The sequence below is a fragment of the Mucilaginibacter sp. P2_A5 genome (assembly GCF_056404995.1).
This window is the reverse complement of sequence record NZ_JBFUCY010000002.1, coordinates 173,014-230,684: the sequence shown is the minus strand read 5'-3', so window position 1 is coordinate 230,684 and position 57,671 is coordinate 173,014. Positions and strand designations below refer to the sequence as shown.

Sequence of the window (57,671 nt, the reverse complement as noted above, 5' to 3'; positions counted from 1 at the left end):
GTTGGTTGTAACCCCAAACCGGTTTGAACGCAGCACCTGGCGCATCGACTTGGAAATTTTTAATTCATCGGGATACAGCACAAAACGTTCATGGGGCGAGTACCACAGGATAGGCGAATCGTCGCTATACCAGGGGAAAATACCGTTTTGGTAAGCTAACAACAGCCGCTGGGTTGATAGGTCGCCACCTACAGCCAAAAGCCCGTCTGGTTCGGCCAGACCGGGCTCCGGAAATAGTAAACGTTCATCAAGCCTGAATATCATCGGGCGCAAATTTAAGCTTTGCGGCGTATCACCAGTTTTTTATTTTGCGCTTTGGCAATGGCATCAAAGTAGGCCTGCATTTCGTTGTATTTGACAGCAGGGATTACATGGTTGGTTAAATTAAACAGGGCGATACTTTTTACCTGCTTCTTAGCTGCATCGTAACTGTACTTGATATCATAATTGCCATAGCTGAATTTTAAACTTTGATTTGTCGGTAAGGTTTCAACCTCAAAATCTACAGGTAAATCGATAATGGTAACACATGATTTTTGAACCGGGCTGTTAAAGTAATAGTTGGTAGTCCTTTTTTCCTGGTCTGGAATGGTAACATCCCACAATGAAAAAGCAAGAGGCCTGTAAAATTGTTTATCGCCGCTGGCCATGTCGCAAAATTTATCGTATTCCAGTTCAAGCGTTACGTCTTTTATGCCGTTCCTGTCGTTTGATGGATTGTAATTAAAAACAGAGGGCTGTTTAATGTGGAGCTCTTTAAGCAAATACTGTTTTTGTTCATCTGTTTTATAATTTGGCAGGCGGTCTACAAACATACGCCTGTACTCTCCTGAGCTTAAAATTTTAATAACTGCTTTAGCTCCGCCATCTGCATCTAATGTAAGATGAACTTCACTATCGAAGGTATTGTCTGCGGCTTTACTTTTGGGAGTGCTTACCAGCTTTCCGCCATCTTCAGTAATCAGCAGGGCATTCCGGTTTTCGGTAAATGGGCCAAGCTTGCCAAACGCGGTGGTGCTGCTGGTACATTCAAGCCAGGTAGTATCATTCTTAAAGGGGATACACAAAATGGCATGATTAAACGAGTTATTAGGAAATGCCTGGTCAACCGGTTCTGCGTTATTGCCGGCCCTTATAACGGCATAATATGCATTAATATTAACAGCCTTTAATAACGAAAACATGTAATTTGAAAGCGCTTTACAATCGCCATATTTTTTTTGATCAACAAAAGTGGCCGCAAATGGCTTGAAGCCTCCAATCCCTAATTGTATGCTAACATACCGCATACTTTTTTGCATATAGTTATACAAAAAACGGGCTTTGTCTTTGTCGGTTTTAATGGTATCGGTCATCTTCTTTACCTCCGCAATGCGCTCGGGGCTTAATGTGCAAACGTCATCATTTAAAGCCTTTATCCAGTTACCAAATGATTTCCAGGTGGTAAAATCGCCGGGATAACCAAAGCAGTCAAATGAGCTTGTTGCAAACGTTATTTTGGGTAATATATTCCAGGACAAAACATGCTCTTCCTTTTTTATAGCCTTAATATTTTTTACGGTCCAGGTATAGCTCTCCAGGCCGTCTTGCGTTCCTTTAACCGGCATAACCGAGCAATTACTGTTTTTATACCTGAAACCTATGGCGGGGTTATAAGCAATCTTGTATGATGACGACTGCACAGATTGTTCTACCTTATCCTGAATGTACCAGCTACCTATGCCAATGAAGCTGCTTATATCTTCTTCGTATTTCACCTCAATTGTAATGGGATACGAGGCTATGGCGTGTTTTATGGCCAAAAAGCGCTCATCAGTAACTATTGTTTCGTCGTTTGAGGCCGATCCGTCATACATGTCGCTTTTATGGTATTTTTTTAGTGACACGCCAAGTGCATTATAAATATGCATTTCGAGACCCGAGTAAGAGTCATATTTTTTGTTGTAACCCATTTCGAGGATTGCCTCATTGTCTCCTTTTTCGTTAAGGATGGTAATGATGCTATGGTGTTTTGATACCATTTTGCCAGGGCCTTTAACAATAACCTCATCGCTTGAATACCTTAACACAGAGTTAGCATCCTCTTTCAAAGAATCTGGAATAGTAGCAGCGATGTATAAATCTTTAGGAATGTTTTTATCCTGGCTATAACTGTTGGTGTATAGTGCGCATAAGGACACCGCAATTAGCAGCAGCCTGGTATAATATTTAATAAACATAATTTTATCAGCCTTTTTTAAGTACAATCTGTTCGTTAAGCATATCATACATCTTTTTACAGAATTCACGGAACTCGGGGTAATTCTCTTTAAAATACATCGATTTTTTATGATCGATGCTAAAGCGCACCATTACCGAGCCTTCCTGCTCAGCAACCATGCGTTTAAAGGTAACAGTGCCATCCGGAATGGCCATGCTGATGCTTTTGGGCAGGGCGTCAATTTTATACCCTGTTGGGATTTTAAAAATGCCGGTTATGGCGTAGTTGTCCCGGTAACCGAAATCAATGTCGGTAAAGCGGTCTTCGGCCAAAAACGGGTTGGTTTTAAGACCGGTAAATAAGTTTGGATTAAAATAGATGTAATTTTCATCGCTGCCCGTAAGGTCGAGGTTGAAGTTAAACTTCTGTCTTAACGGCAGGGTATCAACATCCATATCCTCAAAAGTAAGCCCCGATATTTTAAGGCTATTGTTGTCCTCTCGTAAATAGTCGTTATACTTTTTTTCACCATCTGTTTTATACTTTTTGGTATACCTTATTTTGTTATAGCTAAAGCTGCTGATATCGGCACTGCCGCTCATTTTGCCGTCGGGCTTAATTTCGGCATTCAATAAAACAATCTGGCGTACAGGCTCTGGTTCCTGCAAAAATGAGAGATCATATATCTTATTGGTATCATCAATATAAAAGCCAAACGAGTTTAAAAAATTATCGGGCACTTTGTTATAAAGATTGTATTTGCTGGTAGCATCAAGGGCGTAATATTTAGCACTATCAACAGGGATATAGGCTATCATGCTGTTAAACTGATAAATGCTTGGGTAGGCAGGATTTATGCGGCCGTTTTTGCGGGTGCTTACCATCATTGGGTAAACAGTTAATCCCGATTTTTTAAGCAGATGATAAAGCACGATATTTATTTCGGTAGAGTTTCCCGTTTTCTTTTCCCATGCTTTTGGGACACCATCGTACGAGTAATATCTATACGATTCATTCCATTTCATTGTGTTTTTGACCTCATTAAAAATGTATGCTATTTTTTCATCATCGGTTTTTAAGGCCTTTGCTTTATTGATGATGACTTCTTCGCCGGCAATTTTCCGGTTCAACTGCCCCCCGAAATCTTCGTCGTCAATCATGTTTTCACCTACCTTTTTCCAGGAGTCCTGGAAGTTTGGGTAAAAATAACCGGGGATATGGATGCTCAGCAGCTGGAAAAGAATACGCTCGGAATTATCATTGCGGGCGTCCATAAATGGTTCGTCTTTTAACGAAAGGATATTGGCAAGGGCTTCTGTATGCGTATTTGATGAGTTTGTTTTATCAACCACATAAGGCGAGTGAATGTTTGGTAACCTTTTATAAGTTAAGATGTCGGGTATCTTGGTGTTTAATTCACTATAACGGGTAGGCAAACTGTTTTGGAAATACCAAGAAGGAAAATCGTCCAGATAGGCACTGGTTAAGGTGTATTTAAACTCAATTATGCTTCCTGGCCTTACATTAGGAAACGCGAATACCATAGCCGAACGAACCTTGTCCTCAGCCTCGGTAAATATTTGTTTTTTATCAACCTTAATGATTTCAATGGCGCCATTGGTTAAATTGATGGTTTGTGCCTGCAACCCGGTAATATACTGTCTATGATTATAGCTGTAATATTCTATTCGGATGTTAGCTTCGTCCTTACCATTATCGTTAAAAATTTTGATGCGTTTATGCCTTTCGGTAACGATGTGGTATTGCGTATCAAAATAAGTGTCGCCTTTGTCAAAAAGAATTTCGGCATTGGCGTCGGGCTCAAAAGCGCATTTGGTCATCTCCAGGTCAGCTTTATCAACTTTGCCATAAGATTGAGCGGTTGGTATAGGGGTCGTAGTTTGTGCGTTTGCGATGATTGCTAAAGACCCCAGCAATAGCAGGGGAAGGATTTTGTTCATTTGTTGATAAGGTTTAATCAGCACGAATATAATAATACGAAAATGATTATTGTTAAAATAAATAAAACAATTTGAAAGGCCTCTTGTATGCGCGGGTTTAAATCTTTTTAAATACAATCTGTTCGTTAAGCATATCGTGCATTTGCTTATAAAACATCCTTAATTCGCCATAATCCTCTTTGCCATAATGCCCTTTGGTTCGGTCAATAACATATCTTACGGTTAGATAGCCATCTTGATCGGCAATGAAGCGTTTAAAACTGATGCTTTTATCGGTCATTACCATGCGCATACTTTTAGGTAGCGCCTCGGTTTTGTAGCCAGCGGGTATTTTGTAATAGGCATTTAACTCATATCTGTCCAGATAGCCAAAATCGATATCTGTTGCACGGGTTTCACTTAAAAAAGGGTTAGTACGCATGGGGGCAAACAGGTTGGGATTAAAATATATGTAAGTCCCGTCTGATCCTGCCAAATCTAAGCTAAAGGTGACGCTTTGGGTTAAAGGAAGGGTGTCAACCTCCATGTTGTTCATTTTTAAGGACGATATTTTAAGATTGTTGTCATTATCCCGGATAAAATCCGTGTATTTTTTTTCGCCATCGGTTTTATATCGTTGCGTGCTGTTTATCTTGTTGTAGCTAAAGCCAATTATATCGGCGGTACCGGTAACCTTGCTATCGGGCAATATATCGGCTTTTAAAATAACTACCTGGCGTACAGGCTCGCTGTTTTTAATAAAAACGATATCGTACTGGTTTGTAGCCTTATCAATATACAAACCAGATGAGTTAAGCAATTCATCCGGTGTTTGGTTGTATAAATTATACTTGCCGGTTGCATCAAGAATATATTCTTTAGCAGTATCAACGGGTACATAAACCACCGCCCTGTTAAACTGGGACAGCGAGGTGTTGTAGCGGTCAATTTTACCGTGACTGCGCGTACTTACTATCATTGGGTACGCCTTTACGCCCGATTGTTTAAGCAGATGGTACAAAATGATGTTTACCTCGGCTGAGTTCCCCGTCTTTTTTTCCCATGCGCGATAGGTGCCATCATTGGTGTACCAGCGGTCGGCCCCATCCCACTTCATCGCGTTTTTTACCTGGTTAAAAACAAAAGCGATTTTCTCGTCGTCTGTTTTTAAGGCTTTTGCTTTGTTAATGATAATTTCTTCGCCGTTAAGTTTTCGTTTAAGCTGGCCGCCAAAATCTTCATCATCGGCAATTATGCCACCAACCTTTGCCCAGGTATCCGAAAATGATTTGTAAAATCCGTAGCTGGATTTTACAGATGTAAGATTAAAATGTAACGACATCAGGTTATCGGCATACGAGCGCATATAGGGTTCGTCATGTAGCGACGGAACGTTTATTAAAGCCCGTTTGTCCTGCTCCTGGTTGTAAAGGACCGGGTTGATGCCTCCGCCCAGGCTTCTTGATTGGGTTGAATGCTCTGACTTAAAATAGGGTTGCCAAACGTGGCGTATAACCCTGAAGTACAATAAATCGGGTATCGAAGTGTCAAGTTCGCTGTAGCGCGTGGGTATTTTTTCCTGAAAATCCCAGGAAGGGAAGTTGCTGACAGACTGTGTGCGATATTTGTATTTATACTCAATGACAGAGCCCGGTTTAACGTTAGGCATCGAAAACACAATTGCGCTGCGAACTTTATCAACAGCTTGAGTAAATATTTGCTTTTTATCTACCTTGGTAATTTCTGGCTTGCCATTAACCAGGTTGATGGTCTGGGCCTGCACGTCGGTAATATATTCCAGCCGGTTACCGCCATAAAATTCAATGCGGACGTTTGCTTCATCCTTGCCGTTATCATTAAATATTTTAATCCGTTTGTGATAATCTCCCTGGATGTCAAAAACGCCATCATAATAAATATCAGCTTTATTAAAAAGCACTTCGGCATTAGCATCGGGTTCAAAATCGCATTTGGTCATTTCCAAATCGGAGTTGTCAATTTTGCCAAAAGGCATAAAGGTTGGGGTTGTTTGCGCCGAAACAGAACCAGAAAACGCAATAAGGGCAAAGAGGGGTAAAAATTTATTCATATTATAATTGGATAAGGACTATGGTAGGCTAAATATAGCAATAGGCTGCACTTTTTTGCAAATACATTAATAAATTTTTATTTACTCTATTTTATAACTTTGCAAGGTTGTCATTGTTCAATTTTATACCAGCTATTTTGGCACAAACTATACCCTTTTATGCTATATTAGTAAACTGGCAACCAATTTGATATACCATATTTAATGAAGCAAAAATTTTACGATACTGCTGTGAAGCAGGAAAAAGCTGTTTTGGTAGGCGTGATGACACCCCACGTAACCGACGAACAGGAGAAGGAATATTTAGAGGAACTGGAGTTTTTGGTTGCAACGGCAGGCGGCGAAACAATAACTCATTTTACCCAAAAACTGCAAAGGCCCGACAGGGCCACCTTTGTGGGCAGCGGTAAGCTGGAAGATATAAAGGCTTTTGTTATTGAAGAAGAAATTGATATGGTGGTGTTTGACGATGAACTGTCGCCATCGCAATTGCGCAACATTGAAAACGAATTGCAGGTAAAGATACTTGACAGGAATAACCTTATCCTGGATATTTTTGCCAATCGTGCGCAAACCGCCCAGGCCAAAACCCAGGTGGAGCTTGCACAGTTACAATATTTGCTGCCCCGCCTTACCCGTTTGTGGACTCACCTTGAGCGCCAAAAGGGTGGTATTGGTATGCGCGGACCGGGTGAATCGCAGATTGAGACCGACAGGCGTTTGATATTGAATAAGATAGCCTTGCTGAAAGACAGGCTGAAGCAAATTGACAAGCAAAACGAAACCCAGCGCAAAAATCGCAGCCAGATGGTGCGTGCCGCGCTGGTGGGTTACACCAACGTTGGCAAATCAACCATCATGAATATGGTATCCAAATCGGAAGTGTTTGCAGAAAACAAACTGTTTGCCACGTTAGATACTACTGTAAGGAAAGTTGTACTGGAGAATGTTCCCTTCCTGTTATCAGATACTGTTGGTTTTATCCGCAAATTACCTCACCAACTGGTAGAATGTTTTAAATCGACACTGGATGAAGTGCGTGAAGCAGATATTCTGGTGCACGTGGTAGATATTTCGCACCCTAACTTTGAAGATCAGATTCGTACCGTTAACGAAACCCTGAAAGATATTGGTGCTATTGATAAACGGATGATAACGGTATTTAATAAAATAGATGCCTTTAAACCCGAAGACCACCAGATAGAGCAGCAGGAAGAGCCGCTAACGCTTGACGATTTTAAACACAGCTGGATGGCCAAAAACAACAGCCCCGCCATATTTATATCGGCCACAAAAAGGGAGAATGTAGACGAGTTCAGGACTTTGCTTTATGAAGAGGTGAAGGCGATACATATGGAACGGTATCCGTATGATCATTTGCTGTATTAGAGGCAGCAGATGTGCAGATGACAGATTTCAGATGTGCAGATTGATAATGTACCAATAAAACAAATGATAAGAATCTTCAAATACATAGAAGAGTTAGACTGTTTTGTCGCAAATCCCGCCTATAAAGATATCGCCGATTATCTTGGCTTAAATGAAATGGGTGAAATGGCGTGGATAGGAAGGTTTTTCACAATGGATAATGATTTTGGCGAGCATTGGTTTGACAATTGGGACTTACGAGAAGCCATTGAAGAAAAAGCAGGCAAAATGGGCTTCGATGTTACAGAACTTTATTTTGTAGAAGCAGATCGATTTAAAGATAACAAAGATGGTCCTTGTCATACATGGACGGCAAGGGCTTTGTTTTGGAAGGATGTTCTGATGTCGCTTCACTTGGGACACGAAACTATATTTTTAGAGGCAAGAAAGCTTAACTCAGAAAGACAGGTGCTTATCCCGGAAGAGTATATCGATGATCTTGAAGATAGAATACAAAAGATAAGAGATAATAATTAGCACTTATCTTTGTATCCTATTGGTAAAAATGTCATTTACTGTCGTTAAGTACGGACATCGCTTCGTTAAACTCACAATCCGTCAAAAAAGCATCAGAAGGTAACTGGGCGATCTCGTCAAAAAGGCCATTTAGGCTTTTCTTCATTTTTTTTACAAAAGCAGAGGGGCCCCTGCAGCTAAAATCTCATCAATTGAATACGATTTAACATTGGGTGAATATGGTACTTTTATGATTTTGCTTTCTTCCTTTTTCATTGTGAGCCCTCCTCAAACAAACATACAAAAAACGGCTTAAACAAAGTTTGTATTCTATTAGGTTAAAAATAAAGGGAAATTTATCGCCGGTATAAAATTATTCTTCAAAGCCGTATCAAAAAGCAGCTTTATCGCTTTCCTTCCCTCCTCGCCTAATTCTACAGAATATTTATTTACGTATAATTCAATATGCTTGTACATGACCTCTTCGCTCATCTCCTGCGCGTGCGAACGGATAAACTCCAGGCCCGACTTTGGATTGGCAAAAGCAAACTCAACCGATTTGCGTAACACCCGGTTTAATTTATGCTGAATAGCTGCCGGCAGGTTACGGTTGGCAACTATGCCGCCAAGCGGAATAGCGCAGCCGGTTTGTTTTTCCCAGTGGTCGCCCAGGTCGATAATCTTTTTTAGGCCTTTATCCTGGTAGGTGAAGCGGTTTTCGTGGATGATGAGGCCGATATCAACCCGGCCTTCCAGTACTGCGTTTTCGATATCAGAGAAAACAAGCTGAACCTTATTTGTAGCATTTGGAAAAGCGTTGCCCAATAAAAAGTTGGCGGTGGTATACTTGCCGGGGATGCCGATTTTAAGTTGTGAGTTGTGAGTTGTAAGTTGTGAGTAGAGTTTTTCCGGGTCTGCTTTGCAGATCAGCATTGGTCCCACACCAAAGCCTAATGCGCTGCCCGAATCAAGCAGTACATATTTATCGGCCACGTAAGCAAACGCATGGTAGCTGAGTTTGGTAACATCCAATTCGCCGCGGAAGGCTTTTTGATTCAGGGTTTCTACATCATCATAAAAAACCTCAAACTCCAGGCCTTCAGTGTCAATTTTATGGTGAATGAGGGCATCAAAAATAAAGGTATCGTTTGGGCAGGGCGAAAAACCGAGAGTTAGTTTCATAATACGTTATAAGTTGTACGTGTTACGTTATACGTTTTTAAGTTGCACGTCAAACGTATAACCTCAACCTTAATTAAAGCTCAATAATGGCTTCAATCAGATCGATGGCAAAGGTATTCAGATTTTTTATGGCAAGCCCTATCTGCCAGCTGTCGCGGTTACGCTTTTCTACATAATTTGACACAGCCCTGATCTGGATACAGCGCACGTTAACCTGCCGGCAGGCGTAAAAGAAAGCCGCGCCTTCCATACTTTCCAATTGGGGATTTAAACGCTCCTGCACTTTTTTGATAGATACATCATTGCCATGAACGGTATTTACAGTAATGGCCCTTGCTTTTTTTAAATAGAAACTACTTTCAACTTCATCTAATGAGGTTGTTGGTTTATAGGTAACCTCGCCAAAGCCCAAAACGTTCATTGGGATAAACAGTTCATCGTCTTCTGCCCCGGTTTCGGCAAATGTGTCTTCGGTTACTTCAACAACACTGCCGGGCTCAATACCCCTGTCGAAGCTGCCTGCGATACCCAGGTTTATGGCAAGGTCGTATTTTTGATGCGTCAAGTGTTGCCCCATGGCGAAGGCTGTTGGCACCATACCCGCGCCGGTTATCAATACATCTATCTTGTTACCGAAGTATTTGGCCAATGGTTCAACTTCGGGCGCCGTTGCGGCAACAACTAATATAAGCATATTGCTTTTGTGTGTGTTTTATTTACAGATTTTTGACCACGAATATAAAACAACTGGCCTGTTTTTGTTTTGTATATTTGCACCCACTTAATATTATGATGATACATATAACGCGCAAGGAACATTTTAATGCCGCTCACCGGATGTACCGTGAGGAATGGAGCGCTGAAAAAAACAATGAGGTATTTGGCAAGTGCGCAAACCCCAACTGGCATGGTCATAATTACAATTTATTTGTAACTGTTAAAGGTGAAGTTACACACGCCACCGGTTATTTGATGGATTTAAAAGAGCTTAAGGTTATTATTAACGAGCACGTTATTGAAAAGCTTGATCATAAAAACATCAATATGGATGTTGAGTTCATGGCAGGCAAAATGGCATCGACGGAGCTGCTGTGCATCGAGATTTTTAACCAGCTTAAGGCGCCTATTGAGGCCTACGAAGGAGTGTTTTTACACTCGGTAAAACTATATGAAACTGAAAATAATTCCGCGGAGTATTTTGGCGGATAACCGGATAAAATGATTGATAAAAACCATATCCCCGACCGCGATGACGATATTGACGGTTATACCAAAATAGACAGGTACAATCCGCAACTGATCGAAAACCTATCGGCCCATTATCTCGACGTTTTAAAACAAATTGGTGAAAAGCCTGAACGGGAGGGCTTGTTGAAAACGCCGGAACGAATTGCCAAGGCGATGCTTTTTCTTACCCATGGGTATGACCTGGATGCAAAAAAAATCCTGAACTCGGCCATGTTTAAAGAGGAGTACAGCCAGATGGTTATTGTAAAAGACATTGAAGTATACTCCATGTGTGAGCATCATATGCTGCCTTTTTTTGGTAAGGCACATATTGCCTATATTCCCAATGGTTATGTTGTTGGCTTAAGTAAAATACCAAGGGTGGTTGATGCTTTTGCCCGCAGGCTGCAGGTACAGGAGCGCCTGACCAACGAAATCCGCGATTGCATACAGGAAACGCTTAATCCGGTTGGCGTAGGGATAGTTATTGAATGCCGCCACCTGTGCATGAGCATGCGCGGTGTACAAAAACAAAACTCGGTAACCACCACATCGGCCTTTACCGGCGAGTTTTTAAAAGAAAAAACGCGTACTGAATTTTTAAATTTGATAAGTTCTAAGTTAAGTTAATGGTGAGTGGTTGATTAGGAGAGTAGTAAAAACCCAATCAACCACTTAACCTAATCAACTCAATCAACCAATAACCAATATAAATGAACGCATATATTTTTCCAGGGCAGGGCGCCCAATTCCCGGGTATGGGTAAAGATCTTTACGAACAATCTGAAAAAGCCAGGGAGTTATTTGAAAAAGCCAATGAAATATTAGGTTTCCGGATTACAGATGTAATGTTTGATGGTACAGCCGAAGATTTGGTACAAACCAACGTTACCCAGCCTGCCATATTTTTACACTCGGTAATTTTAGCTACCGTTTTGGGCGATGAGTTTAAACCGGATATGGTTGCCGGTCATTCTTTAGGCGAATTTTCGGCCCTGGTGGCCGCAGGCGCTTTATCGTTTGAAGATGGTTTACGTTTGGTAGCAGCACGCGCCAACGCCATGCAAAAAGCCTGCGAAATACAACCATCAACCATGGCGGCTATTTTAGGGCTGGATGATTTTATTGTTGAAGATGTATGCCAACGTGCTACCGCAGTAGTAGTAACGGCAAATTATAACTGCCCCGGTCAGCTGGTTATATCCGGCACAATTGAAGGCATTGATGAAGCCTGCGAAAAATTACTTGCGGCAGGTGCTAAAAGAGCTTTAAAGCTTAAAGTTGGTGGCGCTTTTCATTCGCCATTAATGGAATCGGCAAGGGTTGAGTTGGAAGCGGCAATTGTGGCTACCGAAATTAAGGCGCCGGTGTGCCCTATTTACCAAAATATTGATGCCAAACCGTATACAGACCCGGCACTTATCAAACAGAATTTAATTGCCCAGCTTACGGGCGCAGTAAGGTGGACGCAAACCGTTAGGCACATGCTGGAAGACGGGGCGACCTCATTTACCGAAGTTGGCCCGGGTAACGTATTGCAAGGGCTGGTAAAAAAGGTTGACAGGGCAATACCCACCCAAAGCGCTGTTTTAGCTTAATAATAATTAAAAAAGGCACTATTTAATAGTGCCTTTCGTTTTGTTTTAAACTTGTAACACCTGATAACAATTTGACCACCTCCGGAAAAATACGTTTGTTGCTTACCCTGATAGGTATTGGATTGTTATTTACGGCCATTATTATCCAAAAAACCTATACGCCTGTAAATAACCTTGACCAAACTGCGCGGGAACTTGAGGGTAATTTGCACAAAAAAGAGGCTTATATTGATAAACAACTAAATGATAAGGTACAGTTTAACAAATTTAAAACCCTTGCAGATAATGACCAGGAAGCAATTAACGAAATAGAGAACTTTACCGCAAAAAAGAATACCTGGTTTATAACCACCTATAACAACCGGTTAAGTTTTTGGAGTGGCATTAAAGTTTTGCCCGATAGCCTTTGGAATATAAAAGAAGGCAGCTCATTTATTAAGCAGCCAAATGGGTATTATGAAGCAATAAGGAAAACCGAGGGCGGTTTTTCGGTAATATTTTTTATCCCCATAAAAATCGATTACACATTTACCAACCAGTATCTTCAAAACACTTTTGCTAAAGACTTAATTACCAAAGATAACATTGAACTTGCCGACCTGGGCGATAAAGACGCCTACGATGTACACAGCGCAAACAACGATTATCTGTTTTCGGTAAAGCAAAAGCCCAATAGTGTTAATTATGCGTTTATATACTATGAAGCCGTTTTTTGGATTTTAACCATCATAACGCTTTGTATATTAATCCATAATATTTGTTGCCATGTGGCGGCAAAGGGTTACGCCTGGTTGTCGGTGATATTCCTGGCGTTATTTATAGTGCTGTTCCGTTTTGTTAATTTATATTATCACCTGCCGGATTTTAGCGGCATGCTTAAACTTTTTGACCCTCAAATTTTCCACTCGGGTGTTTTGTACCCTTCTTTTGGCGATTTATGTATTAACCTGCTTTGCGTTTTTTGGTTTGTTGTATTTATATACCTGCAGCGCCGGCGACTGTTTACAGCGGCATATACAAATTCGGCAGGTTATTTTATTGTAGTTGGCTGCATCCTCTTACTTATCGCGATATCCACGTCGTTGTTAAGGTTGTTTTCAGACCTGGTTATCAACTCGGGCATTAACTTTAATGTTAATAATGTACTGGGCTTGTCATCGTTCAGCGTGGCGGGTGTTTTAATGTTGTGCTTTAGTTTTCTTATTTTTTATCTTGTTGATGACGTTGTTCTTTTTATATGCTTAAAACTGGGTGTGCCACGATTGCACCAGCTGTTACTGCTGATAGCAGGTGTTGCTATAAGCACGGTTGTTTTTGCCCGGTATTATGGTTTTAGCTTGTTTTACCTGTTATGGATGGTGCTGGTTTTGATAAGGGCATTTGGCTTTATATACCACAGAAGCAAACTTACCACTAGCGCCTTTTTGGGCGTGCTTTTAATATGTTCTTTAATATCGGCCATTAAATTAAACCACTTTGAAAGCATTAAAGAAGAGGTTGTGCGTAAAAGGCTGGTGCACCGGTTAGAAGATCCGGTTGACCATGATGCCGAAAATACCTTTATAAAGATAGAGAAACGGATTCTTGTTGACTCGGCCATTGTGCGCTACTTTAAGGAAAATGTACATAATAATGATTACCTGCTCACCCGTTTTCAGAAATTATATTTTGATGGGTACCTGTCAAAGTACGTTGTTAAAATACATGAGTATGATGCTAACGACCAGCCCCTGGCCGAAGATGACGTTCCGATAACCGGTTTCAAAGACCAGGTTGTATACAACTCATTTAAGGTTGTGCCAACATCTTATTTTTACCGGGGTACGGCATCGTTTGGGCTACAGAGTTATTTTGCAATATTGCCCATAAAAAGCAGGAATAAACAATTAGGCACCCTGGCCATTGAGTTTACATCAAAACCTCTTCAATCGTTGGGCGCCTTCCCCGATTTGTTGATAGAGGGGGCGCTGCAATCTGAAGATGAATTTAAAGAATATTCATACGCTTACTATTACGACAACCGCCTGCAAAGCCAGCGGGGCACTTATGTTTATACGCTTAATAACCCCGATTTTAAAGGGGTATTAAAAAAGTATATCATAAAAACCACCAGGATTAACAATCCCGAATGGTACAACACCTTTACAAAGTACGAACACCTTATTTATAAGCCCAACAAGCGCAACATAGTTGTAGTAAGTAAAGAAACAAACCCGCTTTATAATGGGGTAACGTCCATTACCTTCTTTTTTATGGCTTTGCTGGTATTCAGCGCAATTATCATTATCGTCAGGGGGGCATGGGTACGCGTAAGAATTTTAAGCATCAAGGATGATAAAATCCGCTGGAATTTCAGGATTAATTTTGATAAGGTACTTTATAAAACGCGCATACAGTTTGTAATGATTTTTGCGGTTGTAGTTACGCTGATAGCGGTTGGTTTTATCACCTTTATATCAATAGGGAGCCAGTATCAAAGCCAGCAGGATAAACAAATCCGCAATAAAATAACCCGTATTGCCGAGGCTTTTCAAACGGGCGCGTTAAACAGGTACATATACAACGTAAACGAAAAAAGCCAGGTTGATTTTGACATCATGGCCAAAACCTATTCAACCGATTTGGTTTTGTTTGATACAAATGGTGTACCACTGGTAACAACCCAGCCAAAAATGTACGAAGCCGGCCTGGTTGCCAAAAAAATGAACTCCCGAGCCTTTATCTATTTAAGCCGACTGCAAAAAACTGAATTTGTAAACGATGAACGGATAGGGGAATTGAGTTATAAAGCCGCTTATGCGCCTATTGTAAACTCCGGCAGGATAATAGCCTACATCCAGCTGCCTTATTTTTCGAACGAGGCAGATTATAAGGAACGCATAACATCGTTGCTGAATGTGATGATAAACGTTTATGCGCTGGTATTTATAGCCATTGGTTTATTTGCTATCATCATTGCAAGGCAAATTACCGCGCCGTTAAGCTTTATACAGGAAACATTGAGCAAAACCATTTACGGCAAAAAAAACGAACCGATAAAATGGCAGCGAAATGATGAAATTGGGGCACTGGTTAAAGAATACAACAAAATGATATCGGCCCTTGAAAACAGCGCCAACCGGCTGGCACAGTCTGAGCGTGAAAGCGCCTGGCGCGAAATGGCTAAACAGGTAGCGCACGAAATTAAAAACCCGTTAACCCCGCTAAAATTAGGTTTGCAGCTGCTTGATAAATCGTGGCGGGATAAAGACCCTAAATTTGATCAAAAATTCGAGCGCTTCAGTAAGTCGTTTGTCGAACAAATAGAAAGTTTATCGTCCATCGCATCCGAGTTTTCGGCTTTTGCCAAAATGCCCGATACCCGTATTGAGCAATTAAATGTTTTTGAAATGCTTAACCAGGCGGTTACCATATTTAAACAAATGGACAACATGCATATCATGTATCAGCAGCCTGAAACGCCCTTTATGATCAATGCCGATAAAGATCAGCTACTGCGGTGTTTTAATAACTTGTTAAAAAACGCCATAGAGGCCACGCCGGCGGATAGAAAAGGGTTGATAGATATCAATTATCTTATTACCAGCAAAAATGTGCTGCTCACCATAAAAGATAACGGCAACGGGATTCCCGAAAATATGCGCGAAAAGATATTCGAGCCCAATTTTACCACCAAAAGCTCTGGTACCGGCCTTGGGCTTGCCTTTGTGAAAAACTCCATCGAGAATGCCAACGGTAAAATATGGTTCGAAACAACCATTGGCATCGGCACAACTTTTTACCTGAGCTTTCCATCGGTTTGAGGGTAAAGGGCGAAAGGCCTGTAATTTGAGGTCAAAGGCGAAAGGTAAAGGGCAAAAGGTAGCTGCGGAAAAGGCAAAAAGCAGTTACGGTTTAATAGATAACAGGATTTGCCTAAAAAGTCTTTTGCCTTTCGCCTTTATCCTTTCACCTATCGCTTAGCAAATTTCTTCACCGTCTCCGTTATATGGGCTAAATGATGTTTGCTGTGCCATGAATATAGAGCCAGCCCCTTTTTAAGCGAAACTGTATCGCCCGAAGCGGGGTGTACAAAGGAGCGTCCCCACTCATTTTCGGTAAAGCTTTCAAATAAGGCCACCATATGAATGTGGATGCCTTCCAGTATTTTTAATGACGATTCTACCGGCAGGCGGTAATCGGGTAATAAGGCCCAATCGGCTTCTTCATAGGGTTTTATAACCGGGTTGTTTTCGGTAAGCGCCAGCTTAAAACGGGTAATGGAATTCATGTGGCTATCGGCCAGGTGATGGATTACTTGCCTCAATGTCCAGCCGCCCGTGCGGTACGGGGTATCCAGTTCCTGGTAGTTTAAACCGGCTATAGCGTTACGTAATTTGCCTGGGAGCGTGCGCAGGTCATCTATCCATTCGCGAATGTTTTCGTCGGTATAGGATGCCGGAGGGGTAAACTTCCCAATCGGGAACCTCATTTGTTCGTCTGTCATAAGCTAAAAAAAAATTAAATTAGGTATAATTTTATAGTACAGCAAGCTTTAGCCTAAATTAGCGTTCTGTACGTGTTATTTAAACCGATGATAAAAAAACTGTTTTTAGTACTGCTGCTGTTAAAATGCTCTTTTACATATGCCCAAACCATTAAAACCGACATTTTGGTAATTGGCGGAGGCCCTGCCGGTTCGTCGGCAGCCATCCAGGGAGCCCGCAGCAAAATTAAAACAGTATTGATTGAAGCGGGCCCGCAGCTATGTCCGGGCATGAACGCTCAAACTATGGTAACCATCGGCGGCGGGCACAATCTGCCTTCGGGCATCTGGGGCGAATTCCGGAAATGGGTAACGGTGTTTTACAAAAAAACGCCAGGGTATGACACCGTGTACAATGCCCCGCTCCGGTTAGAACCATACACAGGTGCGGCCATCATCAAAAAAATGGCCGATACAGTTAAAAATCTCACCATAAAGTTAAATACCACAGTTGGCAGTGTGAAAAAAGATGGGGATGGTTGGGCTGTAACGGTTAGCCAGGATTCAAAACCACAATTAATAAAAGCAAAGCTTATCATTGATGCCACAGCAAATGCTTCGATAGCCGAAAAAATGAGCATCGATTTTAAGCCTATCGATTTCAATGCCGACAGTCACCAATCCGCTGCATACCGTACCAGTATTGCAACAGGCGATAGTTATCCCGGACAAAATGGTGATAAAAAGAATACTTCCGGCAACTATCCCCCATCGCCGGCATATTGTATCCCGCTAAGCGCCATTGTGGCGCCGGGTACAGAAAACCTGTTGATAGCTGGCAGGCTTTTTCCTGAAGATGATATCCAATACCTGCCCAACTTGCTTACGTTGGGCCAGGGCGCCGGCGCCACCGCGGCGTTTTGCGCTTTTTTTAAGACAACCACACACAAATTAAACACACGCGCTGTGCAGGGCGAACTGTTGGATTTTAAAAGTTACTTAATGCCATTTGCCGATGTAAACCCGAATGATCGGTATTTTAGGGCGGTACAGCAGGTAGGGGCAACCGGTTTATTAAAAGGGGTACAAAATTTGGATAATAACGTCCCTCGTATGTTATTTATGCCCGATTCGGCAGTTAACACCGCAGATATTGAACCGGTGTTAAACGATATTTACACCCGTACTTTTTTATGGTTCAACAGGGAAAAACCAGCTGCGAAATTTACTGTTGGAAATACCCTTTCGCTTATCAGCGAGATAACCCTTGCCGATCCTAAAACGTTACACATCTCCATGGCCAAAGCCTGGAAAAACCAATACAAATTTCAATCGGATTTTGATGTTAACCGGCCGATAACCCGCAGGGAGTTTGCCGTGCTTATTAACCAGTTTTTGAACCCATTTGCCCGCACTATTGATTTATCGGGCCGGTTTGTAAATTAGGTAAAGGTTTAAGAATAGCGTACAAATGCTCGTCTAAAACAACGTTGTTTTTAATAATAGCATCTTTAAAAACGCCTTCTTTTACAAACCCCGCTTTTTCCAATACCCGCATCGATTTTGGGTTATTGCCCAATACCCCAGCCTGCAGCCTTACAATATCCAGGTTGGCAAACCCGTAATCAACTACCAGTTTTACCGCTTTGGGCATTACGCCTTTTCCCCAATGTTCCTGGCCCAGCCAATATCCAATTAGCGCGGATTTGCGGTAAATATCGTCCCTTAAATCAATACCAATTACGCCGGCAAGTTCGCCGTTAATAACTATCGCAAATTTGGTTTGCACGATGTCGGCTATTCTAAGCCGGATAAAATCGATGGCATCGGCAAGCGTATATGGTGAGGGAAAGCGATCAAAAAGAGCATTGAAGATTTCGGGATTATCAGCATGTTTTTGCAACGGTTCGGCATCCGTCAACCGTAATTCCCTTAAAATAAAACCGTCTCCTTTAATTTCCATTTGTAACAATAAAACGCCTAAAATTAGCAAAGCAAACCCAAACTGTTAAATTGCATCCGTGTAATTTATTGCACGATTTAAGACTGACTCATGAAAAAAATTATTACCCTGCTATTGCTGGCCAATACCACAGCTGCTTTTGCCCAAAAACTGGATACGCTTACCATAGAAAAAATTATGCGCGACCCAAAGTGGATTGGTGTATCGCCGTCAGATATTCATTGGAGCGATGACAGCAAAAAAATTCTTTTTAAGTGGAACATCGATAAAACAGGCCCCGACGAATTGTTTGTCATTACCCCGGCTAACACAGCGCCTCAAAAAGTGAGTATCGCCGAGCGGCGTAGCTTACCTGCCGAAAACGGTAGCTGGAATAAAAAGCGGACCCAAAAAGTTTTTGAAAAAAACGGCGACTTGTTTTTAGAGGATATTAAATCGGGCAAAACGGTACAGCTTACACGCACCGCACAGCGCGAAAGCTCCCCGGTTTTTAACGGAAACGAAAGCAGGATCATATTTTCGCAAGGCGGCAACCTGTTCGCCATGAATGTTAATGGCGGCGGATTGGAGCAACTCACTAATTTTGTTAAATCGAAAAGCAAAAAAGCCAAAGAAGAGCTTAACGAAGAAGAAAAATGGCTTAAAAAGCAGCAGCTGGAATTGTTTGATATTATTAAGGTTGAGAAAAAAGAGGAAAAACAGGATTCGACAGAGACAGCCGCATTAGAACCCAAAGGGTTGAAAGAACTGGCTTTTGGCGAAAAACGGGTGGGAAAGGTTAATTTAAGTCCCGATGAGCGCTTTGTAACGTACCGGCTTACGAAGCCGGCAGAAGGTGTTAAAAATGCCATCGTACCCAATTATGTAACTGAATCGGGTTTTACAGAGGATATTCCCAACCGTTCAAAGGTAGGCAGGCCATCGTCAACATCCGAAACTTTTATTTATGACAGGCAGCGTGATAGTGTTTATCAAATCAAAACCGCGGATATCCCCGGCATAAAAGACCAGCCCGATTATTTAAAAGATTATCCTAAAGAGCAGGAGGCCTATAAAAAGGCAAATGCAGATAGGCAGGTAACCATAGAAGGCGTGTTATGGAGCGAGAACAGCGCCCATGCCGTTGTCGTAATGTCGGCCCTGGATAATAAAGACCGCTGGATTATGCGATTGGATGCAGTCACCGGCAAGCTTAGCCTGCTTGACCGCCAACGCGATGAAGCCTGGATTGGTGGTCCGGGTATCGAAAACTCGGCGACTGGGAATGTTGGGTTTATTGATAACGATCGTTTTTATTATCAGAGCGAGGCCAGCGGGTATTCGCACATCTATATAGTTGATGTTAATAGCGGTGTAAAAAAGCAAATTACCAGGGGCAAATGGGAGGTGCAAACCCTGCAGTTATCCAACGATAAAAAAATATTTTACTTCACCGCCAATATGGATCATCCCGGATTGACCGATTTTTATAGCCTGCCGGTTGATGGCGGCACGCCAACAAAAATAACCGGGATGAAGGGCGGCAATGATGTAACCCTTTCGCCCGACGAAAAATGGCTGGCTATCCGGTACTCCTACTCCAACAAACCATGGGAATTATATGTGCAGGCCAATAAGCCCGGAGCCGGGGCGGTACAGGCCACAAACTCCATCAGTGCCGAATACAAATCGTACCCATGGCGAGATCCTGAAATCATCACCTTTAAAAACCGCTATGGCAGCGATGTTTACGCCCGCCTTTACCTCCCCAAAAAGGCCGACCCGGCAAAGCCGGCGGTGGTATTTGTACATGGGGCTGGTTACCTGCAAAACGTAACTTATTCATGGAGCTATTATTTCCGCGAATTTATGTTTAATAATATGCTGGCCGATAATGGCTATACCGTATTGGATGTTGATTACACGGCAAGCGCAGGTTACGGCCGCGACTGGCGTACCGGCATCTATCGCCACATGGGCGGCAAAGATTTAACCGACCAGGTTGACGGTGTAAAGTATTTAGTAGAAAAGTACGGGGTAAACCCCAAACACGTTGGCTTATATGGAGGCTCGTACGGAGGTTTTATTACGCTGATGGGCCTGTTTACCGAGCCTGACGTTTTTGCGGCCGGCGGCGCTATCCGTTCCGTTACAGATTGGGCGCATTATAACCACGAATACACATCCAACATTTTAAATGAACCATTTACCGATGAAACCGCTTACCGTAAAAGTTCACCCATATATTTTGCCCATGGATTAAAAGGCAATTTACTAATGCTGCACGGCATGATAGATCAGAATGTGAACTACCAGGATATTATTCGCCTTACCCAGAAACTAATTGAATTGCACAAAGAAAACTGGGAACTGGCATCGTACCCCGTAGAAGACCACGCCTTTGAACAACCCAGCAGCTGGACGGATGAGTATAAACGGATTTATAAACTATTTGAACAAACGTTAAAGAAATGATAGGACGGCACATCAATAAGTCGAGCATCACCAATTTATTTCCCATTCTTGTCATCCTGAGGAACGAAGGATCTGCCGACTATCCTTTGCCGACATGCATGACCGATAGCAAAGTTCGCAGATCCTTCGTTCCTCAGGATGACAGTTTTATATTTAGACTTTGTTCTTCTTTCATAATATCGAGGAAGGTTATCGCTGTGAACAACATCTTTGTTTATATAGTATTCTTGGCTCTAACCCTCTTTTTCACTGGCTGCTCATCCAATCAACCCAAAGTCAACAATGTTAAAATAAACCTCAGCCCCGATAAGCACTCCCTCAAAATAACCGGCCTCGACCCATTGATAGTTCAGGACATTAACCGCGATTCATCCGGAGGCAACTGGCAAAGCCTGGTGCCTGTATTTAAAATGCCGGCAGATACCGATCTGAAAAACTACCAGCCCGTGCAGCCGGGAAAATATGTGGTAAGCGATACTGTGGTAGTGTTTACGCCCGATACGCCATTCATCGCGCAGCAAACCTATTTTGTGCGCTATTATAAATATGACGCCAACAGCAAGGCCACCGATTTTATATTGGGGCATAATAAACTGGGCAGTCTGCATTATACAGATTTGATTTTTAAGCAATAACACTGTTGGGTGCGATTTCAAACCCGCATACGCTATTTTTTCCTCTGTTCCCTTTTTTTTAACCACAGTATTTGATCTTCCGTATCAGGCACTTTTAGCCCTCTGACTGTGCTTATTCGATCAATTATTTCTTTAACGTTAAGCTGATTCCCCTTTTCCAAAAGGATACTACCGGCAATTATGGAGGATCGCCCAATCCCCATCCTGCAATGAATGACAACGGAACAACCTTCCTCAATTTTTGAAGACATCAGATTTATAAAAGCATTTATCTTGCCGTCATCATTTGGGACGCTTCTATCTGGTATTGGAAAGTTAGAAAAGGCAATGCCGTAGCTGGCACAAATGTTTTTTTCCTGCCTTAAACCTAATTCTTCGATCTCCGTTGACTCCAGGAGAGATACAAGGTGATTGACATTTTGCTTTTTAAGGCTTGCGATCTCGTCATTAAGCCAATCATTCCCTCTTGGCCTCGCCATGATTCCCAATCTGGCAGCATTAGTAAAAGTTTCTATCCAGTAGATTTTAACAAGCATTAGTTGAAATTCGTGTAAACTTAGCGTATAAAATTTTTGCAGGGGGTTGGCCTCATAATGCAAACAAAAAAGATCCTCTATTCGCGGTAGGACATAATGCCCTTAGTAACAAGGCTGGCTATAAAGGTAAATAAATGTATTGTACAAAAGTTGGTTATTCGAGCTCCACGGTCTTAATAGCAAGGCTCGTTTATTGGATTGTGTACTTTTGCCTACTATATATTCCTATCAATATTAAACTAATAGCCTTCTTTGATAGTTGAAAAATTAATAATTTTGATTATATTTGCAGTCAATTAATAAAAGAGGGGGCAAATAGCCCCCTCTTTTATTTTATCAATTAAAAATTATCAATCAAAAACAGGCGGGTAATGAACATTGAAAAAAGAGTAAGGGAACTGGTAGAAGAGAAGATAGCCGATAAGCCAAATTTGTTTTTAGTGGATGTTAAAATGCACTCAAACGGAAAGCTTATTGTTTTGCTTGATGGTGATGACGGTGTAGGTATTGACGATTGCGTGGCAGTAAGCAGGCATGTGGGCTTCCATTTAGAGGAAGAAAATGTGATAGAAACCGCTTACAACCTGGAAGTATCGTCGCCGGGGATTGATTTCCCGCTTTCGTCGCCAAGGCAATATGCCAAGAATGTTGGGCGCACGTTAGGCATCAAGATGGCTGATGGTGTAAAAAGAGAAGGCGTTTTATCGGCTTTAACCGAGGATGCCATCATAATAGAAGAAAAAATAAAAGAAAAAGGGAAAAAAGCTGAAACTGTTGAGAGCGTTATCCCATTAGATAAAATAACAGAAACAAAAGTTTTAATATCATTCAAGTAGAAAATGAGCAATATTAATTTAATTGATTCTTTTCAGGAATTTAAAGATTTCAAGAACATTGACCGCCCAACCATGATGAGCGTTTTGGAAGACGTTTTCAGAAGCATGATCAGGAAAAAATACGGCACAGATGAAAATTGCGACGTAATTGTAAATACCGATAACGGTGACTTAGAGATCTGGCGCACCCGTAAGGTTATGGAAGATGGCTTTAGCGAAGATGATGACCTGGAAGTTGAACTGGCCGAAGCAAAATTGTTTGATCCGGATCTGGAAGTGGGCGACGAGCAAATAGAGCAAATTACCCTGGAAAGCTTTGGCCGCCGTGCTATTTTAGCGGCACGCCAAACACTGGTTTCAAAAATTCTGGAACTGGAAAAAGACGAAATCTTCAAAAAATATAAAGACCGCGTTGGCGAAATTGTTACCGGCGAAGTTTACCAGGTTTGGAAAAAAGAAACTTTGGTATTGGATGACGAAGGTAACGAATTGTTGCTTCCAAAAACAGAGCAGATCCCGGCCGATTACTTTAAAAAAGGCGATAGTGTAAAAGCTGTTGTTCATAAAGTAGATATGCTGAACAGCAACCCTAAAATCATTATTTCTCGCACAGCGCCTGAGTTTTTACAGCGTTTGTTTGAGCTTGAAGTACCTGAAATTTTCGACGGATTGATCACCATCAAGAAAATTGTACGTGAGCCGGGCGAAAGGGCTAAGGTTGCGGTTGAATCATATGATGATCGTATCGATCCGGTTGGCGCCTGCGTGGGTATGAAAGGTTCACGTATTCATGGTATCGTTCGCGAATTGAAAAATGAAAACATTGATGTGATTAACTTCACCAACAACATTCAGCTTTATATTCAACGTGCGTTGTCGCCGGCCAAAATCACATCTATTAAATTAGATGATGAGAAAAAAACAGCGGCCGTTTATTTAAAACCCGACCAGGTATCCTTAGCGATTGGTCGCGGCGGGCATAATATTAAACTTGCAGGCAAGTTAACAGGATATGAGATAGATGTTTACCGTGAGGCAGATGAGCATGATGAGGATGTGGATATCGAAGAATTCTCAGATGAAATTGATAGCTGGATCATTGATGAATTTAAGCGTATTGGCTTAGATACAGCAAAATCGGTGTTGGCTTTAACTGTTGGCGAGTTGGTAAAACGTACCGATCTGGAAGAAGAAACGGTAAAAGAAGTGCTATCAATATTGAATGCTGAGTTTGAATAAGCATAATAACCAAAATTAAAATCGTATTTTTGCGATAATTAGCAGAGAAAATATAATAAATGTCAGAAGACAAATCAATAAAATTAATTAAGGCGGTAAAAGAGCTCAACATTGGTATGGGTACCATTGTCGATTTTTTGGCGACTAAAGGCTATAAGGTTGATAAACATCCCATGGCCCAGCTAAATGGCGACATGTACAATGCATTGTTGAAGGAATTTGCCTTTGATAAAAGTATTAAAGAGGAAGCCAAGCAGATCAGTATCGGTAAGATAAGGAAAGAGGAAACTGCACCGCTGCCTGAAAGACCGGTTGAAAACCGCCGTTCGCGCGATTTTGAGAACGAAGAAATACTGATCAAAAATGCCGGCCAATACACCGCGCCGCAGGCCGAAAAACCGAAACCGGTTGAGCCTGTTGCTCCTGCTGCCCCGGTGAAAACCGAGGAGCGTAACGATGTATTGCCCGGAGTTAAGGTAATTGGAAAAATTGACCTTAATAACTTAAACGCAAAACCGCAGCCTGTCGCGGAAAAGCCGGTTGTAGTAGAAACGCCAAAGCCGGAACCCATTGCAGAGGCTCCAAAACCGGAGCCTGTTGCAGAGGCCCCAAAAGTAGAAGCGCCAAAACCAGAGCCTGTTGTTGAAGCACCAAAACCAGTGATTGCTGAAGCCCCAAAGGCCGAAGCACCAAAACCACCGGTTGTTGAAACGCCAAAGGCAGAAGAACCCAAAGTAGAAGCACCAAAACCGCCTGTTGCACAGGCCCCGGTTGTTGAAACCCCGGCCGAAGCACCTGCAGATGGCGATGATGAGGTAATACGGGCTAAGGCAGAGCGCCTTACCGGGCCTAATATTATAGGTAAAATACAATTGCCGGTTAATGCGCCAAAGCGCAATCCTATAGCATCTTCATCAAATTCAAACAGCGCAGATCATAAGCGTAAAAGGAAACGTAAAGATAGCCAGGGTAACCCACAGCAGGGCGGCGGTGGCAATCATCCGCAAAATCAGCAAGGTGGTGGCAATCATCCTCCGCATACCCCATCGGGTGGCGGTACCATTAATCCTAATCGTCCTGATTTCAGGAACCGGGGTAATGGCGCGCCAGGAAATGGTGGGCCACAGCAAGGTGGCGGTGGTGGAAACCGCCCTGATTTCAGAGGCAACCGTAACAATGCGCCGCAAAATACCGGCCCTAAGGAAGAACCTTCAGAAAAAGATATACAAGACCAGATTAAAGCAACGCTTGCACGTTTAAGCGGTGCAGGTAAATCGGGCAAATTTGCACAGCGGGCCAAATTCCGCCGTCAAAAACGTGATGACGTTGCCGCCAGCGCCGATGAATTGGCAATGGAGCAGGAATTGCAATCGAAGGTATTAAAGGTTACGGAGTTTGTAACTGCCAATGAGCTTGCATTAATGATGGATGTATCTGTAACCCAGATTATATCTACCTGTATGAGCCTGGGCATGTTCGTATCTATCAACCAAAGGCTTGATGCAGAAACATTAACCATTGTGGCCGACGAGTTTGGCTACCAGGTTGAGTTTGTGAAGCCACAAGATGAAGAAGCCAATCTTGATCAACCGGACGATCCGGCAGACCTAGTTCCCCGTGCTCCGATAGTAACCATTATGGGTCACGTGGATCATGGTAAAACATCATTGCTTGATTTTATCCGCAAAACAAACGTAATAGGCGGCGAAGCCGGGGGTATTACCCAGCACATTGGCGCTTATGAAGTAACCTTGCCGGATAATAAAGGAAAAATAACATTCCTGGATACACCGGGCCACGAGGCATTTACCGCCATGCGTGCAAGGGGTGCACAGGTAACAGATATTGTAATTATTGTAATTGCCGCTGACGATAGCGTGATGCCACAAACCCGCGAGGCCATAAACCACGCGCAGGCTGCAGGTGCACCAATCATCTTCGCTTTCAACAAAATTGACAGGCCAGGTGCCAACTCGGATAAGATCCGCGAGCAACTATCGGCCATGAATATTCTGGTTGAAGAGTGGGGTGGTAAATACCAAACACAAGAGATATCGGCTAAAACCGGCTTAAATATCGAACTGCTGTTAGAGAAAGTATTGCTTGAGGCCGAATTACTTGAATTAAAAGCGAACCCTAATAAACGTGCCGTGGGTACCGTTATTGAGGCCGCGTTAGATAAAGGCCGCGGTATTGTTACCACTATATTGGTACAGGCCGGCAGGTTAAAAGTAGGCGATCCGATATTGGCAGGTTGTTACAGCGGTCGTGTTAAGGCATTAACCAATGAGCGAGGCCAAAGAGTTGAATCGGCTGGCCCGTCAACACCGGTACAGGTATTGGGTATGCAGGGTGCGCCAACAGCGGGCGATAAATTTAACGTACTGGAAAGCGAAGTTGAAGCACGTGAAATTGCCAACAAGCGTTTACAATTGCAACGCGAGCAAGGTTTACGTACGCAGAAACACATTACACTTGATGAAATTGGCCGCCGTTTGGCAGTTGGTAACTTTAAAGAGCTTAACATTATTGTTAAGGGCGACGTGGATGGATCTATCGAGGCATTGTCAGATTCATTGCTGAAACTATCTACCGAGCAGATCCAGGTTAATATTATATCCAAGGCGGTAGGTCAGATCTCCGAATCAGACGTATTGCTGGCTTCTGCATCTGATGCGATTATCATCGGTTTCCAGGTTCGTCCATCAGGAAGCGCCCGTAAACTGGCCGAGGCTGAGCAGATAGATATCAGGCTTTACTCTATCATCTACGATGCCATTAACGAGATTAAGGCAGCGATGGAAGGTATGCTTGCACCAACCTTTGAAGAGAAGATTGTTGCGAATGTGGAAATCCGCGAAACCTTCAAAATTAGCAAGGTGGGTACAATTGCAGGTTGTATGGTGCTGGATGGTAAAATTAACCGTAACAGCAAAATCCGTATCGTTCGTGATGGCGTGGTTATCTACACCGGCGAACTGGCTTCACTGAAACGCTTTAAAGATGATGTGAAAGAAGTATTAACCGGTTACGAGTGCGGTTTAAACATCCAGAACTTTAATAATATCGAAGTAGGTGACATTGTTGAAGCTTACGAAAATGTAGAAGTTAAACGGAAGTTGTCATAACATCAGCTTACCGAAAAACACAAGGGGCCAATCTGTTGAAGATTGGCCCTTTTTTTATTTGTGCGCCCGGAGTTCAAACAAAGATAAAATCCGGTTAATTCTCGATAGCGGGCAGCGTTATCCCGTGGCAGACAGTGTATAGGGGTGCTGCAAACCCAAACCGGAAATCATCCCAGCTAACCTTTTGCCCGGCGATCGGCGGCTGATAAACGGTCACTGCCGAATGTGCCCGCCGCGGAACGTAAGGTCCCAATACCCCCTCTTTTTAACATATGCCCCCCTATTGTTTAACAAATGTTCCATATTATTATTTGTGTCCATTAATATTGGTGTATACTTTTGGCCACCCAAAAAACTTAATCTTACTGAAAGCCCTTATGAAAAGAAAACCAACTTGTTTTGCGATATGTGCCCAGGCAATGTAACTTTTATTAAAATAGATATGGGTGCAACCGGCAGGCGTCATCCATCACCTGATATATAAATATTTAACAGCCCTTGTTTCAATCAGTTTAATACTTCCGTAATATATTGTTGTATTTGCAATTGTAACATAATCAATACATTATTAATGTAGCAGGCCTTTTGGGGTGAGCGGTTTGATTATTAATTAAAAGTAATGTACATTTCCTTTTTATAAAAACCTAAATGATAAACAAACCACTCCTGTGCTTTTTTATCGTCTTCACTTATTTAAGTGGCCGGGCCTTTGGACAAACGGTAACGGACGACAGTACCATGCAAAAAATAGCTATTGGCCACGTAATTGATGATTACAATACTTCAATGGGGCAAATGTCGCGCCTTTATAATGGCCCCGAGTATGAGTTTTATGATCCGATAATAAAAGGGAACGCTTTTTTCCTGGATATAAACGAGTTTAAACCCGGTACGGTCAATTACGATGGGATATATTATTCCAATGTGCCAATGATATACGACATCAACAAAGACATGGTTGTAACCTTGTTGTATAATGGCTTTTCAAAATACTCGTTGTTAAACTCCCGGATCCAGGGCTTTGATTTACTTAACCATCACTTTGTGTACATCGAGTCCGATTCAACAAACCTTGCAGCATCAATAAGCAGCGGTATTTATGAAGAGGTGTACAGCGGCAAACTGCAGGTATTAATTAGATGGACAAAAAGCATTCAAAGCATATCAACTCAAACTACGCTCGAAACTTTTTTTACTGAAGCCAAAAAGCATTACTATTTAAAAAAGGGTAGCAATTACTACAGTGTAGGGGGGCAAAGCGCTTTCATGAATGTATTGAAGGATAAAAAGAAAGAATTGCAGCAATATATCAAAGCCAATAAAATTAAGTTTAAGGATAACCCCGAGAAGGCGATGTATTTGATTGCCGCGCAGTACGATCAGTTATCAAAATAAGTAAGCTTTATAAAATATTGTAGTCAACCTCAAAAAACCAGCTGTTAAACCTTAACCGGCATAAGACGTTGCGAAAATAAATATGCGAATGAAAAAAATTTACTTTTTAAGTTTTTGTTTTTTGATCCTGATGAAAGTTGGCAACGCCCAGCAAACGACGGTTAAAACAATAAGCGTAAACTTACAGCAGGCTACTATCGGGCAGTTTGTTACCGATGTTGAAGCTAAAACCGGGTATCATTTTTACTATGAACCCGCGCTGTTTGATAGTTTAAAGATAACGGTTAAGGTAGATAATAAGCCGGTTGAGGTGGTGCTTGATGCCGCATTTAAAAACACCGCCTTTCGGTATGCTATAACGGCAGACAGGCAAGTGTTTTTAACCAAAGGGCGTGAAATACAACCAGCGCTTGCCGCAGGCTTTTTTGGAGTTAAGCCCGCCGCCGCTGCGCTAAAAAATAATGTAACCACAACGGTAGCCGAATTTACCGATCAGAAAGAAAAGGCTATTCCGGAGGCGACAACCGAAAATAAATTATACGAGATAGGTAATAAAACGAACACTATTGGCCCCGGTAACGCAACGCTATCGGGCTACGTTCGCGACAGCAAATCTGGCGAGGCAGTAATTGGAGGAAGCATTTTTGTTACCAATACCAAAACAGGGGTTGCAACAGACCAGTTTGGCTATTTTACCATCAGCCTGCCCAAAGGGCGCCAGATTTTAAGCATCCGCGGACTTGGCATGCGCGATACCCGCCGGCAAATTGTGCTGTATTCTGACGGAAAGCTGATCATCGAAATGAAAGAGCAAATTACCAGTCTGAAGGAAGTAAAAATATCGGCCGAGAAGGTGGCCAATGTGCGCAATGTACAATTGGGTGTAAACAGGCTGGATATTAAGAGCATTAAACAGGTGCCAACGGTATTTGGCGAGGCCGATGTTTTAAGGGTGGTATTAACACTGCCTGGTGTACAATCAGTGGGCGAAGCTACAACCGGGTTCAACGTGCGTGGCGGATCGGCCGATCAGAACCTCATTTTGATGAATGATGCTACAATTTATAACCCGTCGCACTTTTTCGGGTTTTTCTCCTCATTTAACCCCGACATTGTAAAAGATATAGAACTTTACAAAAGCAGCATCCCCGAAAAATTTGGCGGGCGCTTATCGTCGGTGCTGGATGTTACCAATCGCGAAGGAAATAAAAAGAAGTTTACAGGTTCGGCAGGTATTGGTTTAATAACCAGCAGGCTTAATGTGGAGGGGCCTATTATTAAAGATAAAACCTCGTTCTCATTCGGCGGTCGTACTACCTACTCTGATTGGTTGTTGAAGTTGCTGCCCGACGCTTATAAGCACAGCCAGGCATCTTTTTACGATTTAAACCTCGACATCAGCCACCAGATAAACGAGAAAAACAATATTTACGTAACCACTTATCTGAGTAAGGATAAATTTAAATTAAACAGCGATACATCCTACGGGTACAGTAACCGTAACGCCAACATTAAATGGAAACATAATTTTAACGATAAGCTGTTTAGTGTTATAGGCGCGGGTATAGATAGGTATCAATATAATATTGCCAGCTATGATAACCCGGTAAACGCCTACAAGCTGAACTTCGATATCAACCAAACCAATTTTAAAGCGGATTTTGTCTATTACCTTAACCGTAAAAACACCGTTAATTTTGGTTTAAGCTCTATATTTTACAAGCTTCATCCCGGAAACTTTCAACCGAACAGCGCCAAATCATTGGTCGCACCTGATGTTATCCCTGCACAACAGGCTTTGGAGAGTGCTTTATATCTGGGCGATAAGTACGATTTTACCGAAGATTTTTCGGTAAGCGGTGGCATCAGGTATTCTATTTATAACTTCCTGGGGCCGCAGCTGGTTTACAACTACGCTCCCAACTTGCCAAAAACAAGGTCCAACCTGCTCGATAGCACTAATTACAGCAGCGGGAAGTTCATTAAAACATATTCGGGGCCCGAGATTCGCTTGTCGGCACGTTACCAGTTGGGCGATAATACTTCTTTAAAGGGCGGTTATAACACGTTAAGGCAATACATTCATTTATTATCAAACACAACAGCCATTGCCCCTACAGATGTTTGGCAACTGAGCGATCCCAATATTAAGCCGCAATATGGCGACCAGGTATCGCTTGGCCTTTACCACAACATGAAGGCAAATACCATCGAAACCTCTGTCGAAATTTATTACAAAAGGCTGCGAGATTACCTGGATTACCGCAGCGGCGCCAACCTGGTATTAAACCACCATATTGAAAATGATGTATTGGGTACCGAAGGCAAGGCTTACGGTATTGAATTTTTGTTAAAGAAAACCACAGGCAAGGCCAATGGCTGGATAACCTATACCTACTCGCGCACATTTTTAAGGCAAACCAATCCTAATGAAGGTGAGTTGATTAACGGCGGATCATACTATCCGGCCAATTTTGATAAGCCACATGCTTTTAACTTTATCGGCAACTACCGTTTTTCGCACAGGTTTAGCGTATCGTTAAACGTTACTTATAGTACCGGAAGGCCTATTACATTGCCGGTAGCCAAGTATGAATATGGCGGATCAGAGCGGGTGTATTATTCAGACAGGAACCAGTACCGCATCCCGGATTACTTCCGGTCAGATTTTTCGATGAATATTGAGGGCAATCATAAAGTGCATCAGCTAACCCACAATTCATTCACCATAGGCATATATAATTTAACAGGCAGGCAAAATGCATATTCTACCTATTTTACCACGCAGAGCGGTATTATAAGCGGTTATAAACTATCCATTTTTGCGAAGCCGATTCCGTTTATCAATTATAACATCAGGTTTTAACTAACATGTGCAGGGAGGGCAACTATATGGGTTATTTAATATTGCTTGGCGCAGCTGCGCTAAGCTGTCGTAAACTGTATGCGCCAGGCCCAATATCTTCCCCGGGTACTTACCTTGTTGTTGAAGGAGTTATTGATCCTGGTACCGATTCAACAATTATTAAATTAAGCAACACGGTTCACCTTTCAGACCCCACCTCGCAGGCTATGGAAACCAATGCCCGCTTAACGGTTGAAAATGAGGCCGGCACAAGTTATTCACTAACCGAGTTTAAGGCCGGGCAGTACCTTGCGGTGGGGTTAAATCTTGATAAAACAAAAAAATATCGCCTGCATATCAAAACCAGCGGCGGAAACGAATATGCATCTGATTACGTGCTTGTTAAACAAACACCGCCCGTTGATAGCGTTACCTATAAAATAACACCTAAGGGGCTGCAAATCCATTCAAACACACATGATGTTACCAACAGTACCCGTTACTATAGGATGGCTTATGAAGAGGCCTGGAAATATCATGCCAGGTATAACTCAGAATTAATTATAAAAAATGGCGAAATAGTGTTGCGCAGGGAAGATGAGCAGATTTATTATTGTTACCGGGGCGATAAATCGAGCAATATAATTTTGGCATCATCAGAAAAACTAACACAGGATGTAATATTTGATCATCCGATTATCCTGATTCCGCCGTCGTCAGAAAAACTGACGGTAAAATACAGCATACTGTTAAAGCAATATGCCCTTACAAAAGAGGCTTATGAATTTTGGGAGAACATAAGGAAAAATACCGAACAACTTGGCAGCATCTTCGATGCGCAACCATCACAATTAAAGGGGAATGTTCATGGCATTAGCAACCCCACCGAAACAGTTATTGGTTATGTGAGTATATCAACGGTGCAAACTAAAAGAATTTTTGTTGACAACAATCTTTTTCCGAATACATGGTACGTACCCGACGATGGTAAATGTGAAAAAAACGCCTATCGTTTAAATAATGATGGCGAAAACGATGTAGACCTTTTTATTATTAAAGGAGGCCTTATCCCGATTACCGCTATAATAAGCCCTTATCCCCGGATAATTGTTGGCTATGAGGCATCTACCGTTGAATGTACCGACTGTACACTAAAAGGCACAACAACTGCGCCGCCTTATTGGCAGTTTTGATAATAAAGAGGATAAATAGGCAGCTGGGCGGAGTTTTATAAGTAATGAGAATGATAAAAAATAGATATATAACATATTTAATTGTACTGGGCGGGATTATCATAGGGTGTAAAAAACCATATAATCCGACGGTTATAAGCAGCCCCAACCATTACCTGGTGGTAGAAGGAGTAATTGATGTTGGTGACAGTGTTACGGTTATTAAACTAAGCGAAACCGTGAACCTGGGCGATAATGTAAAAACATCTGGCCAGGCCGGCTATACGGTAACTATCGAGGATGAAGCAGGTGCTGCCAATGCCCAATTGCAGCCGATACCCGGGCAGAACGGAAAATATACATCGGCAGGGCCGTTAAGCCTTGATCAGTCAAAAAAATACAGGTTGCATATATCGGGCAACGGTAAGGAATATGCTTCAGATTATATAGCTGTGAAAAAGACACCTGCCATTGACAGCGTTGGTTTTGTGCCCAAAGGCAACAACCTGAGTATATATGTTAATAGCCATGATGCAACAAATAGTACACGGTACTATCGCTGGGATTATACAGAAGCATGGAAGTTTCATGCCAGATATGAATCGGGCCTTATTGTTGATCCCGTTACAAAAGCAATAAGGAACAGGAAGCAGGATGAAGCATCGTACTATTGTTACACCGGCGATATATCAAGTAATACAGTGATAGCGTCATCGGCCAAGCTGACCTCAGATGTGATATTCCAGGCGCCGGTAACAACTATTGTGTCTACCAACGAAAAGCTTTCTGTGCGGTACTCCATTTTATTGAGGCAGTATGGCTTAACAAAAGAGGCCTATGAGTTTTGGGAAAACATACGAAAAAACACGGAACAGCTGGGGAGTATATTTGATGCCCAACCTTCGCAGTTGCAGGGTAATATTCATTGTATATCTAATCCTGCCGAACCGGTTATTGGATTTGTAACCATCACAAACGTTCAGCGGAAGCGCGTTTTTATCGATAACAGTCAGTTGCCGGTAGCGTGGTATCCTGTTTATCCATATAACTGTGAGGCAGACACAGCACTTTTAAATAATCCGAAAACTATGCAGAATGAGGTGGCGTCAATTATAATTAACGGAAATGGCATTCCAATTTCGTCAATCGTAAACATGAATACCGTGGTTGGATATATTTATTCGACAATTGAATGTACCGATTGCAGGATAAGAGGAAAATCATTGCCTCCGCCATTTTGGAAATAATTAACAATAAAATGATTAACCGTAAATATATCTGGTTTTTGGCGATGCTTTGTGGAATAGCAGGAGGGTGTAAAAAGCCATATAATCCATCCGTGGTAAGCAGCCCAAACCACTACCTGGTGGTAGAAGGAGTAATTGATGTTGGTGACAGTGTTACAGTTATTAAGCTAAGCCAAACGGTAAACCTTGGCGATGATGTAAAAACATCGGGCCTGGCCGGTTACACGGTAACCATTCAGGACGCATCAGGGGCGCCTGTTACTACATTACAGCCAATATCCGGACGAGACGGGCAATATGCTTCGGCAACGCCGTTAATCCTTGACCAGTCAAAAAAATACAGGCTGCATATAGCAGGCGATGGCAAGGAGTACGCTTCGGATTATGTTGGTGTTAAAAAAACGCCCCCTATTGATAGCATTGGCTTTGCGCCCAAGGGCAACAACCTGAATATTTATGTTAATACCCATGATGCAACTAATAGTACGCGCTATTACCGTTGGGATTACACCGAAGCATGGAAGTTTCATGCCAAATACGGATCCGGTTTTCTTGTAGACCCGGTAACCAAAGGAATAAGGAGCAGAACAGAGAATGAAGCCGCGTATTATTGTTTTACCGGCGATATATCAAGTAATACAGTGATAGCGTCATCGGCCAAGCTGAGCTCAGATGTAATATTCCAGGCGCCCGTAACAACTATTCTGTCTACCAACGAAAAAATTTCTGTGCGGTACTCCATTTTATTAAGACAGTACGCCTTAACGAAAGAGGCTTATGAATTTTGGGAAAATATCCGCAAAAATACCGAACAGCTGGGGAGCATATTTGATGCCCAGCCATCGCAGTTGCAGGGCAATATTCATAGTATATCTAACCCTGCCGAGCCGGTTATTGGATTTGTAACCATTACAAACGTTCAGCGTAAGCGTATTTTTATTGATAATAGACAGTTGCCGTTAGAATGGTATCCTAAATATCCATACTACTGTGAGGCAGATACCGCCCTTATATATAACGAGAAAACTATGCAGAACGAAGTGAAAACACGCATAATTGAAGGCGGTGGTATCCCAATTTCGCCAATCATATATCAGAATACAATAATCGGATATATTTATTCAACTCTTGAATGTACCGATTGCAGGATAAGGGGTAAATCATTAGCTCCGCCGTTTTGGAAGCCATAATGCAAAAAAGAACAACAACGGCAATGAGCCGCTCACATAAATTATTAAACAAACCAGCTTTTAGCTATGGGAAAATATAATAAAACTACTAAGTGTATAATTTCGTCGGTTCTGATTTTGTTGCTTGCACAAACAACAGGCTTTACGCAGGGAATTGAGCAGGTAAAAAACAGCTTTAACCAATACCGGCAGCGTAATGTGCAGGAAAAAGTATATGTACATACCGATAAAAGTGTATACCTGCCCGGCGAGATTATCTGGTTTAAAATTTATAGCGTTGATGCCTCGTTTCATCAGTTATTGAACCTGAGCAAGGTGGTTTATGTTGATGTGATTGATAATGGCCACAATGCCGTTATGCAGGCCAAAATAGCCATGAATTATGGCACAGGTAGCGGTTCGTTATACATTCCTGTATCGGTAAGCAATGGGAATTATACGCTGCGGGCGTATACCAATTGGATGAAAAACTTTAGTCCCGATTATTATTTTGAAAAAAACCTCACCATTATAAACCCGTTGAAGTCGCCGGATGCCCCTGCCAAAGAAATGACGGCTGTTTACGATGTGCAGTTTTTCCCAGAAGGAGGCAATCTTGTGGCCGGTTTAAGCAGTAAAGTAGCCTTTAAAGTTACGGCGCCAAACGGCAACGGCCTGGCAGTATACCGTGGCGCTGTAATTGATCAGCATAACGATACGGTGGCGCGCTTTCAGCCGTTAATGTTTGGTATTGGCAGTTTTACATTTACACCGGCGGCAAATAACAGCTACAAGGCTATTATTAAAACCAACCAGGGTAGTAAGGTTATTAAAGAACTACCTATGGCCAATAACCGGGGCTATGTAATGCAGTTGAAGGATAATGGGGCCAGCTTAGAGGTTACAGTAAACAGCAATAACGGCGATGGCGAGGTGTTTCTTTTTGCACATACAAGGCAATTGGTTAAAGCAGCCTTAAGCTCCCCGCTTAATTCGGGTGCGGCTACGTTTAGCATCGATAAAAACAAACTGGGCGAAGGCGTATCGCACATAACTGTTTTTAACAGCGCCAGGCAGCCGGTATGCGAGCGGCTTTATTTTAAGCGGGTTAAACAACTATTGCAAATAGATGCTGCTGCCGATCAGTCGCAATACGCCACGCGTAAAAAAGTGAATATTAACGTAGCCACGAAGGGGCTAAAGGGCGCCGCGGTATCGGCCAATTTGTCTCTTTCTGTTTACCGGGTAGATTCGTTACAGCAAATGGATACTGATGATATCTTTAACTACCTGTGGCTGCGATCGGATTTGAAGGGCAATATCGAATCGGCAGGTTATTATTTCCAAAATCAAAACGCCGGGTCTGATGCTGCCATGGATAACCTGATGCTTTCTCAGGGCTGGCGCCGGTTTCAATGGAACAATATCGTAAATAATACATCCCCTGCATTTGGTTTTTTACCGGAGTATAACGATCATCTGATTAACGCGAAGATAACCAACACGCTAACGGGTATGTCGGCAAAGAATATTGTGGCTTATTTAAGTGTACCGGGCAAACGGGTTCAGCTGTATGCATCCAGAAGCGACTCGTTAGGCAGGCTGGTATTTAACACTAAACAATTGTTTGGCCCCGGCGAAGTGGTTGCTCAAACAAATTCCGAAAGAGATTCAACCTATCGTATAGATGTTTTAAGCCCGTTTTCAGAGCAATACAGCAAATACCCCGCACCCCAATTTAGCGTAGCCCCCGGGTTGCAAAAGGCCTTGGAAGAACACAGCCTGGGCATGCAGGTGCAAAATTTATACGCTATTAATAAAATTAAGCGCTTTTATGACCCGGGTGTAGATAGCTCCGGCTTTTTTGCACGGCCGTATAAAACCTATTTATTGGATAACTACACCAGGTTTACAACGATGGAAGAAGTGCTGCGTGAATATGTGCGGGAAGACAATATAGTACGCTCAAGGGGACGGTACCACATTAAAGTACTAAACGAAAAAGGATTTTTAGATGGCGACCCGATTGTTTTACTGGATGATGTACCAGTATTTAATATTGATAAGGTTATGGCAATTGACCCTTTGAAAGTAAGAAAGCTTGAAGTAATACGGGACAGGTATTTTTACGGGCCAACGGTTAACGAAGGAGTATTTAGCTTTACCACATACAAAGGAGACCTTGGCGGCGTTGAAATAGACCCACACGCGGTAGTTTTGGATTATGAAGGACTGCAGTTAAAGCGCGAGTTTTATTCGCCGGTTTATGATACCGAAAAGGCTGCTGGTAGTCGTGTGCCTGATTTCAGAAACCTGTTATTTTGGTCGGCAGATGTAAATACAAATACAACGGGCAAGGGCCAATTATCATTTTATACGTCGGATCAGAAGGGGAAATATGCTGTTTCGGTACAAGGAATAAGCGAAGATGGTGATGCCGCCGCCCAATATTTCAGCTTTGAAGTAAAATAAAAAAAATAAATTTTAAGAAACTTTTTAAAAGAGAGAGGCCGTAATCAATATCTTTAACTTTGATATAGAGTTGGTTATGGCTTTTCAAAACGCCGCACTTAACATTGATAAACAATAGGTCGGTGGAATAAAATGCATTAAACCAAGGTTTTTTAAAAAACCACTTGTGTAAACCAAAATGGTGCGTATATTTGCAGACCCAAACGGAGTGGTAGTTCAGCTGGTTAGAATGCCTGCCTGTCACGCAGGAGGTCGCGGGTTCGAGTCCCGTCCATTCCGCCAAAAGCATTTAAAAAATGTGCAAAAGCCTTTAAATCGTATGATTTAGAGGCTTTTGGGGTTTTAAGTCCCTCCAACTTTTCTGACTGAGCCCCAAAGCCTGAGTAGTTACGCGATTTTTTGAGCAAAAAAATGCTTAAACCAGTGATTTAAGCGTTTTACGAAGCCTTGCAGCTCTTTTTGGCGGAATGGCCGGGTACAAGCCAGGTTTTCCCATTTTTTATTTCACCAAAAAGGTAATAGACGCCTTGATGATACATTACACCCGGGCCATGGGCATTAATGGGTTTACCATTAGCATCAAGTAATACACTGCCATGTGCAAGCGTATCCGCAATGGGCTTGTTCGTGCTGGCAAGGGCTAAACTTTTTATAACTATTAGTTATTAGTAATGTGATAAGTGGGATGTGTTTTATTATATAGAATATATGGTCAATTGATATGAGCTTTTTATTTTTTTATAATTAAATATGAATTAACCGGCAAAGCATCACCCGACTGTTTAAGTGCTTTTAGCTTGAATACCTCTGAATGTCAGTGTCCATGTTGACGAGGTACGGGCTGCCGATACACTTTAAAACAAAGCGCAGTTTTAAAAGATACCATATCTGGAAGTATAATGTGTATACCGTTTGCCCCTTGTGTCCATTTTATATTACCCTTATATCCCATTATATTACCCTTATATCCCAATAATTTTATTGAAGATACAGACTGTTTTGAATATTTACTACTTTTCCCTAAGGATGTAATTATAATTTGAGTGCCTTTTTTGGGTACCGTCATGCAAAAAACGTACAGGCTACCATCTTTACCCTGGGTAAAACGAAGGTCTTCGATACCAAATGTAAAGTTTGCCTGATTTTTACCCAAAGCGCCTGTAGGTAAATTACGCATTTTACCTTCCCTACCTTCCCCTGGTATCACCCAGGCCTTACTTCCATAAATTGCCGGGCCATTTATTTTCATCCAATCGCCCACTTCATGCAGCATTTTCAGGCAGGCTGGTTCAAGTGAACCATCGGGTTTAATAGGAATATTAACTGCATAAGCGCCATCTCTTGAAACACATTCTAACAAAAAGTGTATAATAGAGCCGGAATCATACGTAAAATCAGGTGCATAAAACCAATCGCCAACTGCATTTTCGCCTATCCATGCCTGGTCGGTTTTTATGTTAAGCGGATAATTACCCTCAAAGGTGGTAACAATGCCATTTTCACCCGCCGGACGAAATTTGGTAATGCTAAACACATCTAACTTTCCATGCTTTGCTAAAGCATGGTTATAGTATGAAGCTATCACCCGCTGATCAGCATCACTTTTGTAACCCGTGCCGGAGTTCCAGCCGCTAAATGGCTGCGAGCTGTTTCCGTCCGTATAAATAAAATCCGGATCGTACTTACTTATAACATCAAGCATGCGCAGGGCCCATCTGTTAACATACCAATGTGCATAATCTAAATGGCGATCAAAAATCCCTTTGGGCAGGTTGTACTCAAATTCATCCATACCTTTATATTCTCTCAAATTGATACCATATAGTAATTTCGGATCAAATCCCTCCCACCATTTGCCTTTACCATCGGCAAGGCTAAGTGCACCGTCATAGGGTATTCCGGCCTTTGGCCCCTGCTTATCGCTACCGAACGCGGTTTGCCACCACCACCAGGTATATTCATGATGAAAAGCAACCCCATAATGCATGCCCGCTTTTTTTACAGCACTTGCCCATTCGCCCAATAAATCTTTTTTGGGACCCATGTTAACCGAGTTCCAGGGTTGATAGGCTGAATTCCATAAATCAAAGTTATCATGATGAACGGCCTGTATTAACATAAAGCGGGCGCCTATATCATGATAAAGCTTTACATACCAGGCCGGGTTAAGTTTTTCAGGATTCCAGTCTCTCAAAACTTCCTTATATCCCGAATCTGTTGGGTGTCCATATTTTTTTAAATGATTATTGTAAGCCAAACTGCCTTCGATGTACATTTTACGTGCGTACCAATCACCACTCATCCCCGAAGCTTGTGGTCCAAAATGCACCCAAATACCAAACTTGGCTTCCCTAAGCCATTCCGGACAGCTTTTAGAGTTTTGGCTTATAGAATTCCATGTGGGTTTAAATGGACCTTCTGCCATTGGGAAATCCATCTTTACTTCCATAACACCGGCGGTATCCCCCATAGGCACTGATCCTGCCGGCAATGGTTTTGGTGCTGCCGGCATTGGAGATAGCGGTGGTAAAACAGGTAAATTATCTGTAACACCAATAATTTGCCTTGTTTTCGAGCTTTCAATAACCTGTGCATAACCAGTAAAATAGCATCCCCCTAAAACTACAAACAAATAAAAGGCGGCTTTTCTCATTATTGTATAATTGCGTCGCATAAGTTCAAACTGTAAAAAAATTCTTTTCATAATTAGTATTGCTTTTAAAGGCATAGCCTTTTCCCCTTATCTATATGCAAGTACCGGCTTTTTCATGATTAAAATTGGTTAGTTGTAAATATGCCTGTCAAGTATTCATTAAATGTTATTTTCGATTTGAAATGCATTGACTATAGTTGCCAATCGATAAATTTTGTCGGCTATCGGGCACTCTTCAGTTTTGACCCGGCACCCGACATCTGCGCTAAAAAACAGCTATACTGCGCATCACTGCCGGTTTAACAATAGAACGGGTAACTGTAAACCGCACCGCCGTGGCCGAAACCTTAGCAAACTGGTCTATCCGCTTATGCCCTATGGTTTTTCCTTCTGCAATAATCTTCCACTTACCATCAATTTGCGCTTCAATAGTATAGTTAGTGATCTTTTGCCCATCATGCAGATCTTCCATCGTAACCACATGGTCAAATATTTTTGATCCGTTAAATTTCAGGGTTTGTACGGGCGATTTTGAATCAGATGCAGCAATCGGATTACTAAATCTACGCTTAATTTCATTACCCGTTTCCTTAGCCGCCGCAACAAGGTCGTCAGGAATCAACCCACGTCGATCAGGAGTCAGGTTCACGATCATGCCAGATCCACGCCCGATGGTTTCATAGTAAGCTCGCATACGCCTTGCGAGCGACTGAGTTTTACGCGGCCCATCCCACATCCAGCCACCGGTACTAAAGGCAACGGTAGTTGGGGCTATTTGCGGCCGGTAGAATTTGCCCAATGGTTCACCAGTATTAAAATGATCCCATTTGTATGTTGTACTAACTGAGTACCTCGCTCCGTCAATAGTGTTCAATGCGTTCCAAAGCGGGTAACTGGCTTTACCATTCTCATTACCAACATGTTCTATATCCGGCCCTAAAAAAAGGCATTTAGGTTGAAGCTCATGCGCATATTTGGTCAACGCTGCATAAAACGCTCTTAATTTACCACCATGAGGTACAGAATCGATCGCATCTGAACGGCCAAAATGATCGTCCCAGATAAAAGCAAGAGGGCCGTAGTTGGTCATCAATTCCTTTATCTGTGCTTTCTCTTTCTGCAGGGCCTTTTCATAAAGTTCCGGATCATCAAGTTTGTCTAATCTTCCGGTTTCGCCATCTTTATGCCCTGCCTGGCCAGCTTCCCAATGCGAATCTATCCACGGTGCGGTGTACAAACCTGCTTTCAGACCGTGTTTCCGGCATGCGTTTACAAACTCTCTTACGATATCGCCTTTACCGTTTTTGTAAGGACTCGATGCGATGCTGTAGTTTGTAGTTTTTGTAGGCCACAAACAAAAGCCTTGTTCATGCCTGGCTGTAAGCACCATATAGGTTGCACCCATTGCTTTAGCGGCCAGCACCCATTGCTCCGGGTTCAGCACAGTTGGGTTAAATGCTGATGCCGGCGTACTGCCCTGCGGCGCACCGGGAGCGGCATAAGTGTCAATACTGTAATGAATAAAAACTCCTAGTTCAAGATCCTGAAATTCAAGTTGCCGGGAAGTAGGCCGCGCCAATACAGGTGACTGTGCCTCTCCCCGAAAGGGAGATAACAACATCATTATTAGCGACATTGTCGTCATAAATATTTTCGTCATTGTTTTATCTTTTATTGGAGCATGCAATTAGCATACATGCTAAATCTTCTTTTGAATTACTTTTTTTTAACTGAGGATCGTTTATGTTGACAGGCGGCTGCGCCGGGCAAAAAATTGGAATCGCCAGGGCGGCGATTCCAATCAAAATCATGCTAAACTTTTTACTTCCCTTATAGCACTAATAATCAGAGTGGGTTAGAAAATTTAGTGTTTACGGATTATTAATTCCCCAAATTAGGGTTTAACTGCAAATCGCCGGATGGGATAGGCAAATAGTACTGGGGCGTTCCAATCGGAGCGTTTTCTGACGGGTCGCGGTTTGCAATAACCTGGGTTAGCAGCTGCAAACGGGTTATATCAAACCACCTGGTATATTCACCCGCAAATTCCCAGGCCCTTTCACTAATTACTGCTTTTACAAAATCGGCACTTGATAAACCACTCAAAGGGGTTAAGCCAGCACGTAAACGTATGGCGTTAACACTTGCGTAAGCCTGGTCATTAGCAGCACCGCTCCTGACTTGTGCTTCGGCATATATCAGTAAAACATGTGCATACCGCATCATTTGAACGGTAGCACTTGAGCCGTCGGTACTGCCCTCAACAGGAGCCCTGAACTTCTCATAATAAGGGTGTTTTACCGCATCGCTCTGCCATGGTATGGTTGTACCATCAGACTTTTTAATAACCGTATGGAAGGTGGCATCCTTTCTTGGCCCGGCGGGGAAATCAACAAAAAATTTGATTTCTGCAAAAAAATCATCCCAGCCGTTTTCTTCGCCAGGCATTGCAGAAGAGCCATAAAGTGCATTTGAATTAAACCAGTTACAGGTACCGCAATTATGAATGGCAAAAACCTCTTCGGATGTTGTTGTCCCTAACCGGGTATTCTGCCATAATGTGCCTATATCGGCTACCAAATCGAAACCGTAGGCAGCTTTATTGTCAATTACTTCTTTGGCTTTAGCAGCAGCCAACGCGTATTTTGAATTATCATTAACAGGCCAGCCGCCTTCTGTAAGGTAAACGTCTGCAAGCAGCGCTGATGCGGCACCTTTTGAGGCCCTGCCGGCATCCAGTTTTTTATTTTGCATCAGTTTTTCAGCATTCAATAGGTCGCTCTCTATCAGTTTATATATTTCTGCCGGGGCTGAGGTTCCAACTTTTAAAATCTCCGGGCTATAAACTTCTGAAGTGATGAGCGGAATTTTTCCCCATAACCTAACAAGCCAATAATAATCAAGCGCACGCAGGTAATAAGCTTCGCCCAGGATTTGACTGATAGCGGCAGCATCGCCTGTGGTTGATTTATAATTGTTGATAATGTTATTGGAGCCTTGTATTGATTTGTAACATCCGTTCCAAATATTGAGCATCCTGCCGTTAAGGTTGGAAATATGGTATTGATCAAATTCTCTCAGGTCGGCCTTGTTGCTGGCCGGGTGAGTTGTCAGGTCATCGGATCCCATTAACACGGCAACTACCGCCGCGGTAGTAAAACCGTTTATCCAGGTGGTTGATAATGGTTTATAAGCGCCTACCAATGCTGCATTTAAACCGGCCACGGTACTTAATGCCTGTGTTCCTACTACCTGGCCTCTGGGGTCTTCATTCAGCGCTTTTTTACAGCCCACCACCGATAGGATCATTAATACAATTAAAATCTTTTTCATAATTTATCTTTTCAATAAGTTTAAAACTTCAATACCGCACCTACGTTAAATGTCTTCGAATTAGGATAAGAGCCAAAATCAATGCTTTGGGTAACATCTGAGCCCGAACCCGCATTAGTAGACTCCGGATCAAATCCTTTATACCTGGTTATGGTAAATAGGTTGGTTGCACCTACAAATAGCTTTAGATCAACATTTTTGATGGTTCCTTTTGGCAGGTGATAAGAAATATTCAGGTTCTTCAGCCTCACAAAATTTCCGTTCTCCAAAAAACGGCTTGATTCGAAATAGTCCTTATTGGTAGAGCTGAATGCTGGTATGTTTGAGCTTTCATTAGTGCCGGGCTGATACCTGTCCAAAACCCCTACATTTGTAGCTTGCTTAGCATCTGCATTAGCGGTTATAGAACTGGCATAAGAGTAATCCAGCTTACTAAAACCTAATAAAGACTGTACAAATACATTTACAGAGAAATTACCATAGGTAAAAGTATTATTCCAACCCAGCGATTGTTTAGGCGTACCGTTCCCTATAATCTGAAAATCACTACCATTTATCGCGTTGTCGCCATTTAAATCCTGGTAGTGCGAATCGCCTGGCTTATTGCCGTATTTTGCTGCTTCAGCTGTTTCATTGGGTTTCCAGGTTCCCAGGTATTTCAGTCCCCAGTACGAGCCAAGTGCATAACCAGGTTTAATTATAAATTCGGGCTGGGTAGATAGGCCGGCCCCCGCGTTTGGTACGCTTTTGTCTGAAAATACACTGGCTATTGTACCTAAGCTTTTAACCAGGTTTTTTTGAAACGTTATATTAAATGAGCTGGACCATGTAAACTTGCCCGATTGTATAGGCGTACCTCCAATGTTAAATTCAAGCCCGCTGTTTTTCATTTTCCCTACATTACTAATAATGTTTCCCCCACCTGCATAAGCCGGCAACGGAAGGGATAAAAGCAAATCCCTGGTATTTTTAACATAGGCATCAGCTGTAAAATTTAACCTGCTGTTAAACAGCGACAAGTCTAAACCCAGGTCTTCTGCCTGCGTTGTTTCCCATTTCAGGAAAGGGTTGGCGGCGTTACCCAATACAATACCCGAAGAAACCGATGTATTGTTAAAACTGTTAGCTGCCGAAAAAGCATCACTAAGGTAGGTTGAAAGCGTGGCATAAGGATTAATAGCCTGGCTTCCTGTTAAGCCCCAGCTGCCCCTGATTTTGAATGTGTCAAAAATGTTCAGGTTTTTAATAAACGACTCTTCAGAAAGTTTCCAACCTAAAGCAACTGATGGGAATGTACTTTGCTGGTTGGCTGGTTGAAACTTTGAAGATCCATCTCTCCTGACTGAAACCGTGAGCAAATATTTGTCTTTGAAGGCATAGTTTACCCGGCCCAGATAAGAAATCAAAGCCGATCCTGAATAGGCCGACCCTGCCGATTGTGTAGTGGATAAGGCAAGGTTATCATAGCCCAGGTTAGCAAATGTAAGGCTATTCGCATTAGCGCTAAACCCTGTTGAAGTATATTTCTGCTGCTCAAATACCGCGGTTACATTTAGGCGGTGCACATTGCTGAACAGGTGCGAATAATTTAAAGTATTGGTGTTTTGCAAATTGAACAATTCTGTAGATGTGCGGCTGGCGTTTGGAATATTATTGGTGATAGTTGGTCCCGAATAGTTTTTTCCTTGAATATTCTGATAATCTACACCAAAGCTTACATCCAACGAAAGGTCCTTAAAGAAGTGGTAATTTGCACCTCCGTTTAAGGTTATATTGGAGTTGTCGACGATGTTTTCCGCATCATTTGCCAAAGCAACCGGATTACTACGAATAGAACCCAGCGGATCTACAATAGTATATGTTCCGGCAGCGGTTCTTACAGGCGTGGTTGGCGCCCATGCCAAAGCCTGGTTAACAGAGCCGCCGGTACCCTGATTACCTGTATTCAGGGTTTCTCTTCGTATGGCCGAAATATTGAGCCGGGTACTTAATTTATCAGAAAATTGGGTATTGATATTAGATCTGAGGGCGTACCGTTTAAAGTTTGAATTGATAACAATACCATCCTGGTTAAGATAATCCCCCGAAATAAAGAATTGTGTTTTAGCATTGCCGCCCGAATAGCCTAACTTATATTCCTGCCCGGATGCATTCCTGAAAACCAAATCCTGCCAATTAGTTCCGCCGGTGGTTTTAAAATTATCTATTTGTGCCTGGGTAAAGAACGGTGAAATACCAAGGGCCGCATTGCGGGCATTTACCGTTGTGGCAAAGTCGGCCGCGTTCATCAAATCCATTTTTTTAATAACTTTTGATGAATAAAAAACAGGCGTAAGGGTTATTTCCTGTTTTTGCGCGTTTCCTTTTTTGGTGGTTATTAAAACAACTCCGTTTGCCCCCCTGCTGCCGTAAATTGCTGTGCTTGAGGCATCTTTCAAAACTTCAATATTCGCGATGTCATCAGGATTCAGGTTGTTAAAATCACCGCCTATAAAACCATCAATAACGTAAAGCGGATTGTTATCCCCAAGTATAGAATTAGAACCCCGCACCCTGATCTTAACGTCACCACCGGGCGCGCCGGAGTTGTTAACCACCTGCACCCCGGCAACCCTGCCCTGTAAAGCCTGGTCGATACGGGTCACCGGCTGATCTTTAAAATCTTTGGATGACAGGCTGGATAAGGAACCGGTTACATCAGACTTACGCTGGGTACCATAACCAACAACCACTACCTCGTTAAGCTTACCCAAAGTTTCGTGCAGGGTAATGGCAACAAATGGCTCTTTTGCCTTTGCAGTGAATACATAGGATTGATATCCGATAAATGCAATCTCTATTTTATCCCCCTCGTTTGCCGTTATTGCAAATTCACCATTGGCGTTGGCCCCCGTATGGGTGTTAGCGGTTTTATTGGTAACTGTTGCGCCGCTTAATGGCCTGCCTAATGAATCTACAACCTTTCCGGAAACATCTATCTTTATTAAAATATTTGCTTTCAGTTGATTATCCGGCAAAACCTCTTTCCTGGTTAAGACAATGTTATTTTTAACAAACTTATAAGTTAAAGGCAGGTCCTTTAAACTCGCCTTCACTGCATCTTCTACTGATGCATCCTTTAGCTGAACTGTGATTTGCGTATTTGGTAAATCTTTAGTGTCATAAAAAAAAGTATAGCCACTTTGTTGTTCAATGACATGTAAAACCTTTTTAACTGAAGTGTTCTTTTCGTTCAGCGTTATTCTCTGTCCAAATCCTTTTGCACTTACCTGTGCAAGGGCTATGATCAAGATGAACGTTGTTAGCTTCATAATCAATAGCAATTTATGTGGCAGCCATAGGGATGGCACACCACGTTTTAAAGTATTTAATTTCATACTTTTGTAATGTTTGGGTTAATACGTAAAAAATAGACTCTAACTTGTTTTTATCTTTCCGCTATCCGGCGGATAGAAAGGGTTAACTCAAACTTGCCGGACGGTGGACCAACACTTTCCGGCTTATTTTTTTAACCCCTGATTAATCATTCTTGTAAAGTTTCTTTCATTTTTTTGGTTTAATCGGTTTATTAATTGGTTTATTGGGTAGTAGTATCTTATTAGGCCCTTATGGGGTAACAATAATTTTCTTATCCTCAAGCCTGAAGTTTATTCTTGTGAACTTTAAAATATCAAGGGCCTCTGAAGCACTGATATTTCGATGGATTTTTCCGGTAAATGTTCGCGGTGGAATTTTCCCTTCATATTCAATTTTTACTTCGTATGCTCTCGCCAGCTGCCTCATAACTTCTCTCAGGTCGGTCTGATCATAACTAAATAACCCATTTTTCCAGGCAATTGCTTGTTCTACATCTGCACCACTGTTTATTTTAATATTGTTTGAATCAAATCTGATTTGGGCTTCCTGTCCCGGCGTAAGCAGCGTAGCCTGACCGGCCTTACTTATTTTGATACTTCCCTCCAATAGCGTGGTTTTCATCTGCGCCTCATCATCGTACGCATTGATATTAAAGTGCGTGCCCAGCACCTGAACGGTTTGGCCATTGGTAGTCACCGAGAACGGCTTAGCTTTATTATGGGCAACTTCAAAATACACTTCGCCTGTAATTTTTACTTCTCTATCCTTACCTGTGAATGCAACCGGATAAGTTATGGAAGATGCGGAATTTAGCCATACTTTGGTGCCATCAGATAACTGGAGCGAATATTGGCCCCCGCCGGTGGTCATTGTGTTGTAAATAAGGGAATTATCGCCAGGGCTATTTTGTTGGTCTGCAGAATAAGTAACGATTCCGTTAGTGGCCTGGCTAATTACCATATTTTTTTGTTGGGCCAACTGACCGTTATGTTTCGCGTCAAGTACTATCTGCCGGCCACCGGAAAGGGTAAGTGTTGCTTTATAACCTATTGGCGCAATATCGTTGTGCTGAATATGTGCCATTTGTTGGGGTTTCGGTTTATGCAACAACACATAGCTCCCAAAAGATAGTGCTAAGATGATGGATGCGGCTGCAGCCATTCGTGGCCAGATATTTATTTTTTTAACCGGTTTTACTTCTGAATCTATATAATCATCGATATTCAATTTCATTGATGATTTTAACCGGTCCTTTTGCTTTTCATCCAATAAAGCAATCACATCCACATCGGCCATAAAAAAGTTGTAATAGGCATGCAGGAAGTCTTCTTCTTCTTTGGTGGCATTGCCGTCAAGATAATTAGTAAGAATTACTAAAAACAGCTCTTTTGTCATTGGTTTATTGATATTGGTATATACATGAGACATTAAGTGAGAAAAATCCCACAAGGAAAAAAAATATTTTTTATTACAGGTGTGATTTATTCGTGTTGGGTTGGTTATAAGGATTTTGTGATGCTGAAGCAGTGTGTCAATTATAAGCATCTTACACTAAAAAATTCGGTAAAAGAACTTTTTTAGCGTCATATAGGGAAAACTGACTCGCCGTATTAGGCCATCAAAAAAAACAAAATTTTAGTAATTAACGATGCGAAATAATCAGAATGGCAATAGACGCCAGGGAACTTCTGAGCAGGGTTAAAGCTCTTGTCAGTTGATTTTGCACAGTTTTTCGGGAAATATTGAGTTTTTGGGCTATTTCAAGGGTAGACAAGTCCTCGTGAAAACGCATTTCATATATTAATTTCTGAGCTGGTGCCATGGATTTAACCAGCAATTCGTAGGATTCGACCAATTCTTTTTGTAATATCAGCGCATCTGCTTCGGAACAACATGCCCTTGCCTCCAGAATTAAATCGGAAATACAAATAAACCGGCTCTCTTTTTTCAACAACCTGAATATATTATTACGGACACAGCTAAACAAATAGGCTTCAAGATTTTCTATGAGATTCGTTTCACGATGGGTCCATAGATAGATAAACACTTCCTGAGTAATATCTTTTGCAACATCAGCATCGTTTAGCTTTCTAAATGCCTGAGAATATACTGTATTCCAATGCCTGTCATACAGTTCAGTAAAGGCCGTTCTGTCGCTTCTTCTTACTAAAAAGAGCAATTCCTGATCAGTATATCCATCATATCCGGACATTCAGCTTCTTAAAATTAGGGTTAAAATTGGTTTTTGAAATTAATGCTAAAACTATGCAATTGTAACGTGAATGTTATAATATTTTACACTTAGTAACTACGGGGCATTAATAATCAGTGGTTACCACATACCCTTCGGCTCTCAGGTTCAATTCTGCTTCGGCAGTTCCCCAGCGGAATAAGCCATCATAACGGGTATTCTCGCCATATAGTTCAATGATAGGTTCGCGGCGGATCTCGGTTAATATGGTTAAACCAGGATGAGGAGCGAGTAACGCGTTAGTAAACGGTGCTACGCCTGCCCGCGCCCCGAGCTTATTGACCGATAGGTTCAGGTCGGCATCGGATATGGTCCCGGCTTCTGCATCGATTTATGGTGCACGGGCAGGAAACGGCGTGATATTGATCACAACAAAGCAAGGAAAAAAGGGAAAACCGGAGTTTAGTGTAAAACTTAACAGAGGTGTACAAGTACCGACTAATCTGCCAAAGACGTTAAATACCCAGCAGTACGGTGAAGTACTATGGAATGCAATGAAAAATGCCGGATTACAGCCGGCGCATAGCCAATATGGCAGCGGAGCCGTCCCTGTAATTCCGGACTATATATTACCGGCGGGAGCTTCTGCATCGCAAGTTGATTTGAGCACTTATAATACGGCTGGAAATCAATACATGCGGGCGAATAAAGTTGGCACTGACTGGGCGAAAGAAGTATATCGCCCAGCGAATACTACCAACCTCGATTTGAGTGCGCAGGGCGGCGGTGAAGAATCCAAATACTTTGTCGGTACTAACTACGTTGCTCAGGATGCAATGCTAAAATGGGCTGATTATAAACGCGTTTCATTAAGAGCTAACTCGCAATTTAACGCTGGTAAATATGTAACTTTTGGTGAGACAATGAGCGCTGTTTATTATAGATATACAGGCGGGACATCAGACGGAGGAGCCGTATTAATGGCGCCAATTATCCCCGTTCGTGACGTAATGGGAAATTGGGCAGGTGCTAAAGCAAACGGCGTGGGTGATATAGTCAATCCTGTAGCAGGTCTTTATAATCAGAGAAACAACTATAATGAGGATATCAATGTTTTGGGCAATTTGTTTATGGAAATAAACATCCTAAAATCCCTTAAATTCAAATCTACAGCTGGCGCGAATTTAGAGAACGGGTTTACCAAATCGTTTTCGCCCACAACTTATTGGAATAAAGGTGATAAAAACGTATTAGTTAATTCCCTGAATGTGGGCCGAGGTCACAATTTAGATGCTGTGTGGAACAATACGCTGACTTATTCAAAAACATTTTCAAATAACAGCAGCCTGAACGTACTTGTAGGTACTGAATACGTTACATCAACGCGAAATTATCTTGGCGCTTCAAGGAGTGGCTTTGAGGTCGAAGACCCTGATTATTGGTATCTGGACGCGGGGGAAACCCAAAAAGATAACACGGAAAATGGAAGCGCCAACTCCTTATTTTCTTTATTTTCAAGGGTCAACTATCAGTACAACGACAAGTTATATGTGAGTGCTATTATCCGCCGCGATGGGTCGTCCCGTTTCGGACCAGGTAATAAATACGGTAATTTTCCGGGAGTAAGCGCTGCATGGAGAATATCCAAAGAATCGTTTATGTCCAATCAGAACATCTTTAGCGATTTAAAACTTAGAGCCAGCTACGGCGTGACGGGTAATCAGGAGATCGGTAATTATGCTTTCGCTTCAACTTATGGAACAGATATAGGTGATAGCAGCTATCCGATAGATGGTCAGGTAAATAGTGTAATTCAAGGTATTAGTAAGCAAACCATAGGTAATGCAAATATAAAATGGGAATCAACGCGCCAAACAAACATCGGAATAGATGCTGCTTTCCTCAAGAATAAATTAACCATCACATTAGACTATTTCAATAAATACACTTCTGGTATTTTGCAAATAGTACCCTTCCCGGCTTCTGCAGGAAGGGCGACATCACCTTATGAAAATATTGGTGAAATGCAAAACGTAGGGCTTGAATTTAGTGCGAACTATAGTAACGCATCAAAAAACAACGACTTTTCCTATGATATCGGAGTGAATTTATTTGGTTTTAGGAATGAAGTTAAAAAACTTGCGCAAAATCAATTTATTTCCGGATCAAATTCAAGAACTGATGTAGGGCATCCGATAAATTCATTTTATGGTTATATTATCGATGGCATCTTTCAAAATCAAGCCCAGGTGGATGCACATGCTACACAAAATGGTATAGCTGTCGGCAGGTGGATGTACAGAGATGTTAATAGCGATGGTGTAATTAACGATAATGACAGAACCTATATCGGAAACCCTCATCCAAAGTTCGAATATTCATTAAATACCAGGTTGAAATATAAGAATTTTGATATGAACCTGTTTGTACAGGGAACCTATGGTAACAAAATTTATTTGGGATCAAAAGGCGGTCAGACCGGAACAGACTTTTGGGGCGACTACTCGAATAAAAGCACAAGAATTTTAGACACCTGGACACCTAGCAACCCCAATGCAAAGTTGCCCCAGATCAATATACTTAATCCCAACGATGAATCGAATAAGGTTTCCACTTATTTTGTTGAAAACGGCTCGTATCTCCGGGTTAAGTTATTGGAGTTTGGATACACCTTCCCAACCAACGTATTGTCAAAGATCGGCATAAAGCAATCAAGAGTTTATATCAATGCTGAGAATCTTTTAAACATTACTAAATATAACGGTATCGATCCGGAAGTGAGTGGTGACAGTGGAAATGACAGTATTTCGAGAATGCCTTTGGCTAAAATATTCTCTTTAGGATTTAATTTGACGTTTTAACATTTAAATTAACTATTATGATACGATATAATATAAACAGAACCATACTTGTGGTTTCTGTATTTGCATCAATTCTTTTCTTTAATGGGTGCACCAAATCATTGGAGAAAAACCCTCAGGGGAAATTAAATGAATCTGTATTTACTACTAAAGCTACCATCGACAAGCTTTTAATAGCGTGTTATAGCCCGTTAAATGGCTTCATCAATGGTGTATGGGGAATAACAAGTGGACCGGACAATATTTATTTTGGCGATTTGTGTTCTGGTAATATCCATAAAGGTAGTACTCCGGGTGACCTGGTTGACCTAATGGACATGGAACGTTTCGTTCCGACTTCTAATAATGATCGAATACGCGATAAATGGACTCTTGTGTATGGTGCAATTGAACGTTGCAACGATGTTTTAAGAACACTCAATACAAACACGATCAGCGACCTGAGTGCATCTCAAAAAACCGAAATTATTGCAGAGGCCAGATTCCTGAGAGCCTATTACCATTTTGAGGCAAAGAAAATATGGAATATGGTTCCCTACATTGACGAAACCGTAACGGATCCGGAAAGAAGAGTGCCTAATGATAAAGTTATATGGCCAAATATTGAAGCTGATTATGCTTATGCAGTTCAGAATCTTGCGGAAACTCAGTCCGATCCGGGTAGGCCGACTAAGACAGCAGCCCAGGCCTCATTAGCACAAGTGTACCTTTTCCAACAAAAATTCAGTCAGGCCAAGACTTTGTTGGACGCTGTAATTGCCAGTGGAAAATATCAATTAACCGCGAACTATTATGACAATTTTAATCCGGCAAAAAACAATGGTCCGGAGGCAATTTGGCAAAACCAGACCGCAGTAAATGTGGCCGGAGTAGGTTATAACCGAAGTCAACGCGGCGGCGATCTTTCCTTTCCCAATGCTCCTGATCAACCAAACTTAGCCGGTGCCGGATTCAATCAACCTACATATGACTTAGTAAATGCTTATAAAACAGGTGCAGACGGATTACCACTAATTGATACTTATTATCAAAGTGATTTTAAAAATGACCAGGGGATTCCGTCAAACCAACCTTTTACACCTGATATGGTTACGCCCGTCGACCCGAGATTAGATTGGGTGGTAGGACGCAGAGGTGTTCCCTATCACGACTGGGGAACACATCCGGGAATGGATTGGATAAGAGACCAACCAACTGCCGGCCCTTATAATCAGAAAAAATTTGTTATATTAAAAAGTCAATTGGCAATGTACTCATTTAACAATACCGCAAAGTTCAACGCGATGAACTTTAATATCATTCGTTATGCAGCGGTATTATTATGGGCGGCAGAGTGTGAAATTGAAGTTGGAGACCCCGAAAAGGCGCGGATATATGTTAATATGATACGGGCAAGAGCAAGGGACGGGATCTATGTCCAACTTGGTAGCAATGCACCTTTTGCTCCTGGACAACCGGCAGCTAATTATAAAGTTGATATTTATAAAGATTCCTGGGGAGGTCAAAGTAAGGATTGGATACGCAATCGGGTAAGATTCGAAGAACGCCTTGAGTTTGCTGAGGAAGGCCATTTCTTTTTTGACCTGGTACGCTGGGGCATTGCTGAACAATACATCAATGCATATATTGCCAGAGAAAAACCGCATATAGGCTATCTGGTGGGTGCCACCTTCACCCCAAAGAATCGGTATTTTCCAATTCCGTTGTCTGAGATAGATAAAAGTTATAAAGACGGTAAACCGACATTAACTCAAAACCCTGGATTTTAATATATTTTAAGGTGCTTCCAACAAGGCTGGAGGCACCTTAAAATCTCAATATGAAACATATAACCTATGTGAAGTAGTACCATGTGCCTTTTTTTTAACCCTTTCTATGATAGCAAAGCCTAGGTTGCTTTACTCCGATGCTTGCCGGCCCGAATACATTTGTGCTCCTATTCGAATGCCATTATTACATCGGACATTATTCCAAGTTCATTCAGGTTAGCTAAAGGGATAGCCGCTAAAGTAACCGGGAATCCGCATTCAACACAGTATTTGATGGGGAAGTAAATAGCCATAGGAAGATTTACAAACTAAATCATAAATCATAAAATATGAAAACAACAGGCCTGACCGGTAAACAATGGCTCCTTTATATCATTTTTTTAACTTTTGCCAATTCGCTTTGCTCAGCGCAAACAATTGACCCCTGGAAAATAACCGCAACAAACATTGATCCTTCAAACTATTATGGGGTTACTGTTGCCAATGGAATGATCGGTATGGTTTCGTCGCCGGAAATATTTAAGATAAAAAGCGTAACACTTGCAGGCGCCTATGATTTATATGGCCGGGGAAGAGTAAGCAATTTTCTGAATAGTTTTAATTTATTGAATATGTCGCTCGACATCAATGGCAAACGTGCCGAGGCCAGGAGCGTCAGCAATTATAAGCAGGAACTTGATATGCGGCACGGCTGCTTTACCGCAACCTTTGACCTTGGAGATGAAGCTTCGGTAAAATACACCTACTATGCGCTAAGACAATTGCCCTTCACTGTTTTGATGGATATTTCGATCACTGCTAAAAAAAATATTACGATCAATGCTACCAGTGCCCTGGAAACACCGGATGCCTTGCGCGATGTTCAAAACTATTATAATGAGGTTGGCCCTATTAGTCTGCTTACTTCAACGGCAAAAAGCCCGACCGGCAAATTGCTGCTCTGTGCTTCAAATACTTTTTTGTTTGATGAAGAACGCGGGCAGGAACCACGGGTGACACACGAAATGTGGGATAGCAATCTGCATCAGATGAAATTCAGCAAAGCCGTCGCCGTAGGACAAACTTATCAGTATGCAGTTGCCGGGTCATCAATTACGTCGGCGCATGATGCCGATCCGTTGAACCAGGCCGAACGTTTAACCATTTTTGCCAAGCTGGAAGGCCGGAACCGCCTGATCAAATTTCATGAAAAAGCCTGGGATGATTTATGGAAGAGTGACATTAAAATTGAGGGAGATCCGCAGGCGCAGCAGGATGTGCATAGTATGCTATATCACTTGTATTCCTTTTCCCGCGCCGGCAGCGCTTATGCGCCTTCGCCAATGGGGCTGTCGGGGCTTGGCTATAACGGCCACGTATTTTGGGATGCTGATCTGTGGATGTATCCTGGCTTGCTGGTATTGCATCCTGAAATTGGCAAATCTTTTGTAGAGTATCGTTACCAGCGCTTAGGGGCTGCAAAGCAAAATGCCTTTGCACATGGCTATAAAGGGGCCATGTTTGCCTGGGAAAGCGCTGATAGCGGTGTAGAAGAAACACCGGTTTGGGCACTGAGCGGCCCGTTTGAACATCATATTACTGCCGACGTTGCCATTGCCGCCTGGAATTATTATTGCGTTACCCAGGATAAGCAATGGTTACAGGAAAAAGGCTGGCCAATACTATCAGCAACGGCCGATTTTTGGGCAAGCCGGGTTGAAAGAAATGGCCCGGGGCATTATGACATTAAAAATGTTGTTGCGGCTGATGAATATGCTAATAATATAGATAACAATGCCTTTACTAACGCTGCTGCAAAGGCCAATCTGCAAGATGCCGCCGCTGCCGCAAAAGTATTGGGAATAAAACCTGACCCTGATTGGGAAATAGTCGCTCAAAACATCCCAATATTAAAGTCTCCCGATGGTGTGACTAAAGAGTTTGAAACCTATAAAGGTGAAAATATTAAACAGGCCGACGTTAACCTGCTGGCTTATCCGCTCCATGAGGTTACCGATCCTACAGCTATTAAAAAAGACCTTGAATACTATGAATCCAGGGTAGACAATGGCCCTGCCATGACACATGCCATCTTTTCGATATTGTATGCAAGGCTTGGCGATGGAGAGAAAGCGTTCCTTGCATTTAAGAACGGATACAAACCCAATGCACTACCACCCTTTGGAGTGCTTGCTGAATCTGCTGGCGGAACCAATCCCTATTTTGCTACCGGAGCAGGCGGAATGGTGCAGGCGATGCTGAATGGTTTTGGGGGACTGGAGATTACTCCTAAAGGTATTATCCAGGTAAAATCGAAATTACCCACTCAATGGAAGTCCTTAAAACTGACGGGAATAGGAATTGAACAGAAAACATATTTGGTAAAGTAAAGAGCCAGAACGGTGAGTTTTGGCAGATTTAAGACCTTCCATCTCTAAGAAAGATAGTAAGCAAAAGATCAATAAAATGACGTTGATCTGGATTTAGTTGGTGGCGTTCCGGGGTGAGATACGGAACGCCTTTTTTATGCAGTTCATTATCTTTTTTATGTTAAATTGCTGTAAAAAAATGTGATGCATCAGCCTTATTCTGTTGCCATAACTATTTTACAACCGTTTTGCTTTTCGTACTGCCATTTTAATCTATAAGATGGCATACTGGTTTACATTTTGCGAATTTTTATTTAATTTCCCATCTCAAATTTGATACCTGAAGGATTTTATAGACCTTAATTAAAATGAACACAGATACACTCTATACTCATATCTGCTCTTACGTTCAAATATCCAGAGATGAATTTGAGCTCTTTTTTAACTTGTTTAAACCGGTTTATTTAAAAAAGGGGGAGTTCCATTACGTAGCAGGTAAAGTTCCTAAGTATTGGTCGTTTACTTTAAAAGGCTGCTTGCGTGAATATTGGATCGATACCGGGGGTAATGAGGAAATTTTCCAATTTTATGAAGAAAATGCATGGGTTGGTCAGATTCAAAGTATGATAACGCAAAAGCCCACGGACATGAACCTGCAGGCACTTGAGGATTGCGAGTTATTGTGTATAACAGGCGATGATATGTGTAACGCTGCAAAAACACCATGGATTCAGAACTTTACAATGCATAAGAGTTTTTCTGATAATGCCTCCATCATGAAAAATTCAAACCGAATTAGATCTTCATCACCTGAAGAGTTGTATTTGGAAATTCTTAAGGAAAGACCATCCTTATTGCTGCGTGTTCCACAGCACTATATTGCAAACTTTCTTGGCATCCGGAAAGAAACACTAAGCAGGGTTAGAAGAAGAGTTGCCCACCTATAATTTGTTGATCCAAGTCAACGACATTCAATTTCCGTTCCGGTAATTTTACAGCGGAAAACGATCGGCTCAATGTTATCGGTATCGCGCTTGATACGCGCTCCCTTATAAGTCATTGAGTGACTGATCGTTTTCTCGAACAACAAATTTTTAAGAAAGAATTAAATCAATGAAAAAAATAATCTACGACCAATACGGCAGTGTCGACGTTTTACATTCCGTGGAGGTAAATAAGCCAATTCCCGATACGCAACAAATTTTGGTTAAGGTAAAGGCAGTTTCTATTAATCCTATTGACTGGAAGATTTTAATGGGTGAACTCAAACTAATGTCAGGCAAGAAATTTCCAAAATCTGTTGGCTGCGACTTCTCCGGAACAATAGAAAGCACAGGTACGGGTATCCAAAAATTCAAAGCCGGGGATGACGTGTTTGGCGTAACAAATCCTTTTAAAGAGGGAGTTCTTGGAGAATACATCCTGGTGAATGAAAAAGAAATTGCTAAGAAGCCTGCGGATCTGACATTTGAGCAGGCTGCCG

Annotated in this window: 39 protein-coding genes and 1 tRNA gene (2 of these 40 only partly in view); 24 read left to right on the top strand and 16 right to left on the bottom strand. The window is 42.1% G+C overall.

Annotated elements, in window-relative coordinates; all coding sequences use genetic code 11:
* The 4 genes from aat to AC1DXF_RS02560 all read right to left on the bottom strand — a co-directional run.
* On the bottom strand, positions 1-264 hold the 5' end (the start) of the coding sequence (gene aat, locus AC1DXF_RS02575; protein ID WP_477445806.1) for a leucyl/phenylalanyl-tRNA--protein transferase. It extends 375 nt beyond the left edge of the window; only the first 264 of its 639 coding nucleotides appear in the window; it begins with the start codon at positions 262-264; the stop codon falls past the left edge of the window.
* Between the two features lie 11 nt (positions 265-275).
* On the bottom strand, positions 276-2,219 hold the full coding sequence (locus AC1DXF_RS02570; protein ID WP_477445804.1) for a DUF3857 domain-containing protein: 1,944 nt from the start codon (positions 2,217-2,219) through the stop codon (positions 276-278).
* A gap of 7 nt (positions 2,220-2,226) precedes the next feature.
* Positions 2,227-4,161 carry a DUF3857 domain-containing protein gene (locus AC1DXF_RS02565; protein WP_477445802.1) on the bottom strand — a complete coding sequence of 645 codons (1,935 nt, stop codon included), beginning with the start codon at positions 4,159-4,161 and terminating at the stop codon, positions 2,227-2,229.
* Positions 4,162-4,258: 97 nt separating this feature from the next.
* Positions 4,259-6,229 (bottom strand): DUF3857 domain-containing protein, encoded by a 1,971-nt coding sequence (locus AC1DXF_RS02560; protein WP_477445800.1) that lies wholly within the window; start codon positions 6,227-6,229, stop codon positions 4,259-4,261.
* 204 nt (positions 6,230-6,433) lie between these two features.
* Here AC1DXF_RS02560 and hflX point away from each other — a divergent pair, with 204 nt between their 5' ends.
* Together hflX and AC1DXF_RS02550 are read left to right on the top strand one after the other, a co-directional pair.
* Positions 6,434-7,618 (top strand): GTPase HflX, encoded by a 1,185-nt coding sequence (gene hflX, locus AC1DXF_RS02555; protein WP_477445798.1) that lies wholly within the window; start codon positions 6,434-6,436, stop codon positions 7,616-7,618.
* Between the two features lie 63 nt (positions 7,619-7,681).
* A complete protein-coding gene (locus AC1DXF_RS02550; protein ID WP_477445796.1) occupies positions 7,682-8,134 on the top strand; it encodes a hypothetical protein in 453 nt (150 codons plus the stop codon).
* Between the two features lie 312 nt (positions 8,135-8,446).
* Here AC1DXF_RS02550 and AC1DXF_RS02545 read toward each other — a convergent pair whose 3' ends face one another.
* Both AC1DXF_RS02545 and mqnB read right to left on the bottom strand, forming a co-directional pair.
* Positions 8,447-9,295 carry a menaquinone biosynthesis family protein gene (locus tag AC1DXF_RS02545; protein ID WP_477445794.1) on the bottom strand — a complete coding sequence of 283 codons (849 nt, stop codon included), beginning with the start codon at positions 9,293-9,295 and terminating at the stop codon, positions 8,447-8,449.
* 73 nt (positions 9,296-9,368) lie between these two features.
* The gene (gene mqnB / locus AC1DXF_RS02540) at positions 9,369-9,989 is read right to left on the bottom strand and encodes a futalosine hydrolase (RefSeq protein WP_477445792.1); all 621 of its coding nucleotides are present in this window, start codon (positions 9,987-9,989) and stop codon (positions 9,369-9,371) included.
* Between the two features lie 98 nt (positions 9,990-10,087).
* Here mqnB and AC1DXF_RS02535 point away from each other — a divergent pair, with 98 nt between their 5' ends.
* From AC1DXF_RS02535 to AC1DXF_RS02520, 4 genes are all read left to right on the top strand, one after another.
* Positions 10,088-10,504 carry a 6-pyruvoyl trahydropterin synthase family protein gene (locus AC1DXF_RS02535; RefSeq protein WP_477446074.1) on the top strand — a complete coding sequence of 139 codons (417 nt, stop codon included), beginning with the start codon at positions 10,088-10,090 and terminating at the stop codon, positions 10,502-10,504.
* A gap of 9 nt (positions 10,505-10,513) precedes the next feature.
* Positions 10,514-11,152 (top strand): GTP cyclohydrolase I FolE, encoded by a 639-nt coding sequence (folE, locus tag AC1DXF_RS02530; RefSeq protein WP_477445790.1) that lies wholly within the window; start codon positions 10,514-10,516, stop codon positions 11,150-11,152.
* Positions 11,153-11,235: 83 nt separating this feature from the next.
* Positions 11,236-12,120: an ACP S-malonyltransferase gene (fabD, locus tag AC1DXF_RS02525; RefSeq protein ID WP_477445788.1), complete on the top strand. Its 885-nt coding sequence runs from the start codon at positions 11,236-11,238 to the stop codon at positions 12,118-12,120.
* Positions 12,121-12,191: 71 nt separating this feature from the next.
* On the top strand, positions 12,192-15,923 hold the full coding sequence (locus AC1DXF_RS02520) for an ATP-binding protein (RefSeq protein ID WP_477445786.1): 3,732 nt from the start codon (positions 12,192-12,194) through the stop codon (positions 15,921-15,923).
* Between the two features lie 149 nt (positions 15,924-16,072).
* Here the strand turns inward: AC1DXF_RS02520 and AC1DXF_RS02515 are convergent, their stop codons facing one another.
* Entirely contained in the window at positions 16,073-16,606 is a 534-nt protein-coding gene (locus AC1DXF_RS02515) for a YfiT family bacillithiol transferase (protein ID WP_477445784.1), read from the bottom strand.
* Positions 16,607-16,693: 87 nt separating this feature from the next.
* Here AC1DXF_RS02515 and AC1DXF_RS02510 point away from each other — a divergent pair, with 87 nt between their 5' ends.
* Complete coding sequence (locus tag AC1DXF_RS02510; protein ID WP_477445782.1) at positions 16,694-18,031, top strand: FAD-dependent oxidoreductase; 1,338 nt, start codon at positions 16,694-16,696, stop codon at positions 18,029-18,031.
* On the opposite strand, the gene AC1DXF_RS02505 is transcribed toward AC1DXF_RS02510, so the two are convergent.
* Positions 18,000-18,548, bottom strand: a complete 549-nt coding sequence (locus AC1DXF_RS02505; protein WP_477445780.1) for a GNAT family N-acetyltransferase — start codon at positions 18,546-18,548, stop codon at positions 18,000-18,002. The genes AC1DXF_RS02510 and AC1DXF_RS02505 overlap by 32 nt on opposite strands.
* 90 nt (positions 18,549-18,638) lie before the next feature.
* Here AC1DXF_RS02505 and AC1DXF_RS02500 point away from each other — a divergent pair, with 90 nt between their 5' ends.
* The gene (locus AC1DXF_RS02500) at positions 18,639-21,002 is read left to right on the top strand and encodes a S9 family peptidase (RefSeq protein WP_477445778.1); all 2,364 of its coding nucleotides are present in this window, start codon (positions 18,639-18,641) and stop codon (positions 21,000-21,002) included.
* 227 nt (positions 21,003-21,229) lie between these two features.
* Positions 21,230-21,637, top strand: coding sequence for a hypothetical protein (locus tag AC1DXF_RS02495; RefSeq protein ID WP_477445776.1), 408 nt, complete (start codon positions 21,230-21,232; stop codon positions 21,635-21,637).
* A 32-nt stretch (positions 21,638-21,669) separates the two neighbouring features.
* Here the strand turns inward: AC1DXF_RS02495 and AC1DXF_RS02490 are convergent, their stop codons facing one another.
* Positions 21,670-22,173, bottom strand: a complete 504-nt coding sequence (locus tag AC1DXF_RS02490; protein WP_477445774.1) for a phosphatase domain-containing putative toxin — start codon at positions 22,171-22,173, stop codon at positions 21,670-21,672.
* 371 nt (positions 22,174-22,544) lie between these two features.
* On the opposite strand from AC1DXF_RS02490, the gene rimP reads away from it, so the two are divergent.
* From rimP to AC1DXF_RS02440, 10 genes are all read left to right on the top strand, one after another.
* Positions 22,545-23,009, top strand: a complete 465-nt coding sequence (gene rimP / locus AC1DXF_RS02485; protein ID WP_477445772.1) for a ribosome assembly cofactor RimP — start codon at positions 22,545-22,547, stop codon at positions 23,007-23,009.
* 3 nt (positions 23,010-23,012) lie between these two features.
* A complete protein-coding gene (gene nusA, locus AC1DXF_RS02480) occupies positions 23,013-24,248 on the top strand; it encodes a transcription termination factor NusA (protein WP_090651403.1) in 1,236 nt (411 codons plus the stop codon).
* A gap of 59 nt (positions 24,249-24,307) precedes the next feature.
* Positions 24,308-27,376: a translation initiation factor IF-2 gene (infB, locus tag AC1DXF_RS02475; RefSeq protein WP_477445770.1), complete on the top strand. Its 3,069-nt coding sequence runs from the start codon at positions 24,308-24,310 to the stop codon at positions 27,374-27,376.
* Positions 27,377-28,024: 648 nt separating this feature from the next.
* The gene (locus AC1DXF_RS02470) at positions 28,025-28,771 is read left to right on the top strand and encodes a hypothetical protein (protein WP_477445768.1); all 747 of its coding nucleotides are present in this window, start codon (positions 28,025-28,027) and stop codon (positions 28,769-28,771) included.
* 88 nt (positions 28,772-28,859) lie between these two features.
* Positions 28,860-31,637, top strand: a complete 2,778-nt coding sequence (locus tag AC1DXF_RS02465) for a carboxypeptidase-like regulatory domain-containing protein (RefSeq protein ID WP_477445766.1) — start codon at positions 28,860-28,862, stop codon at positions 31,635-31,637.
* Positions 31,638-31,663: 26 nt separating this feature from the next.
* Positions 31,664-32,809, top strand: a complete 1,146-nt coding sequence (locus AC1DXF_RS02460; RefSeq protein ID WP_477445764.1) for a DUF4249 domain-containing protein — start codon at positions 31,664-31,666, stop codon at positions 32,807-32,809.
* Positions 32,810-32,859: 50 nt separating this feature from the next.
* Positions 32,860-34,035, top strand: coding sequence for a DUF4249 domain-containing protein (locus AC1DXF_RS02455; protein WP_477445762.1), 1,176 nt, complete (start codon positions 32,860-32,862; stop codon positions 34,033-34,035).
* An 11-nt stretch (positions 34,036-34,046) separates the two neighbouring features.
* Entirely contained in the window at positions 34,047-35,225 is a 1,179-nt protein-coding gene (locus tag AC1DXF_RS02450; protein WP_477445760.1) for a DUF4249 domain-containing protein, read from the top strand.
* Between the two features lie 66 nt (positions 35,226-35,291).
* The gene (locus AC1DXF_RS02445) at positions 35,292-37,676 is read left to right on the top strand and encodes an MG2 domain-containing protein (RefSeq protein ID WP_477445758.1); all 2,385 of its coding nucleotides are present in this window, start codon (positions 35,292-35,294) and stop codon (positions 37,674-37,676) included.
* A gap of 205 nt (positions 37,677-37,881) precedes the next feature.
* Positions 37,882-37,958: transfer RNA gene (locus AC1DXF_RS02440), tRNA-Asp, on the top strand.
* Between the two features lie 532 nt (positions 37,959-38,490).
* Here the strand turns inward: AC1DXF_RS02440 and AC1DXF_RS02435 are convergent.
* The 7 genes from AC1DXF_RS02435 to AC1DXF_RS02405 all read right to left on the bottom strand — a co-directional run bounded on the left by AC1DXF_RS02435 (position 38,491) and on the right by AC1DXF_RS02405 (position 49,565).
* A complete protein-coding gene (locus AC1DXF_RS02435) occupies positions 38,491-40,329 on the bottom strand; it encodes an alpha-L-fucosidase (RefSeq protein WP_477445756.1) in 1,839 nt (612 codons plus the stop codon).
* Positions 40,330-40,594: 265 nt separating this feature from the next.
* Entirely contained in the window at positions 40,595-41,989 is a 1,395-nt protein-coding gene (locus AC1DXF_RS02430) for an alpha-L-fucosidase (RefSeq protein WP_477445754.1), read from the bottom strand.
* A gap of 221 nt (positions 41,990-42,210) precedes the next feature.
* Complete coding sequence (locus tag AC1DXF_RS02425; protein WP_477445752.1) at positions 42,211-43,662, bottom strand: RagB/SusD family nutrient uptake outer membrane protein; 1,452 nt, start codon at positions 43,660-43,662, stop codon at positions 42,211-42,213.
* A 20-nt stretch (positions 43,663-43,682) separates the two neighbouring features.
* Positions 43,683-47,039, bottom strand: a complete 3,357-nt coding sequence (locus tag AC1DXF_RS02420; RefSeq protein WP_477445750.1) for a TonB-dependent receptor — start codon at positions 47,037-47,039, stop codon at positions 43,683-43,685.
* Positions 47,040-47,268: 229 nt separating this feature from the next.
* Positions 47,269-48,414, bottom strand: coding sequence for a FecR family protein (locus AC1DXF_RS02415; RefSeq protein WP_477445748.1), 1,146 nt, complete (start codon positions 48,412-48,414; stop codon positions 47,269-47,271).
* Between the two features lie 247 nt (positions 48,415-48,661).
* Positions 48,662-49,231 (bottom strand): RNA polymerase sigma factor, encoded by a 570-nt coding sequence (locus AC1DXF_RS02410; protein ID WP_477445746.1) that lies wholly within the window; start codon positions 49,229-49,231, stop codon positions 48,662-48,664.
* Positions 49,232-49,337: 106 nt separating this feature from the next.
* The gene (locus AC1DXF_RS02405) at positions 49,338-49,565 is read right to left on the bottom strand and encodes a RagB/SusD family nutrient uptake outer membrane protein (RefSeq protein WP_477446072.1); all 228 of its coding nucleotides are present in this window, start codon (positions 49,563-49,565) and stop codon (positions 49,338-49,340) included.
* 13 nt (positions 49,566-49,578) lie between these two features.
* On the opposite strand from AC1DXF_RS02405, the gene AC1DXF_RS02400 reads away from it, so the two are divergent.
* The 5 genes from AC1DXF_RS02400 to AC1DXF_RS02380 form a co-directional block, all read left to right on the top strand.
* Positions 49,579-52,071, top strand: a complete 2,493-nt coding sequence (locus tag AC1DXF_RS02400) for a SusC/RagA family TonB-linked outer membrane protein (protein ID WP_477445744.1) — start codon at positions 49,579-49,581, stop codon at positions 52,069-52,071.
* Positions 52,072-52,088: 17 nt separating this feature from the next.
* Entirely contained in the window at positions 52,089-53,840 is a 1,752-nt protein-coding gene (locus AC1DXF_RS02395) for a RagB/SusD family nutrient uptake outer membrane protein (protein WP_477445742.1), read from the top strand.
* Positions 53,841-54,169: 329 nt separating this feature from the next.
* The gene (locus AC1DXF_RS02390) at positions 54,170-56,209 is read left to right on the top strand and encodes a glycosyl hydrolase family 95 catalytic domain-containing protein (RefSeq protein WP_477445740.1); all 2,040 of its coding nucleotides are present in this window, start codon (positions 54,170-54,172) and stop codon (positions 56,207-56,209) included.
* Positions 56,210-56,556: 347 nt separating this feature from the next.
* Entirely contained in the window at positions 56,557-57,135 is a 579-nt protein-coding gene (locus tag AC1DXF_RS02385) for a Crp/Fnr family transcriptional regulator (protein WP_477445738.1), read from the top strand.
* A gap of 166 nt (positions 57,136-57,301) precedes the next feature.
* Positions 57,302-57,671 carry the 5' end (the start) of an NAD(P)-dependent alcohol dehydrogenase gene (locus tag AC1DXF_RS02380; RefSeq protein ID WP_477445736.1) on the top strand. The gene runs 575 nt beyond the window's last position, so 370 of the gene's 945 nt are visible here — the first part of the coding sequence; it begins with the start codon at positions 57,302-57,304; its stop codon lies off the right edge, out of view.

Coding starts and splice junctions, on each gene's coding strand:
- AC1DXF_RS02570 (WP_477445804.1), bottom strand. CDS start 2,219: ATGTTTATTAAATATTATACCAGGCTGCTGCTAATTGCGGTGTCCTTA.
- AC1DXF_RS02565 (WP_477445802.1), bottom strand. CDS start 4,161: ATGAACAAAATCCTTCCCCTGCTATTGCTGGGGTCTTTAGCAATCATC.
- AC1DXF_RS02560 (WP_477445800.1), bottom strand. CDS start 6,229: ATGAATAAATTTTTACCCCTCTTTGCCCTTATTGCGTTTTCTGGTTCT.
- hflX (WP_477445798.1), top strand. CDS start 6,434: ATGAAGCAAAAATTTTACGATACTGCTGTGAAGCAGGAAAAAGCTGTT.
- AC1DXF_RS02550 (WP_477445796.1), top strand. CDS start 7,682: ATGATAAGAATCTTCAAATACATAGAAGAGTTAGACTGTTTTGTCGCA.
- AC1DXF_RS02545 (WP_477445794.1), bottom strand. CDS start 9,295: ATGAAACTAACTCTCGGTTTTTCGCCCTGCCCAAACGATACCTTTATT.
- mqnB (WP_477445792.1), bottom strand. CDS start 9,989: ATGCTTATATTAGTTGTTGCCGCAACGGCGCCCGAAGTTGAACCATTG.
- AC1DXF_RS02535 (WP_477446074.1), top strand. CDS start 10,088: ATGATACATATAACGCGCAAGGAACATTTTAATGCCGCTCACCGGATG.
- folE (WP_477445790.1), top strand. CDS start 10,514: ATGATTGATAAAAACCATATCCCCGACCGCGATGACGATATTGACGGT.
- fabD (WP_477445788.1), top strand. CDS start 11,236: ATGAACGCATATATTTTTCCAGGGCAGGGCGCCCAATTCCCGGGTATG.
- AC1DXF_RS02515 (WP_477445784.1), bottom strand. CDS start 16,606: ATGACAGACGAACAAATGAGGTTCCCGATTGGGAAGTTTACCCCTCCG.
- AC1DXF_RS02510 (WP_477445782.1), top strand. CDS start 16,694: ATGATAAAAAAACTGTTTTTAGTACTGCTGCTGTTAAAATGCTCTTTT.
- AC1DXF_RS02505 (WP_477445780.1), bottom strand. CDS start 18,548: ATGGAAATTAAAGGAGACGGTTTTATTTTAAGGGAATTACGGTTGACG.
- AC1DXF_RS02500 (WP_477445778.1), top strand. CDS start 18,639: ATGAAAAAAATTATTACCCTGCTATTGCTGGCCAATACCACAGCTGCT.
- AC1DXF_RS02490 (WP_477445774.1), bottom strand. CDS start 22,173: ATGCTTGTTAAAATCTACTGGATAGAAACTTTTACTAATGCTGCCAGA.
- rimP (WP_477445772.1), top strand. CDS start 22,545: ATGAACATTGAAAAAAGAGTAAGGGAACTGGTAGAAGAGAAGATAGCC.
- nusA (WP_090651403.1), top strand. CDS start 23,013: ATGAGCAATATTAATTTAATTGATTCTTTTCAGGAATTTAAAGATTTC.
- infB (WP_477445770.1), top strand. CDS start 24,308: ATGTCAGAAGACAAATCAATAAAATTAATTAAGGCGGTAAAAGAGCTC.
- AC1DXF_RS02470 (WP_477445768.1), top strand. CDS start 28,025: ATGATAAACAAACCACTCCTGTGCTTTTTTATCGTCTTCACTTATTTA.
- AC1DXF_RS02465 (WP_477445766.1), top strand. CDS start 28,860: ATGAAAAAAATTTACTTTTTAAGTTTTTGTTTTTTGATCCTGATGAAA.
- AC1DXF_RS02460 (WP_477445764.1), top strand. CDS start 31,664: ATGGGTTATTTAATATTGCTTGGCGCAGCTGCGCTAAGCTGTCGTAAA.
- AC1DXF_RS02455 (WP_477445762.1), top strand. CDS start 32,860: ATGATAAAAAATAGATATATAACATATTTAATTGTACTGGGCGGGATT.
- AC1DXF_RS02450 (WP_477445760.1), top strand. CDS start 34,047: ATGATTAACCGTAAATATATCTGGTTTTTGGCGATGCTTTGTGGAATA.
- AC1DXF_RS02445 (WP_477445758.1), top strand. CDS start 35,292: ATGGGAAAATATAATAAAACTACTAAGTGTATAATTTCGTCGGTTCTG.
- AC1DXF_RS02435 (WP_477445756.1), bottom strand. CDS start 40,329: ATGAGAAAAGCCGCCTTTTATTTGTTTGTAGTTTTAGGGGGATGCTAT.
- AC1DXF_RS02430 (WP_477445754.1), bottom strand. CDS start 41,989: ATGACGAAAATATTTATGACGACAATGTCGCTAATAATGATGTTGTTA.
- AC1DXF_RS02425 (WP_477445752.1), bottom strand. CDS start 43,662: ATGAAAAAGATTTTAATTGTATTAATGATCCTATCGGTGGTGGGCTGT.
- AC1DXF_RS02420 (WP_477445750.1), bottom strand. CDS start 47,039: ATGAAATTAAATACTTTAAAACGTGGTGTGCCATCCCTATGGCTGCCA.
- AC1DXF_RS02415 (WP_477445748.1), bottom strand. CDS start 48,414: ATGACAAAAGAGCTGTTTTTAGTAATTCTTACTAATTATCTTGACGGC.
- AC1DXF_RS02410 (WP_477445746.1), bottom strand. CDS start 49,231: ATGTCCGGATATGATGGATATACTGATCAGGAATTGCTCTTTTTAGTA.
- AC1DXF_RS02400 (WP_477445744.1), top strand. CDS start 49,579: ATGGTCCCGGCTTCTGCATCGATTTATGGTGCACGGGCAGGAAACGGC.
- AC1DXF_RS02395 (WP_477445742.1), top strand. CDS start 52,089: ATGATACGATATAATATAAACAGAACCATACTTGTGGTTTCTGTATTT.
- AC1DXF_RS02390 (WP_477445740.1), top strand. CDS start 54,170: ATGAAAACAACAGGCCTGACCGGTAAACAATGGCTCCTTTATATCATT.
- AC1DXF_RS02385 (WP_477445738.1), top strand. CDS start 56,557: ATGAACACAGATACACTCTATACTCATATCTGCTCTTACGTTCAAATA.